General features: G+C 63.4%; 38 protein-coding genes and 2 pseudogenes (2 of these 40 running past the window's edge). 17 read left to right on the top strand and 23 right to left on the bottom strand.

What is annotated here, in order from left to right; genetic code table 11:
* The 3 genes from XpruCFBP8353_RS14175 to XpruCFBP8353_RS14165 form a co-directional block, all read left to right on the top strand.
* A protein-coding gene (locus XpruCFBP8353_RS14175; protein WP_101363798.1) for a CHASE domain-containing hybrid sensor histidine kinase/response regulator crosses the window boundary here: on the top strand, window positions 1-2,851 show its 3' portion. The gene continues 1,244 nt to the left of window position 1, outside the view; 2,851 of the gene's 4,095 nt are visible here — the last part of the coding sequence; its start codon lies off the left edge, out of view; it ends in the stop codon at window positions 2,849-2,851.
* Window positions 2,852-2,885: 34 nt separating this feature from the next.
* Window positions 2,886-3,872, top strand: coding sequence for an HD-GYP domain-containing protein (locus XpruCFBP8353_RS14170; RefSeq protein ID WP_101363797.1), 987 nt, complete (start codon window positions 2,886-2,888; stop codon window positions 3,870-3,872).
* 527 nt (window positions 3,873-4,399) lie between these two features.
* Window positions 4,400-5,827 (top strand): DHA2 family efflux MFS transporter permease subunit, encoded by a 1,428-nt coding sequence (locus XpruCFBP8353_RS14165; RefSeq protein WP_101363796.1) that lies wholly within the window; start codon window positions 4,400-4,402, stop codon window positions 5,825-5,827.
* Window positions 5,828-5,891: 64 nt separating this feature from the next.
* On the opposite strand, the gene XpruCFBP8353_RS14160 is transcribed toward XpruCFBP8353_RS14165, so the two are convergent.
* Window positions 5,892-6,728 (bottom strand): oxidoreductase, encoded by an 837-nt coding sequence (locus XpruCFBP8353_RS14160; protein ID WP_101363795.1) that lies wholly within the window; start codon window positions 6,726-6,728, stop codon window positions 5,892-5,894.
* A 347-nt stretch (window positions 6,729-7,075) separates the two neighbouring features.
* On the bottom strand, window positions 7,076-7,651 hold the full coding sequence (locus tag XpruCFBP8353_RS14155; protein ID WP_101363794.1) for a TetR/AcrR family transcriptional regulator: 576 nt from the start codon (window positions 7,649-7,651) through the stop codon (window positions 7,076-7,078).
* 321 nt (window positions 7,652-7,972) lie between these two features.
* Between XpruCFBP8353_RS14155 and XpruCFBP8353_RS14150 the strand changes: the two genes are divergently transcribed.
* The 3 genes and pseudogenes from XpruCFBP8353_RS14150 (at window position 7,973) to XpruCFBP8353_RS24315 (ending at window position 9,960) form a co-directional block, all read left to right on the top strand.
* Complete coding sequence (locus XpruCFBP8353_RS14150; RefSeq protein ID WP_101363793.1) at window positions 7,973-8,746, top strand: SDR family NAD(P)-dependent oxidoreductase; 774 nt, start codon at window positions 7,973-7,975, stop codon at window positions 8,744-8,746.
* Window positions 8,747-8,930: 184 nt separating this feature from the next.
* A pseudogene (locus XpruCFBP8353_RS24320) lies at window positions 8,931-9,641 on the top strand (NADP-dependent oxidoreductase); the annotation flags it as partial.
* 88 nt (window positions 9,642-9,729) lie between these two features.
* On the top strand, window positions 9,730-9,960 hold the full coding sequence (locus tag XpruCFBP8353_RS24315) for a zinc-binding dehydrogenase (protein ID WP_243391117.1): 231 nt from the start codon (window positions 9,730-9,732) through the stop codon (window positions 9,958-9,960).
* 902 nt (window positions 9,961-10,862) lie between these two features.
* Here XpruCFBP8353_RS24315 and XpruCFBP8353_RS14135 read toward each other — a convergent pair.
* The gene (locus XpruCFBP8353_RS14135; RefSeq protein ID WP_101363791.1) at window positions 10,863-15,872 is read right to left on the bottom strand and encodes an NAD-glutamate dehydrogenase; all 5,010 of its coding nucleotides are present in this window, start codon (window positions 15,870-15,872) and stop codon (window positions 10,863-10,865) included.
* Between the two features lie 277 nt (window positions 15,873-16,149).
* Between XpruCFBP8353_RS14135 and XpruCFBP8353_RS14130 the strand changes: the two genes are divergently transcribed.
* The 3 genes from XpruCFBP8353_RS14130 to XpruCFBP8353_RS14120 are packed head-to-tail and all read left to right on the top strand — an operon-like array spanning window position 16,150 to window position 21,314.
* The gene (locus XpruCFBP8353_RS14130) at window positions 16,150-16,809 is read left to right on the top strand and encodes a TetR/AcrR family transcriptional regulator (protein WP_101363790.1); all 660 of its coding nucleotides are present in this window, start codon (window positions 16,150-16,152) and stop codon (window positions 16,807-16,809) included.
* A gap of 14 nt (window positions 16,810-16,823) precedes the next feature.
* On the top strand, window positions 16,824-18,131 hold the full coding sequence (locus XpruCFBP8353_RS14125; RefSeq protein ID WP_101363789.1) for an efflux RND transporter periplasmic adaptor subunit: 1,308 nt from the start codon (window positions 16,824-16,826) through the stop codon (window positions 18,129-18,131).
* A 12-nt stretch (window positions 18,132-18,143) separates the two neighbouring features.
* Window positions 18,144-21,314: a multidrug efflux RND transporter permease subunit gene (locus tag XpruCFBP8353_RS14120; RefSeq protein WP_101363788.1), complete on the top strand. Its 3,171-nt coding sequence runs from the start codon at window positions 18,144-18,146 to the stop codon at window positions 21,312-21,314.
* A 400-nt stretch (window positions 21,315-21,714) separates the two neighbouring features.
* On the opposite strand, the gene XpruCFBP8353_RS14115 is transcribed toward XpruCFBP8353_RS14120, so the two are convergent.
* The gene (locus XpruCFBP8353_RS14115; protein WP_101363787.1) at window positions 21,715-22,710 is read right to left on the bottom strand and encodes a LacI family DNA-binding transcriptional regulator; all 996 of its coding nucleotides are present in this window, start codon (window positions 22,708-22,710) and stop codon (window positions 21,715-21,717) included.
* Between the two features lie 160 nt (window positions 22,711-22,870).
* Between XpruCFBP8353_RS14115 and ptsP the strand changes: the two genes are divergently transcribed.
* The 4 genes from ptsP to XpruCFBP8353_RS14095 all read left to right on the top strand — a co-directional run bounded on the left by ptsP (window position 22,871) and on the right by XpruCFBP8353_RS14095 (window position 29,696).
* Window positions 22,871-25,387 carry a phosphoenolpyruvate--protein phosphotransferase gene (gene ptsP / locus XpruCFBP8353_RS14110; protein ID WP_101363786.1) on the top strand — a complete coding sequence of 839 codons (2,517 nt, stop codon included), beginning with the start codon at window positions 22,871-22,873 and terminating at the stop codon, window positions 25,385-25,387.
* On the top strand, window positions 25,384-26,340 hold the full coding sequence (gene pfkB / locus XpruCFBP8353_RS14105; RefSeq protein WP_101363785.1) for a 1-phosphofructokinase: 957 nt from the start codon (window positions 25,384-25,386) through the stop codon (window positions 26,338-26,340). Before ptsP ends, pfkB begins: the two co-directional genes overlap by 4 nt.
* A 158-nt stretch (window positions 26,341-26,498) precedes the next feature.
* Window positions 26,499-28,241 carry a PTS fructose transporter subunit IIC gene (locus XpruCFBP8353_RS14100; RefSeq protein WP_101363784.1) on the top strand — a complete coding sequence of 581 codons (1,743 nt, stop codon included), beginning with the start codon at window positions 26,499-26,501 and terminating at the stop codon, window positions 28,239-28,241.
* A 177-nt stretch (window positions 28,242-28,418) separates the two neighbouring features.
* On the top strand, window positions 28,419-29,696 hold the full coding sequence (locus XpruCFBP8353_RS14095) for a carbohydrate porin (RefSeq protein ID WP_031423124.1): 1,278 nt from the start codon (window positions 28,419-28,421) through the stop codon (window positions 29,694-29,696).
* Between the two features lie 238 nt (window positions 29,697-29,934).
* Here XpruCFBP8353_RS14095 and XpruCFBP8353_RS14090 read toward each other — a convergent pair whose 3' ends face one another.
* The gene (locus XpruCFBP8353_RS14090) at window positions 29,935-30,585 is read right to left on the bottom strand and encodes a hypothetical protein (RefSeq protein ID WP_101363783.1); all 651 of its coding nucleotides are present in this window, start codon (window positions 30,583-30,585) and stop codon (window positions 29,935-29,937) included.
* 40 nt (window positions 30,586-30,625) lie between these two features.
* A complete protein-coding gene (locus XpruCFBP8353_RS23255; RefSeq protein WP_157935127.1) occupies window positions 30,626-33,886 on the bottom strand; it encodes a hypothetical protein in 3,261 nt (1,086 codons plus the stop codon).
* A 144-nt stretch (window positions 33,887-34,030) separates the two neighbouring features.
* Here XpruCFBP8353_RS23255 and XpruCFBP8353_RS24310 point away from each other — a divergent pair, with 144 nt between their 5' ends.
* On the top strand, window positions 34,031-34,339 hold the full coding sequence (locus XpruCFBP8353_RS24310) for a hypothetical protein (RefSeq protein ID WP_101363778.1): 309 nt from the start codon (window positions 34,031-34,033) through the stop codon (window positions 34,337-34,339).
* Window positions 34,340-34,671: 332 nt separating this feature from the next.
* Here the strand turns inward: XpruCFBP8353_RS24310 and XpruCFBP8353_RS14055 are convergent, their stop codons facing one another.
* The 12 genes and pseudogenes from XpruCFBP8353_RS14055 to XpruCFBP8353_RS13995 all read right to left on the bottom strand — a co-directional run bounded on the left by XpruCFBP8353_RS14055 (window position 34,672) and on the right by XpruCFBP8353_RS13995 (window position 45,972).
* Window positions 34,672-35,310 carry a DUF1629 domain-containing protein gene (locus XpruCFBP8353_RS14055; RefSeq protein ID WP_101363777.1) on the bottom strand — a complete coding sequence of 213 codons (639 nt, stop codon included), beginning with the start codon at window positions 35,308-35,310 and terminating at the stop codon, window positions 34,672-34,674.
* A 198-nt stretch (window positions 35,311-35,508) separates the two neighbouring features.
* Entirely contained in the window at window positions 35,509-35,634 is a 126-nt protein-coding gene (locus tag XpruCFBP8353_RS24470; protein WP_279327746.1) for a hypothetical protein, read from the bottom strand.
* 33 nt (window positions 35,635-35,667) lie between these two features.
* Window positions 35,668-36,264 carry a DUF1629 domain-containing protein gene (locus tag XpruCFBP8353_RS14050; RefSeq protein WP_243391116.1) on the bottom strand — a complete coding sequence of 199 codons (597 nt, stop codon included), beginning with the start codon at window positions 36,262-36,264 and terminating at the stop codon, window positions 35,668-35,670.
* Window positions 36,265-36,630: 366 nt separating this feature from the next.
* A pseudogene (locus tag XpruCFBP8353_RS14045) lies at window positions 36,631-36,802 on the bottom strand (IS5/IS1182 family transposase); the annotation flags it as partial.
* A 68-nt stretch (window positions 36,803-36,870) separates the two neighbouring features.
* Window positions 36,871-37,500: a DUF4145 domain-containing protein gene (locus XpruCFBP8353_RS14040; protein WP_133125652.1), complete on the bottom strand. Its 630-nt coding sequence runs from the start codon at window positions 37,498-37,500 to the stop codon at window positions 36,871-36,873.
* Window positions 37,501-37,854: 354 nt separating this feature from the next.
* Window positions 37,855-38,688 carry a DUF4238 domain-containing protein gene (locus tag XpruCFBP8353_RS14030; protein WP_008571686.1) on the bottom strand — a complete coding sequence of 278 codons (834 nt, stop codon included), beginning with the start codon at window positions 38,686-38,688 and terminating at the stop codon, window positions 37,855-37,857.
* 684 nt (window positions 38,689-39,372) lie between these two features.
* Complete coding sequence (secF, locus tag XpruCFBP8353_RS14025) at window positions 39,373-40,341, bottom strand: protein translocase subunit SecF (protein WP_010372305.1); 969 nt, start codon at window positions 40,339-40,341, stop codon at window positions 39,373-39,375.
* An 88-nt stretch (window positions 40,342-40,429) separates the two neighbouring features.
* On the bottom strand, window positions 40,430-42,274 hold the full coding sequence (secD, locus tag XpruCFBP8353_RS14020; protein WP_162301052.1) for a protein translocase subunit SecD: 1,845 nt from the start codon (window positions 42,272-42,274) through the stop codon (window positions 40,430-40,432).
* Between the two features lie 186 nt (window positions 42,275-42,460).
* Window positions 42,461-42,814 carry a preprotein translocase subunit YajC gene (yajC, locus tag XpruCFBP8353_RS14015; RefSeq protein WP_101363773.1) on the bottom strand — a complete coding sequence of 118 codons (354 nt, stop codon included), beginning with the start codon at window positions 42,812-42,814 and terminating at the stop codon, window positions 42,461-42,463.
* Window positions 42,815-42,945: 131 nt separating this feature from the next.
* Window positions 42,946-44,091: a tRNA guanosine(34) transglycosylase Tgt gene (gene tgt / locus XpruCFBP8353_RS14010; RefSeq protein WP_101363772.1), complete on the bottom strand. Its 1,146-nt coding sequence runs from the start codon at window positions 44,089-44,091 to the stop codon at window positions 42,946-42,948.
* A gap of 80 nt (window positions 44,092-44,171) precedes the next feature.
* Window positions 44,172-45,242, bottom strand: coding sequence for a tRNA preQ1(34) S-adenosylmethionine ribosyltransferase-isomerase QueA (gene queA, locus XpruCFBP8353_RS14005; RefSeq protein WP_101363771.1), 1,071 nt, complete (start codon window positions 45,240-45,242; stop codon window positions 44,172-44,174).
* Window positions 45,243-45,540: 298 nt separating this feature from the next.
* A complete protein-coding gene (locus XpruCFBP8353_RS13995) occupies window positions 45,541-45,972 on the bottom strand; it encodes an Lrp/AsnC family transcriptional regulator (protein WP_101363770.1) in 432 nt (143 codons plus the stop codon).
* Between the two features lie 122 nt (window positions 45,973-46,094).
* Here XpruCFBP8353_RS13995 and XpruCFBP8353_RS13990 point away from each other — a divergent pair, with 122 nt between their 5' ends.
* Window positions 46,095-47,591, top strand: a complete 1,497-nt coding sequence (locus XpruCFBP8353_RS13990) for an aminotransferase class III-fold pyridoxal phosphate-dependent enzyme (protein WP_101363769.1) — start codon at window positions 46,095-46,097, stop codon at window positions 47,589-47,591.
* Window positions 47,592-47,945: 354 nt separating this feature from the next.
* On the opposite strand, the gene XpruCFBP8353_RS13980 is transcribed toward XpruCFBP8353_RS13990, so the two are convergent.
* The 4 genes from XpruCFBP8353_RS13980 to XpruCFBP8353_RS13965 form a co-directional block, all read right to left on the bottom strand.
* Window positions 47,946-48,653 (bottom strand): glycosyltransferase family 32 protein, encoded by a 708-nt coding sequence (locus XpruCFBP8353_RS13980; RefSeq protein ID WP_101363768.1) that lies wholly within the window; start codon window positions 48,651-48,653, stop codon window positions 47,946-47,948.
* A gap of 385 nt (window positions 48,654-49,038) precedes the next feature.
* The gene (locus XpruCFBP8353_RS13975) at window positions 49,039-50,418 is read right to left on the bottom strand and encodes a purple acid phosphatase family protein (protein WP_101363767.1); all 1,380 of its coding nucleotides are present in this window, start codon (window positions 50,416-50,418) and stop codon (window positions 49,039-49,041) included.
* The gene (locus tag XpruCFBP8353_RS13970; protein WP_101363766.1) at window positions 50,415-51,536 is read right to left on the bottom strand and encodes a phytase; all 1,122 of its coding nucleotides are present in this window, start codon (window positions 51,534-51,536) and stop codon (window positions 50,415-50,417) included. Before XpruCFBP8353_RS13970 ends, XpruCFBP8353_RS13975 begins: the two co-directional genes overlap by 4 nt.
* Entirely contained in the window at window positions 51,533-54,091 is a 2,559-nt protein-coding gene (locus XpruCFBP8353_RS13965; RefSeq protein WP_162301051.1) for a TonB-dependent receptor, read from the bottom strand. The genes XpruCFBP8353_RS13970 and XpruCFBP8353_RS13965 overlap by 4 nt, the downstream gene beginning before the upstream one ends.
* A gap of 151 nt (window positions 54,092-54,242) precedes the next feature.
* Between XpruCFBP8353_RS13965 and upp the strand changes: the two genes are divergently transcribed.
* Window positions 54,243-54,875, top strand: a complete 633-nt coding sequence (gene upp, locus XpruCFBP8353_RS13960) for a uracil phosphoribosyltransferase (RefSeq protein WP_101363765.1) — start codon at window positions 54,243-54,245, stop codon at window positions 54,873-54,875.
* 281 nt (window positions 54,876-55,156) lie between these two features.
* Here the strand turns inward: upp and XpruCFBP8353_RS13950 are convergent, their stop codons facing one another.
* Window positions 55,157-56,902: a glycoside hydrolase family 9 protein gene (locus XpruCFBP8353_RS13950; protein ID WP_101363763.1), complete on the bottom strand. Its 1,746-nt coding sequence runs from the start codon at window positions 56,900-56,902 to the stop codon at window positions 55,157-55,159.
* A gap of 364 nt (window positions 56,903-57,266) precedes the next feature.
* On the opposite strand from XpruCFBP8353_RS13950, the gene XpruCFBP8353_RS13945 reads away from it, so the two are divergent.
* A protein-coding gene (locus tag XpruCFBP8353_RS13945; RefSeq protein WP_101363762.1) for a hypothetical protein crosses the window boundary here: on the top strand, window positions 57,267-57,671 show its 5' portion. It continues 165 nt past the right edge of the window; only the first 405 of its 570 coding nucleotides appear in the window; it begins with the start codon at window positions 57,267-57,269; its stop codon lies beyond the right edge, outside the window.

Raw genomic sequence — 57,671 nt, 5'->3', positions numbered from 1 at the left:
ACTGGCGGGCAACGCATCGGCTGCACAGACCATGCGCCATCGCGACGGACATCAGGTGCATGTGCTGGCCAGCAAAGCGCCCATCATCGAAAGTGAAGGCACACTCAGTGGGCATTCGCATTTTTTCCGCGATATCTCCGACCGCGTGCGCTCGCATCAACGCATCATCGATCTCAACGCTTCGCTCGAACATCAGGTGGCCGAACGCACCAGCGAGCTGGTTAAGTTCTCGGTGCTGCAACGCGCGATCCTGGCGCACGCCGGTTACGCCATCATCGCCACCGACTCCGGCGGCTTCGTCACGCTGTTCAATCCGGCTGCGGAAAAACTGTTGGGTTACAGCGCTGCAGAAGTGATCGGCCGGCGCAAGGCCAGCCAGTTCATCGAGCAGGAAGAACTGCAAGAGCGCGCGCACATGCTCGCCGATCAGACCGGTACGCCGGTGGCGCATACGCTGGAAGCGATCGCCGCACTCACCAGCCTGGGTCGCAGCGATACCAACGAGTGGACCTACGTCAGCCATGACGGGCGTCGCCTGCCGGTGCTGCTGACCTTGAGCACCCTGCGCGATGACCACGATCAGGTGATCGGCTACCTGGGTGTGGCGGTGGATCTCACCGAGCAAAAGCTGCGCGAAAAACAGCTACGTCTGGCGATGGATGCGGCCAAGAGCGCCAACCAGTCCAAGTCCGATTTTCTGGCCAATATGAGCCACGAAATCCGCACGCCCATGAACGCCATCCTGGGCATGCTGTACCTGCTTCAGCGCAGCGAACTGCCCGGCGCCGCGCAGGAAATGGTCACCAAGATCGACCGCTCCGCACGCACGCTGCTGGAAATCATCAACGACATTCTGGACTTCTCCAAGATCGAGGCCGGGCGCATCGATCTGGAACATGCCCCGTTCGATCTGAACCAGCTGTTCGACAACATCGCCGACCTGATGCGCTCCTCGCTCAGCGCCAAGCCGGTGGAAATGATCGTCGAGCCCTTGCCGCGCGACAGTCGTTGGCTGCAGGGCGATGCGCTGCGCATCAATCAGGTGCTGGTCAACCTGGTCGGCAATGCAATCAAGTTCACCGAACAGGGGGAAGTGGTGCTGTCGGTGCGGCGCTTCCCCAGCGGCGACCCCAACAAACTCAAGCTGCTGTTTTCGGTACGCGATACCGGCATCGGCATTTCTAAGGAAAAGCAGAGCCTGATCTTCTCGCCGTTCCTGCAGGCCGACACCTCCACCAGCCGGCGTTACGGCGGCAGCGGCCTGGGCCTGACCATCAGCCGGCGCTTGGTCGAATTGATGGGCGGCGAACTGGAAGTGGAAAGCGTGCCCGGCCGCGGCAGCGAATTCTATTTTGTGGTGACGCTGGAAAAATCCGCGCCACCCCAGGCACAGCGCGAATTGCCGGCCTTGCCGCCGGAAGCGATGCCGCGCGTGCTGATCGCCGACGACCACGATGCAGCGCTCAACAACCTGGTGCGTATTGCCTCCGAACTTGGCTGGCGCGTGGACGCGGTGGCCAGCGGACAGGCCGCGCTACAGGCGATCGAAGAGGCCGTTGAGCCCTACGATATTTTCCTGCTCGACTGGCGCATGCCCGATGTCGACGGGGTGGCCATCGCGCGTGAGATCCGTGCGCGCGCCACGCCTGGCCCGCATCCGGTGATCGTCATGGTGACCGCCTACGAGCGTCGCCTGCTGGAACAACATCCCGAGCAACAGGATCTGGATGCGGTGATGACCAAACCGGTGACCGGCGCGGCCCTGCATCGGTTGGTCGAACAACTGGTCGACGAACGCCCAGGCGCCCGCCCGGCTGCCCCCACATTCGTTGCGCGTCGTCTGGAAGGCGCGCACCTGCTGCTGGTCGACGACAGCGAAATCAATTGCGAAGTGGCGCAGCGCATTCTCGAAGGCGAAGGCGCCATGGTCACCGTCGCCCACGATGGCGAACAGGCCGTCGGCACGCTCAAGCGCGCGCCCAACCTGTTTCACTTGGTGCTGATGGATGTGCAGATGCCGGTGGTGGACGGCTACGAGGCGACCCGCCGGCTGCGCCAGATCCCGGCCCTGGCCAGCCTGCCGGTGATTGCGCTGACCGCCGGCGCATTCCGTCCACAGCAGGAAAAAGCGCTGGAAGCCGGCATGAATGGGTTTATCGCCAAACCGTTCAATGTCGAAGAATTGGTCACTGCCATTCGGCATTTTCTGCAGCCGGGCATGCAGCGAATCCCGTCGCTTCCGCATGAGGCCGAGGTGCACGCCGGCACCGAGTGGGAACATAGCGAGCCGGAACTGCTGGACGCGGCGCGCGCGCGCAGCCTGTGGCGCGAACGCGAGCCGTATGCGCGCTATCTGATCAAGCTGCTGCGCGACAACCCGGACCCGGCGGAAATGGCCGCCGAGCATCTGCGCCGCAACGAATTGCCGGCCATCGGTGCGATGGCGCACAAGTTGCGTGGCGCGGCCGGCTCGCTCGCGCTGCCGGCGCTGGCTGGTGCGGCCGGCGATCTGGAAACGCGCATCGAGGAAGGACACGACATTACCGCCTCGCTGATCGCGTTGAAGGACGTCATGCAGCGCACCGCTGAGGCGATCCGGGCGTTTTTGCAGCATGGCGACACCGAGATTGCTACCGACGACGATGGCGTTGCATTGGATGCAGACAGCGTGCAGATCCTGACATCGGCCTTCGCCAGCGACGATGCCGACCAGATCGACCACGCATTGCTGATCTGCGCGCCACATTTACCGCGCACACTGCAGGAAGCGTTGCACCGCGCCGTCGAAGATTTCGACTTCCGTCGCGCCGAAACCACGTTGCGCGATTGGCAGACGACCCACCTGCACTGATCGCGCTCCCCGAGCCGCTTGGCAAGGATCCAGCATGCCGTCCCGTCCCCTGCTGTGTGTCGACGACGAATCCAGCAATCTGGCCACCCTGCGCCAGTTGCTGCGCGACGACTTCGCACTGGTCTTCGCCAAATCCGGCAGTGAAGCCCTGGATGCGGTGACGCGCCACACGCCCAAGTTGATCCTGCTGGATGTCGAATTGCCGGACATGGACGGCTACGCGGTAGCGCGCGCGCTCAAGCAGCAGCCATCCAGCAACGCCATCCCGATCCTGTTCGTGACCTCGCGCAACAGCGAGCACGACGAACGTCTGGGGCTGGACGCGGGCGCCGCCGATTACGTCAGCAAACCCTACTCGCCTGCGCTGCTCAAGGCACGCATCGCCACCCAGTTGAAGCTGGCCGAAAACGCGCGTCTTGCCCAGCAGTACCGCGATGCGATCCATCTGCTCGGCACCGCCGGCCAGGGCCAGGACTCCGACACCGGCGCGCATATCTGGCGCATGGCGGCGTATGCGCGGATCCTGGCCGAAGCGGTGGGCTGGTCGCCGCGGCAGGCGCAGACTCTGCAGGACGCCGCCCCGTTGCACGACGTCGGCAAGATCGCGGTACCTGGCAGCATCCTGCAAAAGCCCGATTCGCTGGACGAGCACGAACGTTCGGTAGTGCGTCAGCACCCGCAGGTCGGCCACGATCTCTTGCGCAACGGCCGCGGTCCGGTATTCCAGTTGGCAGCAGAAATCGCGCTGCATCATCACGAATGCTGGGACGGCAGCGGCTATCCCAAGGGATTGTCAGGCGATGCCATTCCCGAATCGGCACGCATCGTGACGGTGGCCGACGTGTTCGACGCGCTGTGCGGACGGCGCGCCTATAAGGCGCCATGGACAGTGGAAGACGCCATGCGCAAGCTCGACAGCATGGCAGGCAAACAACTGGAACCGCGCCTGGTGCAGCATTTCCACGCGGCATTGCCGCAGATTCTGCAGATCAAGGACGCCTGGGACAGTCCTGCGCCTTAGCGTGATCTGGGCGGGTCCATGCGCAGATCCAGGTGGTCAATGTGCCGACACAGGCAGGTGAGGAACCAAGCCCACGCGACATGAGGTTGGCTGGCGTCTGCCGTACCCGCCCCCACCGGCGCGCACCGGCTCGCGCTTGCGACGCGGGCGCCCAAAGCCACACGCGCCAGTGGCGCATGAGCATGCCTTTTCGCATCAAGGTGAGAGGGGGCTCAAGCTTGGCGCCCTTCTCCTGCCGGGACATTGTCCTGCCTGGGAAGAAGGTGCCTTGCAGGGGCGAATGAGGGCATGCGGCGCGAATACCTCCCCTTGGCAACTGGCGGTTGCGCATCCTCCCCAGGCCAGCCCTCTCCCGCGCCGCGCGCCGCATCCCCACCAAACGCACGCAGCGTTGCTGCCATTGGCTTGAACGCAAAGCTACACAGGCAGACAATACAAAAATGTTGCGCCGCACAAGACCGTGCGACGCGGGCCGACCCTGTTGCCATCTGCGGCGCAGGGCGTGCGGCCCCGCAACCGAGAGTCCGATGTCCTCCAGCGCGTCCGAGGCCGGCGCTACGCCGCCGCGTTATCCCGATTACCGCATCATCTCGCTGATCCTGGCCTGCGCCATTTTCATGGAGCAGATGGACGCCACCGTGCTCGCCACCGCGCTGCCGACCCTGGCGCGCGACTTCGGCGTGGCCGCGCCGGCCATGAGCATCGCCATGACCGGCTATCTGCTCGCATTGGCAGTGTTGATCCCGGCCAGCGGCGCCATCGCCGACCGCTTCGGCCTGCGCCGCGTGTTCGGCGCCTCCATCTGGGTGTTCGTCGGCGGCTCGATCCTGTGTTCGCTGGCCGACAGCCTGCCCACCATGGTCGCCGCGCGGGTGCTGCAAGGTGCGGGCGGCGCAATGATGGCACCGCTCGGCCGGCTGATCCTGCTGCGTACGGTTGAGCGCCGCCATCTGGTGTCGGCCATGGCCTGGACACTGGTGCCAGCCTTCATCGGCCCGATGCTCGGCCCGCCACTGGGCGGCTTTTTCGTCTCGTATCTGGATTGGCGCTGGATCTTCTACATCAACGTGCCGATCGGCATCGCCGGCTTTCTGCTGGTACGGCGTTTTATTCCGGAGATTCCCACTGAATCGGCGCCGGCGCGGTTTGATCTGCGCGGCTTCGTGCTGTGCGGCACCGCGCTGGGCTGCCTGCTGTTCGGCCTGGAGATGGTCAGCCAGGAAAACGGCCTTGGTGAAGCCAGCTGGCTGCTGGCGATCGGCAGCAGCGCTGCGCTGGGATATCTCTGGCACGCGCGTCACCATCCCGCTCCGCTGCTGGATCTGAGCCTGCTGCGCATCGACTCGTTCCGGTTGTCGGTGATCGGCGGCGCACTGATGCGCATCACCCAGGGCGCGCAGCCGTTTCTGTTGCCGCTGCTGTTTCAGATCAGCTTCGGCATGAGCGCTGCGCATAGCGGCCGGTTGATCCTGGCCACCGCGCTCGGCGCACTGTTGATGCGCACCATCACCCCACAATTGCTGCGTCGTTTCGGGTATCGCAACAGCCTGATCGGCAACGGCGTACTCGCCAGCCTGGGCTACATGGTGTGTGCGTTGTTCCGCCCCGATTGGCCGCCGGCATTGATGTTCGGCCTACTGCTGTGCTGTGGCGGCTTCATGTCGTTTCAATTCGCCGCCTACAACACCATCGCCTACGAAAACGTGCCTGCCGCGCGCATGAGCCGCGCCAGCAGCCTGTACACCACCCTGCAGCAATTGATGCTCTCGGTCGGCGTCTGCGCCGGCGCGATGATCCTCAACCTGGCGATGCTGGCCGGCGGCCACGCAACGCCGCAACAAGACGATTTTTCGCTGGCATTCTGCATCGTCAGCCTGATTTCGCTCAGTGCCACCTGGTGGCATGTGCGTTTCGACAAACATGCCGGGCAGGAAATGAGCGGACATCGAACATGACGCAGACGCGACGGCATCGCTGACTGGGAGATGTCGTGGTGTAAGCCGCTCTAAGGCCCCAGGCTCAGCTGGCGCGGGCCGCCGCCTTTGTATCCAGCTGCAGGTTCTTGCGAATCAGCGCCTGGAATACGCCGGCCGGTACGAACCGCCGCAAGACCTGCAGTTGCCCGGCGATCTTGCCCGCGGTGTAGCGCACCTTCGGGTGTGCAGCGCGCGCGGCCTTCACCACCACGTCCGCGACTACCGCTGGCTCGTCTGCGTTGGCCATGGCCTGCGCGACCACCTTGCCAACTTGCGTGCGCACCTGCGTGTAGGTTTCCAGCGGTGCATCGGGAGCCAGATTGTTCGCTTCGAACAGGGTCTTGGTATACGCAGGTTCGATGACCGTGACCCGGATGCCATAACTGCGCAGCTCGTGGTCCACGGCTTCGGAATAGCCTTCCACCGCGTGCTTGCTGGCCGCATACAGTGCCGCATACGGGGTGGGTACCAGGCCGATGATCGAGCCGATGTTGATGATGCGGCCGCCGCCCTGTTTGCGCATGTGCGGCAGCACCGCGCGGGTCATGCGCACCACGCCCAGGAAGTTGGTGTCGAGAATGGCCTTGGCCTGTTCGATCGAGCTCTCTTCCGCTGCTGCGGGCGAAACGCCGAAGCCGGCGTTATTGACCAGTAAATCGATCCGCCCTTCCAGTTGCAGCAGTTCGTTGACGGCTGCATCCACCGATTGATCGTTGGTCACATCCAGCGCCAGCAGTTTGAATGCACGCGGCGCAGTCTGCGCACCACGCCGGCTGGTGCCGTACACCGTGTAACCGGCGGCGGCCAATGCAACGGCAGTGGCTTCACCAATACCGGACGAGGCGCCGGTCACCAGCGCCACCAGAGGTTTGCGTTTCATACGAGATCCTTGAAGAGTTGGATGAGGAAGCGGCAACGGCTCAACGCGCGAACGGCTGCCAGGGCGAAATGGCGGTGCGGCAACGCATACCGGCAATCGATTGCCGGCTTGCAGGCGGTGTTGCGGTGGTGCTTGTCGACACACCCACACCATGGGCAGGTAAACAACCGATGCGGCGCGGCCCACTGCAGCAGACGGCTGCAGGCACGCGACACAGGACACATCGAATGCCGAGAGGTGTGGGCACCTTACGCAGCGCAGGCATGCGCACGGCATTGCTTCAGGTGTTGCCTTGCCGGGCGCGCGCAGCGATCGATGCATGCATCGTGCTGCGTGCGCCGCTTGTGCTAGTTGGAAGGTTGCAGCGACGCGAGCACTGCATCGCGGCATACCGCAATGATTTCATCGGCCAGCGGCGAATCGTCCGGGCAGGCACGCGACAGCACGATCGCGCCGATGGCGTGCGCCATGATGTCCAGATTCGTCGCCCGTTCGTGGGCGGCCGCCACCGTGCCGGGTGCTGCGCCACTGCGGTCCAGCGCTGTCAGCAGGTTTTCGATGCCGTCCGCGAACGTCTGCCGCACCTCATCCGGCTGACGCGCTGCATCGGCGCCCAGGGCGGCCATCGTGCAACCGGTCGCGGTGCTGTCGCGGTGCCCGCGTGACAGGTAGAAGTTCACGAAATCCGCCTTGTCCACCTGCTCGGTCTGCGCTGCGATGTTGGCCAGGCCGCAGGCAGCCGATTCGGCCATCAGGTCGGCCTTGGACCGGAATTGTTTGTAGAAGCCGCCGTGGGTGAAGCCGGCGGCGGCCATCAGGTCGGCAACGCCGATGCCTTCGTAGCCACGTTCGCGAAACAGCCGCGAGGCCGTCTCCACGACGTGCGCCCGGTTGGCCTGGGCCTGCGCCTTGGTCACTTTCATGGTTGGGACACTCCGTGGGCTGGGTTCGGGATGGCGGAAGCCTACATTGATGTCAATCGTAATCAAAGTGTTGACATCTTAGATTTCGATCGTAATCTTTGTCAACCACGGACTGAAGAGAAACAGCAACAAGCGACTTTTCGGTGTTCGAGCCATACGCCCTGGGCACCTCGCGCTACGCGATCGCATCGTGATGACGCCACCGACCCGCGACCCGCGTGAGACGGCCTGGTGCCCAGCCCGCTGACGATTACCCACCCTGTCCGGCCAAGGCCTTGCTGCCTGGCCCATGTACCAACCACTCTCATCAAGGATCGTTCCATGACCACACCTCCCGCTGTCCTCATTACCGGCGCCTCCACCGGCATCGGCGCCGTCTACGCCGAACGCTTCGCCCAACGCGGCCACAATCTGGTGCTGTTCGCACGCGACAAGGCCCGCCTCGATGCCCTTGCCGCAAGTCTGCACACCACCCATGGCGTCGCCGTCGATGTGTTGCAGGCGGACCTGACCCACGCTGCCGATGTCGGCAAGGTCGAAGCACGTCTGCGCGACGATGCGCAGATCGGCGTGTTGATCAACAACGCCGGCATCGCGCAGTCCGGCGGCATGCTGCAGCAGGATGCCGAGAGCATCGAGCGTCTGATCGCGCTCAACATCACCGCGCTGACCCGGCTTGCTGCCGCTGTCGCGCCGCGCTTTGCCGCTGCCGGCAACGGCGCCATCGTCAATCTTGGTTCGGTCGTCGGGCTGGCTCCCGAATTCGGCATGAGCGTGTACGGCGCCAGCAAGGCCTTCGTGCTGTTCCTGTCGCAAGGCTTGCATGTGGAACTCGGCGCCAAGGGCGTCTACGTGCAGGCAGTGCTGCCGGCCGGCACGCGCACCGAGATCTGGGAGCGCGCCGGTATCGACATCACTATGGACGTTGGCGAACTGGTCGATGCTGCGCTGGTCGGTTTCGACCGCCGCGAATTGGTGACGATTCCGCCGCTGCACGTGGCCGCGCGTTGGGACGCACTGGATGGTGCACGCCAGGGCCTGTTGTCCGACATCCGTCAAGGCAGTGCTGCCGAGCGCTACCACGCCAAGGCCTGAGTCGGTGCAATGCCAACGCGACGCTCCTGTAGCGGCCGTCGCGTTGAGCCTGGGCTGACCTCAAGCGGCACACCCGCTGTTCCGCGCTGCCCGGCCACGCACACGCAGCATCCACTGCACATCGCCTGCATGACCTGCACGCTGGCTTGCACCTCACACACCACAACCACGCATCGGATCGCCCATGAAAGCACTCACCTTCCAGCGCTATGGCAAATCGCCCGGAGTCGGTTTTTCCGAGCTGCCCCGCCCCACCTTGCAACCCAACCAATTGCTGGTCGAAGTGCATGCGGCGGCGGTCAATCCGGTCGACAACATGGTCATGACCGGAACCTTCAAACCGGTGCTCAAATTCGACCTGCCTGCCACGCTGGGCAGCGATCTGGCCGGCATCGTCACCGAGGTCGGCAGCCGCGTCACGCGCTTCAAGAAAGGCGACGCCGTGTTCGCCAGCGTGTTCGATCAGGGCACCGGTTCGATGGCCGAATTCGCGGTGGTACCTGAAAGCGCTGCCGCGCTGAAGCCGGCGAATCTGGACTTCGTCCAGGCCGCGTCCATTCCCATGGTCGGGCTCACCTCCTGGCAGGCCCTGACCGAGCGCGCCGGGCTGCAGCGCGGTCAGAAGGTCTTCATTCCTGCCGGCTCCGGCGGCGTCGGCACCTTTGCCATCCAGCTCGCAAAACAGATTGGCGCACACGTGGGAACCACCACCAGCACCGGCAACGTCCCGCTGGTGCGCAGCCTGGGCGCCGACGACGTGGTCGACTACAAGACGCAGGAATTCGAAAACGTGCTGCGTGGCTACGACGTGGTGCTTGGCACCACCCGGGGCGATGCGCTGGAAAAATCTGTCGGCATCCTCAGCGCTGGCGGCAAGATCGTCTCGATTGTCGGCCCGCTGGATGCGGCATTCGCCCGCGCCCGGCGCTTGAACGGTCTGCTGACATTCGTGTTCGGGCTGATGAGCCGCCGTGTTCGGGCTGATGAGCCGCAAGATCAAGCGCCTGGCCAAGAAGCACGATGTGGCGTATTCGTTCCTGTTCGTCCGCCCGGACGGCGCGCAACTGGCCAAGATAGGCGAACTGCTCGAAGCCGAACGCATCCGCCCGGTCATCGACAGGGTGTTTCCGTTCGAACAGGCAAAGCAGGCCCTGGACTATCTCGCGCAAGGCCGTGCCAAGGGCAAGGTGGTGGTGGCTATCAATAGACAATAAGACGGATACCCGAGACAAAGGCAACAGCAAATCGGAACTGCAACATAAAATTTAAAAAAATAAAAAATAAAAAATGTTTACACCGGTTCAGCCAAAAAATAATCCACCTTTCGGTGGATTATTTTTAACATCACCAGTCAACCGCCGATCTCAAGCTCCACCTACGCCACAACTTCTTGTTCGATTGTACGTGTAGGAGGTAAGCACCCAGCCGCCACCGCTGCCTTGAGGACCCGATTGCCACGTATATGTCCATGTCCTAGCAATACCGCCTCCGCAACTTGACACTCCGAATGTTTGACCATTAGAACCACCTGCCGGAAGTGGTACAGGTGGAGCCTCTTGAAGTGGGCGAATTACGCCGCTATCGGTGCTTGAAAGGCGTACTGTGATGTTTCCGGAAAACGTAACATTCGAATCAAACGACGTCCCTGCCCCCGGTGCTGTTGATAGCCACTGCGCAATCTGCTTTGCTTCATGCGACCCTGCCGCATAAGTTGTTTCGCTGGTTATCGATGTTCTGGCACGATTTTCCTGACCAAAACCTATTAGTGGGAAGGCAATAGAAGTGACGAGTAACAACTTGGCTGCGAATGCGTACATGCGTTGCATAAATTCTCCATGAATTTTTTACCGCAGGCCGAGTATTGCTCGAAAGAGTTAACAGAACATGAATCATTTTTTTTATATTATCTTATAATATGTATTTATACTTTTCAGTGTGTGTGCAGGCGATATGTGACTTGCCCCCCTCTAAGGCGCTTTTCTAATAGTGAATTGGCAACCCTTGAAACACGATAAAAGGGCTGCCCACTGGCAGACTATTCGCTGGAAGCAATTGCAGTGAAACAGAGAAGCGCGATGACGGATTCTCAGCTCCGCCATCGCGCTTCGATCTGCGCTTACAACCCGTGCGCCGCCAACTGACCCAACCGTTGCACCGCCACCGACACGGTCGGGTAATCGAGCGTCTTCTGCTCGGCCACATCGGCCAGCATGGCCAGGGTGAAGCGCAGGCTGGAGTCGTCGCGTGCCAGCCAGGTGGCCACCTTGTCTTCGGCAGTGCTGCCTGACATCGTCAACACCTGGCCGACCAAGGCGCATTGATGCGCGGCCAGCTCGTCGCGCAGCACGCCACGTGCCACCGCATGCCAGCGGCCGTTGACCTCCAGCGCGTCGATCTGCTCGAACAACCACGGCAGCCGCAGCGCTTCGCCCAGGCGGAAATGCACCTTGGACACGTCCACCGGCTTGAGCTTGCGGGTGCGCGCGGTTTCGATGATGTCGAAGGCCGGCTCCAGATAACGCAGCTCGGACAACTGCTGTGCGAGTGCCGGCGTCAGGCCCTTGTCCTGCCATTCCTGCACGCTGGCTTCGTACTGCGGGCGCTGCGCATCCGACAACACGCCCGATGCCACGCGGATGTCGTTGAACGGGCCGTGGTAACGCTCCACCGCTGCGGTGATGCCCGGCATCTGGCCCGGACGCAACAACAACCAACGCACGAACGAGCGTTGCAGGCGCCAGATCACTTCCAGCGCATCGATCTGCACCGACTCGGGCACCTTGCCGTCCAGCGCATCGATCTGCGTCCACAGCGCGCGCGCATCCAGCGTTTCGCGGCTGATGGTGTAGGCCTTGGCCACCTCGCCGATGCTGCGGCCGGTGTCTTCCTGCATGCGCATCAGGAAGGTGGCGCCCATGCGGTTGATGGTGGTGTTGGTGACCGCGGTGGCGATGATCTCGCGCTTGAGGCGATGGCGCTCCATCGCATCGGCGTACTTCTTCTGCAGCGGCTGCGGGAAGTAGCGTTGCAGTTCCTTGGACAGATACGGGTCTTCGGGAATGTCCGATTCCAGCAACTGCTGGAACGCCACCAGCTTGGAGTAAGACAGCAGCACCGACAGCTCCGGCCGGGTCAGCCCCTGCCCACGCGCCTTGCGTGCCGACAGCTCGGCATCGGAGGGCAGGAATTCGATCTGGCGGTCCAGCAGGCCCTGCAGTTCCAGCGTGCGGATGAAGTGCTGCTTGGAACCCAGGCGCTTGACGCTCATGCGCTCCATCAAGCTGATGGCCTGGTTCTGGCGGTAGTTGTCCCACAGCACCAGGTCGGCCACTTCGTCGGTCATCGACGCCAACAGCTTGTTGCGCGCGTCGTAGGTGAGCTTCTTGGCCTGCACCATGTCGTTGAGCAGGATCTTGATGTTCACCTCGTGATCGGAGGTGTCCACGCCGGCCGAGTTGTCGATGAAATCGGTGTTGAGCAACACGCCGGTCTGCGCCGCTTCGATGCGGCCGAGCTGGGTCAGTCCCAGGTTGCCGCCCTCGCCCACCACCTTGCAGCGCAGCTCGCCGCCGTTGACGCGCAGGCCGTTGTTGGCGCGGTCGCCCACATCCGCATGCGACTCGCTGGACGCCTTGACGTAGGTGCCGATGCCGCCATTCCAGAACAGGTCCACCGGCGCCTTGAGGATGGCGTTCATCAGCTCGTTCGGCGAGAGCTGCTTGACGTTGGATTCCAGCCCAAGCGCCTCGCGCACCGGCGCACTGATGTCGATCGACTTGAGCGTGCGCGGATAGATGCCGCCGCCGGCGCTGATCAGCTTGGCGTCGTAATCGGCCCAGCTGGAACGCGGCAGCTTGAACAGGCGCTCGCGCTCGGCGAACGAGGCAGCGGCATCCGGCGACGGGTCAAGGAAGATATGCCGGTGATCGAACGCGGCCAGCAGGCGGATGTGCTTGGAGAGCAGCATGCCGTTGCCGAACACGTCGCCGGACATGTCGCCGATGCCGACCACGCTGAAGTCCTGGCTCTGGCAATCGCGGCCCATGGCGCGGAAGTGACGCTTGACCGACTCCCACGCGCCACGTGCGGTGATGCCCATGCCCTTGTGGTCGTAGCCCACCGAGCCGCCGGAGGCGAACGCATCGCCGAGCCAGAAGCCGTGATCCAGCGCCAGCCCGTTGGCGATGTCGGAGAACGTCGCGGTGCCCTTGTCAGCCGCGACCACCAGATACGGGTCGTCCTGGTCATGACGCACCACCTGTGGCGGCTGCACGATCTTGCCGCCGACGATGTTGTCGGTGATGTCGAGCAGGCCCTGGATGAACAGCTTGTAGCAGGCGATGCCTTCTGCCTGGATCGCATCACGGTCGCCCCCCACCGGCGAGCGCTTGACGTAGAACCCGCCCTTGGCGCCGACCGGCACGATGACGGTGTTTTTGACCATCTGCGCCTTGACCAGGCCCAGCACCTCGGTGCGGAAATCCTCGCGACGGTCCGACCAGCGCAGGCCGCCGCGCGCCACCGCGCCAAAGCGCAGGTGCACGCCTTCCACCCGCGGGCTGTAGACGAAGATCTCGCGGTACGGACGCGGCTTGGGCAGGTCCGGCACGCGCGACGAATCCAGCTTGAAGCTGATGCAGTGTGGGTGCTTGCCGTTCTTGTCGGTCTGGTAGTAGTTGGTACGCAAGGTCGCATCGATCACATCCATGAAGCTGCGCAGGATGCGGTCTTCGTCCAGGCTGGAGACGCGGTCCATCAACTTCAGCAAGGTGGCGCGGGTGGCCTCCTGCTGTGCATCGCGGTCGCCGCCGCGCGCTTCCAGCACGGATTCCAGTGCCTTGAGCGTAGCGTCGTCGCCGCCTGCCAGTGCAGACAGTTCCTCGCGCAGGCGCTCCTGGCCAGCAAAGATCTGTGCCTTGGTTTCGCTGCCGGTGGACGGATCGAAGCGCGCTTCGAACAACTCCACCAGCAAACGCGCCAGCAACGGGTAACGGGTGAACGTGGCTTCGACATAGGCCTGCGAGAACGGCACTGCGGTCTGCAGCAAGTACTTGCAGTAGCCGCGCAGCAGCGCGACCTGGCGCCAATGTAGGCCGGCCGCCAGGATCAGGCGATTGAAGCCGTCGTTTTCGGCATCGCCGTTCCAGATGCGCTCGAAGGCTTCGCCGAAACTGGCATCGGCATGCGCGGCATTGATCTTGCCGGCAGTGGATTCGACCTCGAAATCCTGGATATAGACCGGCGTCTCGCCCACCTGCAGCCGATACGGCCGCTCGGAGATCACGCGCAGGCCCATGTTTTCCATCATCGGCATCGCATCGGACAGCGGAATGTCGTCGAGCTGGCGATACAGCTTCAGGCGCAGGCCTTCGCCCGCATCCAGGCGCACGCCATCGTCGCGACGGATTTCCTGCAGGCTCAGATGCAGATCGTTCGGGCCATCCAGCGATGCCAGGTGTTCGACGTCCGACACTGCCGATTCGATCGACGAATCTTCGATATAGCCGGCCGGCAGCGCGCGACCGAAGTTGGCTGCCATACGCAGCCCATTGGCTTCGCCGTGCCGCGCCACCAGCGCCTCACGCAGCGCATCGCGCCAGTTGCGCAGCAAGTGCGCCAGCCGCGATTCGAGTTCGGTGGTGTCGAATTCCAGTGCCTCACCGCTCTTGGGCCGCACGATCAGATGCAGCTGGGCCAGTGGCGATTCACCCAGCACCACGCTGGAATCGATGTATTCGCCGTGCAGCGCGTCCTTCAACAAGGCTTCGATGCGCAGGCGCACATCGGTGTTGAAACGTTCGCGCGGGATGTAGACCAGCGCCGAGATGAAACGCCCGTACTTGTCGCGACGCAGGAACAGGCGGCTACGCACGCGCTCCTGCAGCCCGAGGATACCCATCGCGGTGCGGTACAGCTCTTCCTCGTTGGACTGGAACAGCTCCTCGCGCGGCAGCGTTTCCAGGATGTGGCGCAAGGCCTTGCCGCTATGGCTGCTCGGGGTCAGCCCCGACTTGCTCATCACGTATTCGTGGCGCTGACGCACCAGCGGAATTTCCCACGGCCGGCGGTTATAGGCACTGGAGGTGAACAGACCCAGGAAGCGCTGCTCGCCGACGATGCGACCCTTGGCATCGAATTCCAGGATGCCGATGTAATCCATGTAACCGACGCGGTGCACGCGCGAACGGGCATTGGTCTTGGTCAGGATCAGGGCGTCCTTGCGCTTGGACGAGGCATTCAGGCCGTGCGCGGCCAGCGTGGTCACCGGACGTGCCGGCGAGGTGTCGCGCCCGCGCAGCAGGCCCAGACCGGTCTCTTCCAGCGGCGCCAGCACGTCCTGGCCGTCCTGCTTCTCGACGCGGTACTCGCGGTAGCCGAAGAAGGTGAAGTGGTCGGCCGCGGCCCAACGCAGGAATTCCTGCGCTTCATGTCGGTTGATGTCGTCGATCGGCAGACGACGCGTCGCCAGATCGTCGGCCAGCATGACCATGCGCTCGCGCATCGCCGACCAGTCCTGCACGATGGCGCGCACCTCGGCCAGTACCTTGCGCACCGCCGCTTCCAGCTTGGGCATTTCTTCCGACGGCTGGCGGTCGATCTCCAGCACCATCAGCGACTCGCTCTTGCCCTCGCCCACTGCGGTGAGCTTGCCGGCCTTGTCACGCGCAATGCGCAGCACCGGGTGGCCCAGCACATGCACGCCGATGCCCAGGTCCGCCAGCGTCATGCTCACCGAATCCACCAGGAACGGCATGTCGTCGTTGACGATTTGCAGCAAGGTATGCGGCGACTCGTAGCCGTGGCTCTTCAAGGTGGGGTTGAACACCCGCACATTGACCGTGCCGGCCTTGCGCGCACGTGCAAATTCCAGCATGTCCGATGCCAGCGCCGCCCATTGCTCCGGCGGATGGTTCGGGAATTCGTCTTCCTCCATGCGCCGGTAGAAGTCGGCGGCGAACGCCTGGACTTCGGCCTGGCGCGCGGCCGGGTAGCGCTTGCGCAACGCGGCAAACACCGGCTCGAGGCTGACCGCCTGCGGTTCGGTGGCAAGCACGGGGACGGCACGTTCGGCGACCGGTTTGACCGACGTCGTGGACGATTTCGAAGCGGCTTTCTTGGCTGTCATGAGTAGAGCTGGAATGCTCGGTGGAAAACTGAATTGTACCGATGCGCGATGACGACGCCTTGCTGCATAGCGCAAAAATGCGGCCCGCCGTGGCCCGTTGCAGCGCGCAAAAGCACTACATGTGTGTAATTTCTATAACCGGACAGTGCCATGCTGAAGTTGGATCGCCACACCCGGCAAAGTCCGGTCGAGTGCTTGGCACATCAGGCGTTGTGCAGACGAAACCGCGCCCGTCAAGCCTGTTTAAAAACTAAACTGGACGGTATAGTCTACCGCCATGACCACTCGTCCCCACCGTGCTGCCCGGCGTTCGGACTGCGACCGCCGCATCCATGCGGCTGTGCATGCGCTGCTGGCCGAGCGCGGCATGCGGCTGAGCATGGACGCGGTGGCCGAGCGGGCCGGCTGCTCCAAGCAGACCCTGTATAGCTATTACGGGTGCAAGGAGAATCTGCTGCGCGATGTGCTTCAAGACCACGTGCATCTGGCGGCCGGTCCGCTGGGCACGGTCTCCGGCGATCTCCACGCCGATCTGCTGGCCTTTGCACTGGCCCATCTTGACCGTTTGAACAACCCCGATGTGCTACAGACCTGCCGTCTGGTCGAAGCCGAGTCGCACCGGTTCCCCGACCAGTCGCAGCAGATCTTCCACGACAGCGTGGTCGGCATGCAGCAGCGTCTGGCGCATCGCTTCGAGCAGGCGATCGACGCGGGCCAACTGCGGCATGACGATCCGCACTTCATGGCCGAATTGTTACTGAGCATGATCGTCGGGCTGGATTTCGACCGCCAACGGTTTCAGGTTCCTCATCGCGCCGGCCTCCCCGCCAGGCAGCAGTGGGCGCAGTTCGCCGTGGACACCTTCTTGCGTGCGTTTGCTCCGGCACATGCCGCGCCAACGCTGGCACCGCCTTCTCTTTTCACTTCAAGACCCTAACGGAGTTCCTCCTGATGATTGCCCCGCTCCGCTCCTTCGGCCTGGCCTGTGCCATTACCGTGGCGCTCGCTGCCTGCAGCAAGCCCGAACAACAGCAGGCACCGCCGCCGCCGGAAGTGTCGGTGCTGGAGATGAAGCCGCAGACGCTGCCACTGGAACGTGATCTGGTCGGCCGCCTGTCAGCGTACCGCTCGGCCGATGTGCGCGCACGCGTGGACGGCGTCGTGCTCAAGCGCCTGTACACCGAAGGCGCCAACGTCAAGGAAGGCCAGCCGCTGTTCCAGATCGACCCGTCCCAGTTGAAGGCCACGTTGCTGCAGGCACAGGGTCAGCTGGCGGCCGCCGAGGCGACCTATACCAATGCCAAGATCGCCGCGACGCGTGCGCGCAGCCTGGCGCCGCAGCAGTACGTCTCGCGCGCCGACATCGACACCGCCGAAGCCAACGAGCGTTCTTCCGGCGCCAGCGTGCAGCAGGCGCGCGGTGCGGTCGAAGCGGCGCGCATCCAGCTCGGCTTCGCCAGCGTCACCTCGCCGATCACCGGCCGCGCCGGTATCCAGCGGGTGACCGAAGGCGCACTGGTCGGTGCGGGTGAAGCCACCCTGCTCACCACCGTGGACCAGATCGACCCGCTGTACGTGAACTTCGCCATGAGCAGCGAGGAACTGGCCGCCCTGCGTCAGGCGCAGAGCAGCGGCAACGTCCAGCTCAGCGGCGACGGCAAGTCCACCATCAACGTGGAACTGGGCGACGGCACGCAGTACCAACACCCCGGCACGCTGGACGTGTCGGCGGTGACGGTGGACCCGAGCACCGGTGCGGTATCGCTGCGCGCAACCCTGCCCAACCCCGAACAATCGCTGCTGCCGGGTGCGTTCGTGACCTTCAAGGCCAGCCTGGGCCAGCGCAACAACGCCTACCTGCTGCCGCAGCAGGCGGTGCAGCGTGATGCCACCGGCGCCTATGCGCTGGTGCTGGGCAAGGACGGCAAGGTGGTGCGCAAGAACCTCACTGTCGACGGCCAGCAGAAGGGCCAGTGGATCATCACCGGCGGCATGACCCCGGGCGACCAAGTCATCGTCGATGGTGTGCAGAAGGCCAAGGAAGGGCAGCCGGCCAAGGGCGTGCCGTGGGATCCGAACAAGCCGGCACAAGGCGGCCAGCCGGGTGCACCGGGCGCGGCTCCCGCCGCCGCCCAGGGTGGCGGCGCGCAGGCCGCACCGGCAGCCGACAAGGCCGATGCAGCGGCACCGGCCGCGCAGGAACAGTCCAAGCCGGACGCTGCGGCGCAGCCGGCCGACTCCCAGTCCAAGCAGCAGTGACGGAACCCGGACATGCCTAAGTTTTTTATCGAACACCCGATCTTTGCGTGGGTGGTGGCGATCTTGATCTCGCTTGCGGGCGTGATCTCGATCCTGAATCTGGGTATCGAGTCGTACCCGACGATCGCCCCACCCCAGGTCACCGTCACCGCCAACTTCCCCGGCGCCAGCGCCGACACCGCCGAGAAGGCGGTGACCCAGGTCATCGAGCAGCAGCTCACCGGTATCGACCACCTGCTGTACTTCAACTCGTCCTCGGCCGCCAACGGCCGCGTGACCATCACGCTGACCTTCGAAACCGGCACCGACGCGGATATCGCGCAGGTGCAGGTGCAGAACAAGGTGTCGTTGGCCACGCCGCGTTTGCCGTCGGAAGTGACCCAGCAGGGCGTGGTGGTGGCCAAGGCCAACGCCGGCTTCCTGATGGTGGCCGCGTTGCGCTCGGACAACCCGTCGATCAACCGCGACGCGCTCAACGACATCGTCGGTTCGCGCGTGCTGGAGCAGATCTCGCGCGTGCCCGGCGTGGGCAGCACCAACCAGTTCGGCGCCGAGTACGCGATGAACATCTGGTTGAACCCGGAGAAGCTGCAGGGCTACAACCTGTCGGCGACCCAGGTGCTGACCGCGGTGCGCAACCAGAACGTGCAGTTCGCGGCCGGTTCGGTGGGCGCCGACCCGACCCCGGAAGGCATCAGCTTCACCGCCACGGTCTCGGCGGAAGGCCGCTTCAGCTCGCCCGAGCAGTTCGAAAACATCATCCTGCGCACCGACAACAACGGCGCCACCGTGCGGTTGAAGGATGTCGCACGGGTCACCGTGGGGCCGAGCAACTACGGCTTCGACACCCAGTACAACGGCAAGCCCACCGGTGCCTTCGGTATCCAGCTGTTGCCGGGCGCCAATGCATTGAACGTGTCCGAGGCGGTCGGCGCCAAGCTCGACGAGCTGCAGCCGACCTTCCCGCAGGGCGTGACCTGGTTTGCGCCGTACGAATCGACCACCTTCGTGCGCATCTCCATCGAGGAAGTGATCCACACCCTGGTGGAAGCCATCGTGCTGGTGTTCCTGGTGATGCTGCTGTTCCTGCAGAACTTCCGCGCCACCGTGATTCCCACGCTGGTGATTCCGGTCGCGCTGCTGGGCACGTTCTTCGGCATGTACATGATCGGCTTCACCATCAACCAGCTGACGCTGTTTGCGATGGTGCTGGCGATCGGCATCGTGGTCGACGACGCGATCGTGGTGATCGAGAACGTCGAACGCATCATGAGTGAAGAGCATCTGGAGCCAAAGGCGGCCACCCAGAAGGCGATGACCCAGATCACCGGCGCGGTGGTGGCCATCACCGTGGTGCTGGCGGCGGTGTTCATCCCCTCCTCGCTGCAACCGGGCGCTTCGGGCGCGATCTACAAGCAGTTCGCATTGACCATCGCCATGTCGATGGGGTTCTCGGCATTCCTGGCGCTGAGCTTCACCCCGGCGCTGTGCGGCGCGTTCCTCAAGTCGACCCACTCGACCAAAAAGAACTGGATCTATCGCACCTTCGACAAGTACTACGACAAGCTGGCGCATCGCTATGTCGGCGTGGTCGGCCACACCCTCAAGCGCTCGCCGCCGTGGATGATCGTGTTCGTGGTGCTGGTGGTGCTGTGCGGCTTCCTGTTCACCCGCATGCCGGGCAGCTTCCTGCCAGAAGAAGACCAGGGCTTTGCGGTGGCCATCGTGCAGCTGCCGCCGGGCGCGACCAAGATCCGCACCAACGAGGCGTTCGCGCAGATGCGTGCGGTGCTGGAGAAGCAGCCGGCCGTGGAAGGCATGTTGCAGATCGCAGGCTTCAGCTTCCTCGGCTCGGGCGAAAACGTCGGTATGGGCTTCATCCGGCTCAAGCCGTGGGAAGAACGCGATGTCACGGCCGAGCAGTTGATCCAGCAGCTCAACGGTGCCTTCTACGGCATCAAGGGCGCGCAGATCTTCGTGGTCAACCTGCCCACCGTGCAGGGCCTGGGCCAGTTCGGCGGCTTCGACATGTGGCTGCAGGACCGTTCCGGTGCCGGCCAGGAAGCGTTGATCCAGGCACGCAACATCGTGCTTGGCAAGGCGGCGGAAAAGCAGGACGCCCTGGTGGGCGTGCGCCCGAACGGTCTGGAAAACTCGCCGCAACTGCAGCTGCACGTGGATCGCGTGCAGGCGCAGTCGATGGGCCTGAATGTCAGCGACATTTACAGCTCGATCCAGCTGATGCTGGCGCCGGTGTACGTCAACGACTACTTCGCCGAGGGGCGCATCAAGCGCGTCAACATGCGCGCTGACGATCAGTTCCGCGCGGGCCCGGAGTCGCTACGCAACTTCTTCACTCCCAGCACCACAGCCACCGGTGCCGACGGCCAGCCGGCAATGATTCCGCTGAGCAACGTGGTCAAGGCCGAGTGGACCTACGCGTCGCCGGCGTTGAACCGCTACAACGGCTATTCCGCCGTGAACATCGTCGGCAACCCGGCCCCGGGCGGCAGTTCCGGCCAGGCGATGAGCGCGATGGAAGATATCGTCAACAACGATCTGCCACCGGGCTTCGGCTTCGACTGGAGCGGCATGTCGTACCAGGAAATCATCGCCGGTAATGCCGCAACGCTATTGCTGGCGTTGTCGGTGGTGGTGGTCTTCCTGTGCCTGGCCGCGCTGTATGAAAGCTGGTCGATTCCGGTGGCGGTGCTGATGGTGGTGCCGATCGGCGTGCTGGGTGCGATCACCTTCTCGATGCTGCGCGGGTTGCCGAACGATCTGTACTTCAAGATCGGCATGATCACGGTGATTGGTCTGGCGGCGAAGAACGCAATCCTGATCGTGGAATTCGCAGTGGAGCAGCGTGCGGCAGGCAAGACACTGCGCGAAGCCACCCTGGAAGCGGCGCATCTGCGTTTCCGCCCGATTCTGATGACCTCGTTCGCGTTCATCCTGGGCGTGTTGCCGCTGGCCATCTCCACCGGTGCCGGCGCCAACTCGCGTCACTCCATCGGTACCGGCGTGATCGGCGGCATGGTGTTCGCCACCGTGCTCGGCGTGATCTTCATCCCGCTGTTCTTCGTGGTGGTGCGCCGCATGCTGGGCGACAAGCTGGACGAGCAGTCCAAGGAATATCTGGCCGTGCAGAACGAAGGTGGACCCCACCGCCCGGATCGCTAAGCCAGGCATTGGCTGCAAACCCAAAGCCCCGGCATTGCCGGGGCTTTTTTATGCACCGCTACGAACCACGCCACGATGCGGCGTCACGCAAGGGCGAGTGGTTACGACTCGAATCTCGAATGGACTGCGGTGAATCGTCCTAAAACGGCTGATCTGCGCCATGGCTGCAGCGCCCTTGCCCGCTCGTCATCGCGGGACACGCTGCAAGTACGTCCATGCACGCTGCTCGGCGGCATGGATACCGCCATCGAGCCGCCACGGATGGATTCACGGCGTGTCCGGCAAGTGGCGAGGACGCCACGCGCTCGACGAAGTAACAGCTGTTGACCTGACGCCTTCGACCGCATCACACGAACGAACACGCGTGACGTGCCACGGAGCCAACGCTCCCCCGGAGCAGTCAGATGCCCGGTATGCGCGCGCCGGTGGACCCACGCACCACGCAGCGCCCGGTCATGACCAAGCGGCGGATCGGCAATTGCGGATTGCTTAGCCGTTCCAGCAGCAGCGACATTGCGGCACGGCCCATGTCTTCGACCGGCTGCTCGACCACGGTGATGCCCGGCTCGACCAGGTCGGTCCAGCGCTCGTTATCGAAGCCCGCCAGGGCCAGGTCCTGCGGCAGGCGCAGGCCGGCGGTGCGCGCGGCTTTCAATGCCCCCATCAGCAGCAGGCTGTTACTGGTGACGATGGCTTCGGGCCGGTTGTCGTTGGCGAGCCATCCACCCAATTCGGCAATCGCCGCCTCGGCAGTGGGCGCCACTTCGTGGTAATCCGGCTCCAGGCCCTGCGCACGCATCGCGGCCAGGTAACCGTCGCGGCGCTCGGCGGCCGTGGTGCTGGTGCTGCCGAACAGTCCACCGATGCGCCGATACCCCTGTGCTTGCAAGTGCGCAACCAGCTCAGCCATGGCCGCGCCGTTGTCGAGCACCACACTGTCATAGCGGCTGCCGGGGCCGGCGCGATCCACCAGCACGGTGGGGTAATCCAGGGCCAGCTCATGCATGCGTCCCACGGTCACGCGGGTCGGCGCAAAGATCAGCCCGGTGATGCGTTCTTCCTGCATCAGCTCCAGGTAGAGCGCCTCACGCTCGGGATCTTCATCGGTATTGCACAGGGTGACGCGCATACCGGCACGGTAAGCGACCTCTTCCACTGCACGAATCAGCGCCGTGAAGTACGGATTGCGGATGTCGGCCACGATCACCCCCAGGATGCCGGACTGCTGGGATCGCAATCGCCGCGCCATCAGGTTGGGCCGATAGCCGGTCTGGCGCACCGCGGCTTCGACCTTGGCACGCACCTCGTCGCTGACCGGGCCGGTGCCTAGCGCACGCGAGACCGTGGATTTGGACACTCCGGCCACGCGGGCCACGTCATTGATGCTGATACTCACTGGGACCGTTCCCGCTCCATCTGCGCACCTTGACCCAGGCGCCGTGTCGACTTTGATGCTAACCCGAAAGCACTACAACGGTTTTGTGCAGTGCACATTGACGTAAACAGTGGGAACGTTCCCACTATACTTCCCAGCCCGACCTCATCCGGAGCCCGCCTTGTCCTCTCCGTCGCTCGCCCCCGTCACCCCCGACCTTGTGCGCCTGCGCGCGTCTGCCCGCGACAAGGACGACGCCATTGCGCAGGCTGCCCAGTTGCTGGTCGCGGCCGGCTGCGTCTCGCCGGGCTACGACGCCAGCATGCGGCGCCGCGAAGGCCTGGCCAATACCTTCCTGGGCCACGGCCTTGCCATTCCGCACGGCGTCGGCGAAGACCGTCACCTGGTGCGCCGCGACGGCATCGCGGTACTGCAGCTACCCGACGGTGTGGAATGGAATCCTGGCCAGATCACCCGGCTGGTGGTGGGCATCGCCGCGCAGTCCGATACCCACATCACCTTGCTGCGCCGGCTGACCCGGTTGATCCAGGACCCGGCGCAGCTGGAAGCGCTGTTCACCACCGACGACCCTGGCGTGATCGTGGCCGCGCTCACAGGCGACCGTGCGCCGGACACCAGCGCCGCGCCAGCCACCGATCTGGCCGAAACGTTCGAGTGGACCATCGCCTACCCCAGCGGCCTGCACGCGCGCCCGGCCACCCGCTGGGCCGAGACCGCACGCGGCTTTTCGGCCCGTGCGCAGGTGCGCGCCGGCGACCAGGCCGCCGATGCGAAGAGTTTGGTCGGTTTGCTACAGCTCGGCCTGCGTGCCGGCGACAGCATCACCGTTTCGGCCGAAGGCAGCGACGCCGCCGCCCTGCTCAAGCGCCTGCGTGCGGTAATGGACAGCCTCACCGCGCAGGAAAAGGCCGATGCCGAGCGTGCCGCGCAACGTCGCGCCGCCCCGGTGGCCGGCTGGACCCCGCCGCAGGCGCAGCCGGCCATCGTCGGCATCGGCGCCAGCCCGGGCGTGGCGATCGGCATCGTGCACCGCCTGCGTGCAGCGCAGACCGAGGTGGCCGATCAACCGGTCGGTCTGGGCGATGGCGGCGCGCAGCTGCACGACGCGCTGACGCGCACCCGCCAGCAGCTGGCGGCGATCCAGGACGACACCCAGCGCCGTCTCGGCGCCTCGGACGCGGCCATCTTCAAGGCCCAGGCCGAGCTGCTCAACGACACCGACCTGATCACCCGCACCTGTCAGCTGATGGTCGAAGGCCATGGTGTGGCGTGGTCGTGGCACCAGGCAGTGGAACAGATCGCCTCCGGTCTGGCTGCGTTGGGCAACCCGGTGTTGGCCGGTCGCGCTGCCGACCTGCGCGATGTCGGCCGCCGCGTGCTGGCCCAGCTCGATCCGGCCGCGGCCGGCGCCGGTCTCACCGACCTGCCCGAGCAGCCGTGCATCCTGCTCGCCAGCGACCTGTCGCCGTCGGACACCGCCAATCTGGACACCGCCCGCGTACTCGGCCTGGCCACCGCGCAGGGTGGGCCGACCTCGCATACCGCCATCCTCTCGCGCACGCTCGGCCTGCCGGCGCTGGTTGCGGCCGGCGGCCAGTTGCTGGAGATCGAAGATGGCGTCACTGCCATCATCGACGGCAGCAGCGGGCGCCTGTACATCAACCCGTCCGAACTGGATCTGGACGCCGCACGCACGCATATCGCCGAGCAGCAGGCCATCCGCGAGCGCGAAGCCGCGCAGCGCGCGTTGCCGGCCGAAACCACCGACGGCCACCACATCGACATCGGCGCCAACGTCAATCTGCCCGACCAGGTCGCGATGGCACTGACCCAGGGTGCAGAAGGCGTCGGCCTGATGCGCACCGAATTCCTGTTCCTGGAAAGCGGCCGCACCCCCAGCGAAGACGAACAACACGCCACCTACCTGGCGATGGCGCAGGCGCTGGATGGCCGCCCGCTGATCGTGCGTGCGCTGGACATCGGCGGCGACAAGCAAGTGGCGCATCTGGAATTGCCGCACGAAGAAAACCCGTTCCTGGGCGTGCGTGGCGCGCGTCTGCTGCTGCGTCGCCCCGACCTGCTGGAGCCGCAACTGCGTGCGCTGTATCGCGCAGCAAAGGACGGTGCGCGGCTGTCGATCATGTTCCCGATGATCACGTCGGTGCCGGAGCTGATCGCGCTGCGCGCCATCTGCGCACGCATCCGCGCCGAGCTCGACGCACCGGAAGTGCCGATCGGCATCATGATCGAAGTGCCGGCCGCCGCCGCGCAGGCCGACGTGCTGGCGCGCCACGCCGACTTCTTCTCGATCGGCACCAACGACCTCACCCAATACGTGCTGGCGATCGACCGCCAGAACCCGGAGCTGGCCGCCGAAGCCGACAGTCTGCATCCGGCGGTGCTGCGCATGATCCGCAGCACGATTGAAGGCGCGCGCAAGCACGACCGCTGGGTCGGCGTGTGCGGCGGTCTGGCCGGCGACGCTTTCGGCGCCAGCCTGCTGGCCGGCCTGGGCGTGCAGGAACTGTCGATGACGCCGAACGACATCCCCGCGGTCAAGGCTCGCCTGCGCGGCGCTGCGCTGAGCCAATTGCAGGAACTGGCCGAACAGGCGCTGGCCTGCGAAACCGCCGAACAGGTGCGCGCATTGGAAGCCAAGCGCGAGGACGCGGCATGAGCCTGCAGGCCATCACCGTCACGCTGAACCCGGCGATCGACCAGACCATCCAGTTGGAACACCTGCAGCCGGGCGCCGTGCATCGCGCCAACAGCATGCGCAACGATGCCGGCGGCAAAGGCATCAATGTGGCCGCCTGCCTGGCCGACTGGGGCAGCCAGGTCGCCGCGCTGGGCGTGCTCGGGGTCGGCAATGCCGGCGTGTTCGAGGCCTTGTTCCGCGAACGCGGCATCACCGATCACTGTCAGCGCGTGGCCGGCGAAACCCGCACCAATCTCAAACTGGTCGACGCACGTAGCAACGACACCACCGATATCAACCTGCCCGGCCTGCGTCTGGGCCAGCCGCATCTGCAAGGCGTGGCCGACCACCTCGCCCCACTGCTGCGCCCCGGCCTGCCGGTGGTGCTGTCCGGCAGCCTGCCGACCGGGCTGCCGGACGACAGTTGGGCGCAGTTGCAAGCCCAGGCCAGTGGCACCGGTGCGCGCGTGCTGCTGGACACCAGCGGCATGCCGTTGGTGACGGCGCTGAATACCGCACGCGAGGCGCTGCCGTACGCGGTCAAACCGAATCGCTACGAGCTCGAAGCCTGGACCGGTCGTCCGTTGAACGACCTCGCCGCCCTCAGCGCCGCTGCGCACGAACTGATCGCGCGCGGCGTCCAATTGGTGGTCATTTCGATGGGCACCGACGGCGCCCTGTTCGTGCAGCGCGACCAGTGCTTGATCGCCCGCCCGCCGCGCCTGGCGCACGGTAGCAGCGTGGGCGCAGGCGATGCGATGGTGGCCGGTTTGGCCGCTGCGCTGCTGGACGATGCAACCACGCTGGAGCAATGCGCACGGCTGGCCACGGCGTTTTCGATGTGCCGGCTGGAAAGCGGCGACGCGCGTCGGATTACGCCCGAAGGCGTGCGCCGCGCCGCAACCGACGTCGCGATCGAAGCGCTGTCATGAGCCGCCATCCGCAGCGACCGATGCCGGCACCCAACGATTCGCGGGGTGTGGCAGTCGCAGGCAGCGGCACAGCTCATTTGCTTCACCGCCACGCATAACGCTTCAAAAAATTCCCCCGTCGGTGATACCGGCGACCGCAACACAGCAGGAGTTTTGCCATGTCCTCTTCCATCGTGGTCATCGCCGCTGGCGAACGCAGTACCGAAGCCGTCTTGGCGGCCGAAGCGCTGCGCCGCGCGGCCACCGCCGCCGGGCGCACCGTGACGATCGAAATCCGCAGCGACCAAGGCGTACTTGGCGCGCTACCGAGCGACCTCGCCAGCGGTGCGGCCCAGGTCCTGGTGGTCGGCGACGCCGATGCCGACATCGCCCGCTTTGGCGACGCGCAGCTCGTGCGCCTGAGCCTGGGTGCGGTGCTGGACGACCCGGCCGCCGCGCTGAGCCAGCTTGCTGCACCCGCTGCCGCAACCGCATCGGCCGGCGCAGGCGGAGAAGGTGCAAGCAGCAAGCGCATCGTCGCCATCACCTCCTGCCCTACCGGCATCGCGCACACCTTCATGGCTGCCGAAGGCCTGCAGCAGGCCGCCAAGAAGCTCGGCTACCAGATGCGGGTGGAAACTCAGGGCTCGGTCGGTGCGCAAGACGCACTCACCGACGATGAAATCCGTAATGCAGACGTCGTCATCATTGCCGCCGACCGCGAAGTGGACCTGGCCCGCTTCGGCGGCAAGCGCGTGTTCAAGAGCGGCACCAAGCCGGCGATCAACGATGGCCCAGCGCTGATCAACAAGGCGCTGGCCGACGCCAGCGTGCAGGGCGGCGCGACGCCGGCCACCGGCACGGCCGCCAGCGCCACCGCGAGCAAGGGCAATAGCCGCACCGGTGCCTACAAGCACCTGATGACCGGCGTCTCCTTCATGCTGCCCTTCGTCACTGCCGGCGGCCTGCTGATTGCGCTGGCATTTGCGCTGGGCGGCATCTACGCCGGCGACGATGCGCATCAAGGCACATTGGCCTGGTCGCTGTTCCAGATCGGCGCGAAGGCCGGCTTCACCCTGATGGTGCCCGCCCTGGCCGGTTACATCGCCTACTCCATCGCCGACCGCCCCGGCATCGCGCCCGGCATGATCGGCGGCCTGGTCGCGGCTAATCTCAATGCTGGTTTCCTCGGCGGGATCATTGCCGGCTTCATCGCCGGCTACGGCGTGGCTGCGCTCAACCGCACCATCAAGCTGCCGCGCAACCTGGAAGGCCTCAAGCCGGTGCTGATCCTGCCGGTGCTGGGCACCCTGCTGGTCGGGCTGGCGATGATGTACGTATTCGGCCAGCCCGTGGCCGACCTGCTGGCCTGGCTCACCGCCTGGCTGCGCGGCATGCAGGGCAGCAGTGCATTGCTGCTGGGCCTGCTGCTCGGCGGCATGATGGCCTTCGACATGGGCGGGCCGGTCAACAAGGCGGCCTATGCATTTTCCACCGGTCTGATCGCCAGCCAGGTCTATACCCCGATGGCCGCCGCCATGGTGGCCGGCATGACCCCGCCGCTCGGCATCGCACTGGCGACCTGGGTGTTCCGCAACCGCTTCACCGCCGAAGAACGCGGTTCGGCCACCGCGGCCGGCGTGCTCGGGCTGGCCTTCGTCACCGAAGGCGCCATCCCGTATGCCGCGCGCGACCCGCTGCGCACCATCCCGGCGCTGGTGATCGGCTCGGCCGTGGCCGGCGCCATCTCGATGACCGCCGGTGCCGAATTGAAGGCGCCGCATGGCGGCATCTTCGTGCTGCTGATCCCCAACGCCGTCACCCACCTGCTCAATTACGTGCTGGCCTTGGTGGTCGGCGTGGTGGTCACGGCGATCGCACTGCGCCTGCTCAAGAAGCCGGTTGCCGACGTCGTCGCCTGATCCAGCAACGGCGGCACGGACCTGCCGCCACACCCGACGCGCCTGCGCTCTACCGCGCGTCCCCCTGACCTGCTTCTACCGCTGCGCTGCGCACCCAGGTGCGCCGCCAGCGGCTTGCCCATCCACTTGCTGTCGCGTTCGCCACCAAGGCCACGCCTTTTTGTCCGGAGTCCTGCCATGACCGCCCTCGCCCCCCGCCGTGCCCGCCCCCGTCTGCTGTGCCTGTCGCTGACCTTGGCACTGACCCCGCTCGCCCACGCGCAAGATGCCGCCGACGCCTTCAAGCTCAAACTGGGCTACACCGGCGAAGCGGCCTCGATGATCGACGGCGGCCGCAAAAGCGGCGACGCCTACGCCGGCCAGTTGATGGTCGGCACCGATGTCGACATGGATCGCCTGTTCGGCTGGAACGGCGCCACGGTGAAGTTGTACGTCAGCAACCGCCACGGCACCAACCTGGCCAACAGCAGCATCGGCAACAGCACCTCGGTGCAGGAAATCTACGGCGGCCAGGGCACGCGCCTGGCCAACTTCACCCTGCTGCAGAAACTCTTCAACGACCGCCTGGAGCTGGAAGCCGGCCGCAGCGTGGCCAACATCCACTTCCTCGGCTCGGACTTGTGCCAGTACTTCCAGGGCAACTCGGCCTGCGGCAACCCCACCTTCGTGTTCCGCACCAGCAACTTCACTTACTGGCCGGTCTCCAGCTGGGCCGCGCATGCCACCGCCTGGGTCACACCGAAGGTCTACCTCCATGTCGGCGCCTACGAGGTCAACCCCATCCAGGCGCAGGACGGCCAGCACGGCCTGAACTGGAGCACCAACGACACCACCGGCGTGGTGGTGCCCTATGCCGTCGGCTACAAGAACAAGGGTGGCGACGGCAGCATGGCCGCCATGTACGAACTGGGCGGCTGGCAGGACAACTCCGACTACACCGACCCGCTGCGCGACCGCAACGGCAACCCGGCCGTGCTCAGCGGCCTGGGCTACGAGAACAAGCAGGGCCGCTCGGGCATGTTCGCCCGCTTCGAACAACAGGTCACCAACCCCGACCCGTCGGGTACGCGCGGCCTCACCGTCTTCGGCGCCATGCTCAAGAGCACCGGCGGCCAAGCCATCGAAGACCATTTCATCCAGCTCGGCCTGGTGCAGAAAGGCACCTTCGCCAGCCGCCCGCAGGACAACATCGCCTTCGTGATCACCCAGCAGAAATACAGCGACGAAGCGATCGAAAACCTGCGCCTGGCCCGCGCCTCTGCGGGCGGCACCGGCACCCCCGCCGACAACCAGATCATGATGGAGCTCAGCTACGGCATCCAGGTCACCAAGCGCCTGCGCATCGCCCCGAACCTGCACTACGTCATCAACCCCGACCAGTTCAACGAACCGACCCGCACCACCGATCTGAAGAACGCATTGATTGCGGGCATGCGGATCGATTGGAATCTGTGACCCGTCAAAAAGCTGCGCGCGTTGCGCGCATGCTTCGGGGCATCAATGCCTGAAGTGAGTGGCGGGTGCGTTGCATTTGACTGCAGTGCAACGCATTGCGTCGACTCGGTTGGCATTGGCATCTGCCGGATGTAGCCGACGAGTTCGAGGAGCCGCGTAGGAGCGCGACCATACTCGATGAGGCTTTGCCGGCCGCTCCTGTCGCGCGCAAGCCAGTGGCTGTAATGACGACTTCACATCATTGCGAATCTGATGTTGCTCGCAGATTGATCGCTCTGTATTGCCGCTGGTTGCCGTAACGCGGCCCATTCTTCTCAAAGGTGGCGCAGAGCCGGTCTTCGCCACATGGAGCTAGGTCGGCACGGGACACGCGATCCAGGTAGTCGATGGACGCTCGAAGCTGTGCGAGTTCGGTTCGCTTTTCGGTGATCATGCCAACCGAGTAGGCCACCGCACCCAGGCCCAACACGCCGGCCACGAGCATCGTGGCGGATGCAATGCCCATGCGTCGAGTGATCTTTGTTTCCAAGGACTGCTGGGCCTGCGCGTAACGTCGAGTGGCTTGCTGCAATGTCTCATCCGCAGTGGCCATCTCTTTGTTGAACCGCTTGGCGGCCGGCTCCAATGTCTGCGTCAACGCTTGATTGGTCAGCTGCGTCAACCGCGGCAACGCATTCTCCAGCACCCGATTGACCTTGGCATCGGCGCTGCTGGCCGCGTGTTGGACTACCTGAAGTTGCTCGGCGACCACCTCGCGCAGCCGTTGTTCGCGCTGCTGCATGGATGCCACCAGCGTCGTCAGCACTTTGACCGTTTCCTGCAGCGAGGCGTTCGACGCGTTCAAAATCGCCATCATTTCCGCCATTGCGGCGGCGTCTTGCCTGTCCATGGGGTCTCCTGAGCTCGGCTGGTCACGGAAGCGATTTTGACTAACCGCCACCCCCTCCACCACCACCGCCTCCTCCCCCGCCGCCACCGCCGTCTCCACCCCCACCGCCGTCCCCTTGGGGACCGCTCTGCATCGGCCCCTTGGCGAACTCCGGCAAGGTCATCACCATCACCGGCCCGCGGCTGGTGTTGATTTCCGCTGAGACATCCATCCCCAGCGCCTGGCGTGTGGTGGCGAGCTCCTGGGCCTCCTGCTGGGCCTGCGCCTCCAGGAACTCGTTGCCTCTTTTGATGAGCGCCTGCGTCGCTGCGCTGTTGGCCACCCGGTTCAGCGCTTGCTCGATCGCCAACTCGTTCTTGCTGTCGAGCGCATAGAGCACTTCGTCCACGTCCGGATCACCCGTGATGGATTTGCGCTCAGCTTTCGACGAGCCATTTGGCGCATCTTCTACCCGCGGCCCGGTGGACCGCTGACCTAGGGGCGAAAAGGCCTCGGCTTGCGCAGCCGCTTCACTGGGCGAGCGGCCACTTGGTTGGTTCGCGCTGAATGCATCAATGCTGCCACCCTCCTGGTCTAGCGCCCTCTTTTGAGCGAACGGATAAGGTTCTCCGCGCTCGCGATACTCCCTCCATTCCTGGTGGAAGCGTTCGTCTTCCCGATCCGCCGCCTCAATCTCCTGTTGCAGTTGACGCAGCGAGCGCATGGTCTCTTCTAGGAAAAGTGCTCCACCCGGGTCTGCGGCACTGCGGTCCTGCGCTGGGGTCGATTGAGTGCGTTGGCTTTCCGCGTCTGCTGCCCCCACGGAGGAACGACTCACCGCACTGGCTTCCAGGGACTGCTCGTGTGCTTGGGCGAGGTGTGCTGCTGGCAGCAAAGCCGCTTCCTGATAGGAATGCGGCGCGTCTGAAGGACGGGGCTGATCTGCCCCCGCATCTCGTTCAGAAGTGGAATACCGCGCGGACTGCGATGCAATCATCGGTTCTTCTGACGCAGGCGTTGTTGCGGATATGACGCGAACCGGCTTCACCTCCCGCTCACGTGCCACGTCTTGCTCACGGACCGACGCTGGCTCCATCTCTGCTTGCTGTGTTTGCACCTGGGGATGCAGTGCTGGCGGCACCGCATCGGCCTCCGCGTTTTGCAAAGGTTGGTTGCCGGATTCCTGGCCCTCGGGTGCAGGAATCGGCAGGCGCGAGGCATCGCGGCTTTCCACTGCCTGCATTTCCAGCGCGCGCCCCGCTTCTCTTGCTTGATGCGGCTGCGCGTCGCCTGGACCAGGCGGCTGCGTCCGTGGGTCGGGCGTAGTGTCAGCCGCGCGTTGGCCTACCGGTTGGTTATTCGTCTCGAACTGCTGGTGGGCGTCTGCCTGCTGCAACTCGGGCTGCGGCGTTTGTTGAACCAGCGCCGCATTCGGAGCGTGCGGCCTAGGATCGGATTGTTGCGAGGCGTGCTGGCTGGGGTCTTGCTGCTGCGCTTGCTGAGCCGGACGTTCCTGGACCTCAACTTGCCTGGCTTCTTGAGCTTGGCGGTCTTGCTGCTGTTCCCGCTGCTGATTGTCCTGGGCTTGGCGCTCCTGCGCCTGACGTTCCTGGACATCCCTTTCCTCACGCTCCTGCAGCTCGCGTTGTTGGCTGGTTTGTGCCTGCCGCTCCTGTAATTGGCGCTCTTCTAGCTCACGCTGCTGCGCAGCTTGGCGTTGACCTTCCAGCACGGCGTGCGCCTGGACTGCTTGTTCGCTCTGCGAATGATCTTCGCGCTCAGGCTGTGCCTGCTGGAGGTGCTCCCGCACCTGCGCGGCGTGTTGCTCTTGCGCAACACGATCCTGCTGTTCGCGTTCTTGTCGCGCCTGCGCCGCGACAGAGGCTTGCATTTGCGCCTGGAGGTCGAGCACTTGCTGCGGACTGGAAGAGTCGGAGGTCGAGCTGTCTGCATCTCCCGTCGCTCCGGGCGCCCGAGCAAAGGTTGCCGAGTCCTGTCGATGGCCCTGCGCCTCACTCAACGCCTGCCGGATGTCGTCACTGCTGGTCACGGCCACCACGCGAGTCACCCCATCGCTACCGCGCTGGAGGTGCGCGATGGGGCTGTCATACCCGTATTGCCCCGACGCATTGCGTTGTAGCTGCTGCATGGTCGGCCCGGTGATGCCGTTGGCCTCCATGGTCCGCTGCGAAGCCAACTCCACGGCCTGCTGAGTGTCTGGATTGACTTTCAAATCGACGCCTGCGGCCCGGTAACGGTGTAGCAGTTCGTTGTGCTCCATCTGCACAGCCGTGGGCGCGGGAAGCGCCTGGATCGCTGCCAAGGCCTCCTGAGAGCGCTCGATTGAGGGCTGCCGCAGTTGGTCGGTCAGTTCCAGCTCTACCGCCAGATTGCCAGTGGCAACGCCGTTCTTGCCGGCCCACTGTCCTGACTCGGTGCGCTGGTAAAGCTGAGCGTCCGAACCGAGCACAGCGCCGGGTTTGGCCTGGGCGATTTGGACGGCCACAGGCACTTCGACACCGTAAGCCTGGGCCCGCTGCGCGGCATGGTTTTCCAGGTAAGCGGCGGCGATGGCTTCGCGCCCCGTGGCGATGTTGCTTTCGATGCGGCCCAGGGCCTCTTGGTTGAGCTGTTGGGCGCGTTCCGGGGAGGCGGTTTGGTGTTCGTAGCTGCCTCGGTCGTTGGCACCGGACACAGCGTTTTTGACTTGGCGTTCCCATGCCTGGCTCTCGGGATTGCGATGCCAGTTCTGGTTGTCTAGTCCAACTTGGTCGCTGGCCCGTGCAGGGAGGTTGAACGGGTCCTGCGGTGCAGGAGCTTTGCCCAGCGCCAACTCCACTGCCTTGGCGTTGGCCAGCGCGCCCAGTTCCTGGGATTTCTCATAGCTGGCGACTACGGGCTGCTCGCCGCTCGTGCGCCGGCCATCCGGAGCGAGCTCGATGGCCGCGTCGCGCTGCCAGTGGCGACCGTTGAACTGCCACTCCACGCCAGCTTTGTCGGTCTGGTGGTAGATGGCGCGGTTGTCCAGCAAATCGGCGCCTTTGTCGAACGCCTTGCTCATCAACAGCGCGTCGCCAACCACCAACGCAGCCGGCACGAAGCCGCTTCCTCCCAAGGCTGCTGCCGTGGACGCACCACCGGCCCAGCCACCGACATTGCGGGCCAGTGCATGGGTAACCTCAGACTGCGCGGCCGTGGCATTGCCTTGTTCCAGCAGCTCGGCCGAACGGCGCGCGGTCAGCACTGCGTCTGCACCTGTCGCCAACAAGCCACCCGAACGCACCAAGGTACTGGCCGACGCATTGCCCAGCAGCACTTCCATGGACGCAGCCCCGCTTTGACCGCGAGGAATTCGCAGAGGTCTTGCGGCCTCTTCGCCCAAGGTGTTCTCAACAACAGCAACACCCCCCGGCGATATGGTCAAGCGTCCGCCGTGGTAAGCGTTTGAAATAGCCTGAGACAGACCATGCCGCTGAAGTTCAACCGCACCACCGCGGGTCAGAGGATTGGTGACGCTCTGAATATGTTGGAGTGTGTCCACCACACGGCCTTCGGTGTGGGTGACCACAGCCCAACCATGATCTCCTGGCACGTAACCCTTCAGGCTCTGAAGTTGCGCAACATGGGCCTGTCCGTAGGCGACTTCGTCGCGAAAGAAATTCTGGACGCCTGGACGGATGTCGTCGGCGCGAAGGCCAAGTGGCGCATTGGTGTGCAAATCGCCATTAATCAGTCCCACACGCACTGTGTCGCGGAGGGTCTCTACGCGACCTGAAATTCTTCCAAGTGCGTCCAAGTCACCTGATAGGGCCTTGATGCCATCAGGGGTTTGCTCAAGGCGCCCCAAGCGATCAATTAGCCCATTCTGGTAATCAGAGATGGGTCCACCGCTATGCGGCGTGGTCCCCAAAGTCTGAGCAAACGCGGGATCTGCAGGCAGAAAAATGCGATTCTCGGGGGCATGAATATCAAAATATCCCGCGTCCGAAAGCCCCTTAAGTAGCTGGCTTCGCTCTAGCGTTTGTTGCTCAATGGCGTGGTGGTCTTGGAAAATAGGTCCGTTGCGTGGCATGGATCAGATCCTTCCTAGAAGCCATTGCTGCGCGGCTAGATGTCCGAAGCATCGATAAACCAAAGCCCATCAGCATCGGTGTCGGTCTCGATACCTGCCGCTGCGGCTGCATCCTTAAAGACTTGATCGCAGAATACCCGGCCGGTGTAAGGCGTCTTGAAGACATGCGCCGGACCCAAACGCACGCGGTCGAACGTTACACTGGCGCCGCCGGTCAGATCGTAAAACTTGCCATTGACGAAGTCTTCGGTTGTGTCAATGAAGAGCTTGGACGCTTCTTCGTCCAGTGCGTCAATCTCTTGGATCACGTCACAGAGAAAGTAGGGTGGCCCTTTCGCACCATCAGCCAACCGATAGTCCACCTCTGCGAAAGCGAACGCAGTGGGATCGACCGAGGTCATGACTTGAAAGAGTCGTTCGGATACAAGCCAGTATCCACTGAAGCCAGGCTCCAAGTCCTTAGGAGGTGGGCCTTTGCTGGGGTGATAGACCAAACGCGGCGTTTCGCGCAACGGAGAGAAACCACCGCCTTCAGGTCTCAGAATCAGGCGCGGGGGTGACAACAAATTCTTGACGTTCTCAAAGACAACGCCGTTCACCGGTCCGTTGATCGTGCCCGCTTCGAGGATAAAGAACTCACCAGCCTTGGGCTGATTGGCTGTCGTCGTTTCCATCGGTTGTATCCGTTATTGATTTATGTCGCCGGGATCATTGCGGCAAAGTTTAGCGCCGCAGTCTCATTTCTGGGCAGATGGTGCAACGGTGGTGTCCTGTCCGCTGCTCTGACGCTCCCAGGTCTGACAATCGGAATTGCGGCACAAGTTTAAGATGCCCATAGCCTGGGCATGCCCTTCGTCATGCGGCATGAAGAATCAATTTTCAGGTGAATCAATGTCGAAGCGATCTGAGTTCGACAGCACCCGCAAGATGCGGCTGTAACGAAGGGTTTGCTGCTCGAACCCATGATGATCCTGAAAAATAGGGCTGCTGCGCGGCATGCTCGCTGCTCCTTACGTCTTGCCCAGGTGCGGCTAGATGTCTGATGCGTCGATAAAAGAGATGCCGCTTTCACCAGCATCATCAGGAATCCCCGCGTCATGGACCGCGTCTTTGAAGGCTCGGTCGCAAATCACGAATGAGCTGAACGGCGTAAGGAATACGTGTGCTTGACCCACGACTTCCGGCCTAAAGGCCAAGCTGGCTCCTCCTCCCACCGAGTAGAACTTGCCATTGACGTAGTCGTCGTCTACTTCAATTTGTAGCTTCGAAGCAACTTCGTCCAAGGCATCAAGCTCGCGAACAACGTCGCACAAAAAGTGGCGCGGACCTCTAGCACCGTCGGCCAAGCGGTAATCTACCTCCGCAAAAGCAAAGGCGTCGGGGTCCACCGACACCATGACATCGTGGAGTCGCTCAGAAACCAGCCAATAACCACTAAATCCCGGCTCTAGATCGCGCGGGACTGGACCTGTCTTTGGGTCGTAGGTCAGCTGAGGTGTGTCGCGGAGCGTCGGAAATCCTCCTTCCTCCGGCCGCAGGATCAACCGCGGAGGGGAAAGCAGGTTGCGAACATTCTCGAACCTCACTCCACAGGGCGGTCTGTTGCTCTCCATGTCTGCTTCGAACATGTAAAAGCTCCCGGCCGTCGGCTGATTTAGTGTCGTTGATGGCATGCGTTTCATCCCTTCCGTGTACTGTGGTCTCAGCTGACAGAAAGAGCTTAACTCGACCGCTTTGCCGACCCAAGCAATGAGGCAACGGAGAGGCCACATTCCACTTGCCCCCCCGGCTCGTAGGCGCCTGCCACCGATTACCAAATGATCCACCACCCAAATATCGAGAGATGCCAGCGCCTGCTCTCGTAGAACCTGGGTAGGAAAAGCCCCCCAACGCTTTGAGCGTTCGCCGAATCTAGAACTACGCGGCCATCGCCAGTTTCATTGCTGGCCTGACGCCGCCGAGCGCCATGCTGGCGCGCTCATGGTTGTACCCATAGCCAGAGTATACGGCTGCCGACCGGGCCGTCCCGACACCGGATAGTGTGGTTCGCTTGGGGAAAGCAGTTGCTTCCACGTAACGATGCGCTCCATCTCTGCAAGGAAGATCTCGCGCCGGGTCTGGTTGCGCATGGCCAGGCCTTCAACGTCATCGAAACGTCAATTGCATGGATGCCTCTTCACTCCGAACCAATAGGGTTGCGCATTTGTGGCACGTTGTTCAGAGGTTCCTTAGACCTACAGCAGCGCATCCAACGCAGCCAAGATTTCCGGCCCGGTGGTAATTGCCCAATCAGCCACCCGAGGATCGACGCTTGCGCCGTGCGCAGCCTGATTTCCGGCTGCGACTAGGTCTTCCAAGCCGCTAGCGACGCCATAAGGAATTATCTCGCGACGTGTTAGCTCGCGAATCAACTTCGATAGCGAGCCCCAATTCATAGGCAGGTCGTGGCGCTTGGATAGTTGCCGAATGCGTTGCTCAATCTCGATGCGTAGGCCGACTAGCGCAAGATTTGGATCCTGATCTGCTACCGAAACGTAGCTTGGCTGGGATTGTGTAACGGGCGGTGGCTGATGGGAAGCCGTGGGAGGGGGCTCTGAGGAAGACGTTACCTTTTCACCAGCCTCTCGAAGGTCTCTAAATTTGACTTCCCAGCCGCCCGGGAATTTTGCACTTTCGATCAGTTCCGACAGCCACGGCAGCACCGCTACGATCATCAGACCGAGCGTAACCAAGTCAATCTTGATCTCAGGAAAAGCGATACGCACTGCGATAGCAGAAACCGCCACAACGGAGAGATCGTGACCTGCTCTTTTGGCGCGAGGGTCGGGATCAAAATCTGAAAAGTCCGGATGGACTGAATTCAAAGTTGTAGTGCATTGGGGGATTGACTTTAACGCTTACGCTGGCCAGAGGTACCCCGTGTGGGACACGTACATTAGCCGCCGACTTTTTGCCAGCGTTCTGAAGCACGACGCTATGCATGTGCGTCTGCGGTGCGTTGTTGCTGGGAAAGGCTGCTACGTTACCAATGTATGTCACTAAGCGCGATTTGCCCTCCAAGTAATGCTTGATGAGCACCGCAACAATGAGCGACAAGAGCGGCGCGGCGATCTTTGCTATTAGGTCAATGTCCATTGAACTCCCCTGTGCCGCCTAATGATTGAATTAAGTCGCGCCATGAAGTGGCGTCTCGTTGAATGAGTGGTTAGGCGGCGACCTCACAACAACCGATGCAGCGGATGTTTCTTTGCTGCAAAGCTGAGTACCCAAGGCGCCTCCTCACGGGTGTAGATAAAGCGCTGCGTGTTGTGCGCGGATCTGCGGTTGAGTTCCAGAACAATGGAGCGGTCAGTCGTAAAGTATTGGGGTCTTTCCGAATTAGCCCTGTTTGCCCAAAAGCAAACCTCCGAACTAAGCGGAAAGCTCAGTTCGGATTCGTGCGCGGCGATGCCCACTGACCTGAAGAAAAAAGTCGGATTGTCACAGGTGATGAAGCTTTCGCCAGGGCTGACTAGGAAGTGCCAATTCATTGATAAGAGCCCTTGCACAGTTCTGGGTGTCGCTCCGCTTTTCAGTGTGTGGTGCCAGAAGTAGTCCGGCGGGTCTTCCTTGTATGCGGAGATGATCCGACCTACTTCTTCCTTGCGCCTAGTTGCGGACTCTGCGAGATCCGGTTCAGACGCGGCTATTGCGTCCAATTGCTGCACGACCTGCATCTTGATCGTCTCAGCTAGGCTCGGTATGTACCCTGCCACTCGCTTGCGCCCAGCAGGCACGCGCTGCCACATGGCGATGATGTAGGCGGCAAGTACCTCACGATCCTCGTCTCTGAGCTTGAGCCGCTTACGCGCTCGGTCGATCACGTCTTGGGCTGGCCCTTCGACAACGTTTGCTAGGTGCTTTTCTAGCTCCTCGGTGTACATGACGGTTTCATTAGCTAGCGACTTGACCTGTGTACGGAAAGATCGGCGCGCCCGAACGTCATGTCCCCACACCCTGACTCCATCAGCGAATCCGAGCAGGTAATGCTGGGGCAAGTAATGGTGTCCCATAGCCACCTAACGCCTGAGTTAAGCAGTGCCGCGAAGCGGCACGGCTTGAATGAATTGTTAGGCCCTTACTCGCGCGGGTACCAACCGTCTTTGTTGCGTTCTGGCAAAGGCACCCCTTTGCTATGCAAGTGCTCGGCAAATCGATCCTCTACGATCGGACCCCATCCGTCATGGTTGCTCTCCCAGCACGTGCGGCATACGGCTAGCTGGTAGCTAGGAATAAACTTGCCAGCATAAATATGCGGCCCGAACTGGAACGAAGAGCCGCACAAATCGCAGTTGTACATGAACTTGGGCTTGGGCATCTGCGGATCTCCTTTGTGCGGCCTAACTACTCTTGGACCGCCGAAATGCGGTGTTGCACTGAGTATCTTCGATCGCTAGCACTCTGTGAATGGGAAAAATCCTGGCCGCGATCACGGGATAGCATGATGGAGAGCAGCCTCGGCCATGCAGATGCTTGGAGTGTTATCCAGCAAGGACGCAGACGTAGGCGGTGCTGGTGTTTCTGTCCCGCGAACTATCGCGTATCGATCGGCATCACTTGTCCGACGAAATCCCTGGCGTTCACAATATTGAGTAGTGGCGTCACAGCGCATAACCATGCAGTCACGACGTCCACCGCCACAAACGAAAAAAAACCGCGCAATGCGCGGTTTTTTCGTCACACCTTTTGCCAACCCATCAGGGACGGCGCGCCAGCGCCTCCACGTCCTTGGCCTTGGGCAGCAGATCCTGCTTGGTCACCGCGAACGGCCCGATGCTCAGCATCGGCACGGCTACGATCACCGAGGAGATCACCACGATCACCGCGCCAATCATGTGCGTCTCGGCCAGGCCTTCCATCGACTCGCCGCCGTAGATGTACAGCGCCAGTGCCGACAGGAAGAACATCACCGCGGTGATCACCGTACGCGAGAGCGTCTGGTTGATCGAACGGTTGAGCACTTCCAGCGGCTCCACGCGCAGTGCGCGGAAGTTTTCGCGCACACGGTCGAACACCACGATGATGTCGTTGATCGCAAAGCCCATCACCGACAGCAGGCCGGCCAGCACGGTCAGGTCGAACTCGCGGCCGGTCAGCGACACAAAGGCCACGGTGACCAGCAAATCGAACAACGCGGTTAGGCTGGCGACCACCGCGAACTTCCACTCGAAGCGGAATGCGATGTAGATCAAAAAGCCCACCAGCATGAATACCGTGGCATACACGCCGTTCAATGCCAGATCCTTGCCGACCTGCGGGCCGACGAATTCGCCTGGCTGCACGGTGGCCGGATTCTCATCGCTGGTCACCGCCTTGCGCACATCTTCGGCAACGGTGCGAGCGGCATCGTCGCGATTGTTGTTCTGGCCATGCGGCTGCAGGCGGATCATGACTTCATTGCCGCCGCGGGCGTTCTGCACCTGGGCGTTTTCGAAGCCGGCCTTGGACAGCTTTTCGCGCACCTGGTCCACGTCCACGGTCTTCTGGAACGAGGTCTGTACCAGCGTACCGCCGGTGAATTCCAGCGCGTAGTTGAAACCCTTGCCGACGATGATGCCGACCGAGGCGACTGCCAGCACCAGCATCAAAATCAGCACCGGCTTGCGCCAGCTCATGAAATCGATCTTGGTGTCGTTCGGAATCAGATGAAGCGGAAAAATTTTCATTGAAAGATCTTCCTAAGCAGTCCGCACATGGATGTGCGGGCTCTCGCGAGGGACTCGCATACAGACGGGCTCTTGCGAGGGACTCGCATTAAATAGCGACAGACTTCAGCTTCTTGCGGCTGCCGTAGATCAACACCGCCAACGCACGCGAGACCGTGATCGCCGTGAACATCGAGGCGAAAATACCGATCATCATGGTCAGCGCGAAGCCCTTCAGCGGGCCGGTACCGAACGCGTACAAGGCCACCGCCACGATCAGGCCGGTGAGGTTGGCGTCGAGGATGGTGCCGCCGGCCTTTTCGTAACCGGCCGCAATCGCCGATTTGGCCGGTACGCCCAGGCGCAACTCTTCGCGGATACGCTCGTTGATCAGCACGTTGGCGTCCACCGACAGACCGACCGATAGCGCCAGGCCAGCAAAGCCCGGCAACGTCATGGTGGCACCGAACAGCGACATCACCGCCACCACGATCAGCAGGTTGAACAGCAGCGCCACTGAGGTGATCGCGCCGAACACGCGGTAATAGATGGTGAAGAACACCAGGGTAAACAGGAACGAGTAGACCACTGCAGTGACGCCGCGCTCCACGTTCTCCGCACCCAGGCTCGGGCCGATCACGTATTCCTCGACGAAGTCCATCGGCGCGGCCAGTGAGCCGGATTTCAACAGCTTGGCCAGGTTTTCGGCTTCGGTCTTTTCCAAACCGGTAGTACGAAAATTCTTGCCAAATACACCCGCGATACGCGTCGAAGGAAGTGCTTCTTCCTTAACTCGCACACTTCGAATTTCCTTGCCGTCAACTACGGTCACAGTGGGGATTCGCTCGATGAAGACCACCGACATCAACTTGCCTACGTTGGCACTGGTGTAGTCGAACATGCGTTGCCCTGCAACGTTATTGAGCGTCACATTCACAGCTGGCATTCCGTTTTCGTCGTTACCTACCGTCGCATCGACCATCTGGTCGCCGGTCACCAACGCGCGCTTGTTCAACAGCACCGGGGCATTGCTGTCGCGCAGGCGATAGACCTTGGCCTCCGGCGGGATATTGCCGCTGCGCACGGCATCTTCGGCGTTACCGTCGACCACGGCGCGGAATTCCAGCGAGGCGGTCGCACCGATCAGGCGTTTGGCCTCGGCGGTGTCCTGCAAACCCGGCAGTTCGACCACGATGCGGTCTTCGCCCTGGCGCTGGATGGTCGGCTCGGACACGCCCAGTGCATTGACGCGGTTACGCAAGGTGGTGAGGTTTTGCTCGATCGCACCGCTGGCGATCTGCTTGAGCTCGGCCTCCGGCACCTTGACGGCGATGTTCTGGCCGCTGACGTCGTAGGTCAGTGTCGGCTGCGCCTTGGCCAGCGCCACGCGCGCGGCATCGGCACTGGCGCCCTCGCCTAGGCTGACCTGGATGGTGTTGTCGGCGCGACGCTCCACCGAGCGATAGGCGATGCGGGCATCGCGCAAGGTGGTGCGGATGTCTTCGGCAAAACCGTCCAGACGCTTTTCCAGCGCGGCTTTCTGGTCGACCTGCATGGCGAAGTGCACACCGCCCACCAGGTCCAGACCCAGCACCATCGGCCGGCCGCCCAGCTTGGCCAGCCAGTCCGGCACCGTGGAGGCCAGGTTCAGCGCCACGGTGTAGTTCTCGCCCAGCTGCTGACGCAACACGTCATTGGCGCGGGTCTGCGCCTGCAGCGAGGGCAACCGCACCATCAGGCTGTCGCCTTCCTTGGTGACTGCCTTGGGCGTGATGCCGGCAGCCTTGAGGTCGGCGTCGATACGACTGCGCAACGCGTCGTCGAGCTGAGCACCGCGGCTGGCGGTGATCTGCACGGACGGGTCCTTCTGATAAAAGTTGGGCAGCGCATACAGCGCACTGACCGCCAGCACCAGCAGGATCAGGAAGTACTTCCAGCGAGGAAATTCGAGCATTGCGACAGTCCTGCACGACACCATCCCGGCGACGCGCCTAGCAGTGAGAACGACGTCAGGCGGCCGATACAGCGTCGCCAGCGGTCTTCAGATGGATACGGGCGGTACAGCAGAACCGGCTGGTGACAGCATCCGGCTCCACGTGCCGACTGCGCCCGCCCGAGCGGCGCAGCCGGCTAAGACGCGTTAGCTGGCCGACTTCAGCGTGCCCTTCGGCAGCACGTGGCCCACGGCGCTCTTCTGCACGCGGATGCGCACGTTGTCGGCCACTTCCACGCTGATGAAGTTATCGCCGATGTCGGTGATCACGCCGGCAACGCCGCCGGAGGTGATGACTTCATCGCCACGCGCCAGCTTGTCCAGCAGCGACTTGTGCTCCTTCTGACGCTTCATCTGCGGGCGGATCATCAGGAAGTACATGACCGCAATCAGGATGATCGGCAGCGCAAAGGTGGACAGACCACCCAGCGGGCCGGGTGCCGGCGCGGCGCCAGCGGCTTGCGCCTGGGCGACGGGGATCAGGAAATCGAGCAAATTCATTCAGTGCATCCTAGTTTGGTGCCAGCGCGCCCATCGGCCCGCTCGCTATTCAGGTACCGCCGGAGCGGAACAGCCGGGAATTATGCCACGCAGGTTTCACGCCGTCCGCGCCAGGGCGCCGACGGCCGGTCTCAGCTTGCTTCCCCGGGCAACGGCGGCGTGGTGGCGCCACGTGCCGCATAGAAGGACCGCCGAAATTGCACAAAGGTTCCCGACGCGATCGCCGCACGCAGGTCGGCCATCAGTTTTTCGTAGTACCAGAGGTTGTGCAGGGTGCCCAGCATCGGCGCCAGCATCTCGTTGCAGCGATCCAGGTGGCGCAGATAGGAACGTGTGTAGCCACTGCTGCAGGCGTGGCAGCCGCAGCCCGGCTCGATGGTGTCCAGGTCGCGCTCGTACTTGGCGTTACGGATACGCACGGTGCCGAAGGAGGTGAAATAGTGGCCGTTACGCGCATTGCGGGTGGGCATGACGCAGTCGAACATGTCCACCCCGCGGGCCACGCCTTCGACCAGATCCTCCGGGCGGCCCACGCCCATCAGGTAGCGCGGGCGCTCGGACGGCAGGCGCGGGTGAAGGTGTTCGAGCATGGCGTTGCGCTCGTGCTCGGGTTCGCCCACCGCCAGCCCGCCGATCGCATACCCATCGAAACCGATGCCCTGCAGGCCGTCCAGCGAGCGGCTGCGCAGGTCCGGATGCACCCCCCCCTGCACGATGCCGAACAGCGCCGCATCGTTGCCCAGCCCATCGTGCGCATCGCGCGAGCGCTGCGCCCAGCGCAGGCTCAGCTCCATCGATCGGCGCGCCACGTCCTCGGTGGCCGGGTACGGCGTGCACTCATCGAAGATCATCACGATGTCCGAATCGAGCACTTTTTGAATTTTCATGCTCTCTTCCGGGCCCAGGAACACACGTGCGCCATCGGTGGGCGAGGAAAACGTCACACCCTGCTCGGTGATCTTGCGGCGATGCGCGAGCGAAAACACCTGAAAACCGCCGGAATCGGTGAGGATCGGCCCGTCCCAGCGCGCAAACCCGTGCAACCCGCCGTGATCGCCGATCACATCCAGACCCGGGCGCAGATACAGATGGAAGGTATTGCCCAGGATGATCTCCGCCCCCAGCGCGCGGATCTGCTCGGGCAGGATGCCCTTGACCGAGCCATAGGTGCCCACCGGCATGAACGCCGGGGTTTCCACCGTGCCGCGCGGAAAGGTCAGGCGCCCACGCCGGGCATGCCCGTCGGTGGCTTGAAGCTGGAACTGGAGTCGGGACATTGAAAGGCCGGGAATGGGGAATCGGGATTTGGGAATCGGAAGAGCGGTGACAGGCGGCTGATCGTTCGGCGGATGCCGACTTACGATTCTCCATTCCCGATTTCCGATTCCCTGCCCCACAGCAACATCGCATCGCCGTACGAAAAGAAGCGATAGCGCTGCGCGATGGCGTGGTGATATGCCTCGAAAATGCGCTCGCGGCCGGCGAAGGCGGAGACCATCATCATCAAGGTGCTTTCGGGCAGATGGAAATTGGTGACCATCGCATCGACGCTGCGGATGCGGTAGCCGGGCAGGATGAAGATCTGGGTTTCGCCGGCGAACGGCAGCAGTTCGCCGTCAGGCGCGGCGTCGGTGGCGCGCCAGGCGCTTTCCAGCGAGCGCACCACCGTGGTGCCCACCGCGATGACGCGGCCGCCGCGGGCACGCGTGCGGCGCACCTGTTCCACCAGCGCCGCACCGACATTGAGCCATTCTTTGTGCATCACGTGTTGGTCGAGCTTGTCCACGCGCACCGGCTGGAACGTCCCGGCACCGACATGCAGCGTGACGTGACCGAACTCGACACCGCGCTCGCGCAGGCGCGCCAGCAGTTCCTCGTCGAAATGCAGGCCGGCGGTGGGCGCGGCGACCGCGCCGACTTCGCGTGCGAACACGGTTTGATAGCGCTCGCGGTCTTCGACGCCCGGCTCACGGCGGATATACGGCGGCAGTGGCAGGCGGCCAGCGGCCAGCAGCCAGTGTTCCAGCGGGGTGGGGATCTCGAAACGTAGCAGATAGAACTCGCCATCGCGGCCCAGCACCTCGGCCTGGCCACCGGCATCGAGCGCGATCAGGCTGCCGGCCTTGGGCGACTTGCTGGCGCCGATCTGCACCCGCGCCTCGCGTTCACCCAACAGGCGCTCGATCAGGATCTCTACCCGCCCACCGCTGGCCTTCTGCCCGAACAAGCGCGCCGGAATGACCCGGGTGTCGTTGAAGATCAGCAGATCGCCGGGCTGCAGCAGCTCGGGCAGATCGCGGACCTGGCGGTCGGCCAGCGCCTGCGGTGACGGCGGCACCACCAGCAGCCGGCTCGCCGCACGCTCGGCCAGCGGCGCCTGGGCGATCAGTTCTTCGGGCAGCTCGTAATGGAAATCGGACTTCTTCAAGGCGTGGCGGTACAGCGGTTTGGGGGCGCTAGTTTAGCGGGACATGCTGGGGACATCCTTCTCCCATCGGGAGAAGGTGGCGCGAAGCGCCGGATGAGGGTACGGGCGAAGCACTATTGGAGTTTGAGCCCACATGGGCTTCGCCCCGTACCCTTACCCCAACCCCCAACCCCCGGCCCGCGCTTGCGGCGCGGGCGCTCCAAGGCACGCGCGCCAGTGGCGCGCAAGCCGTGCCTTCTCGGCCCGGGGGGAGAGGGCTTTGCTAGCTCCCGATTCCCTACTCCCGATTCCCCGTCCCTCACCGCTCAAACTTTGTCGACAAAATGATCGACGTCGTCGTCCGCTCCACACCGTCGATGGCGCCGATCGCGTCGGTGAGCACATCCATCTCATTGACGCCGCCGACCACGCCCAGGGCGATCAGGTCGTAGGCGCCGCTGACCGAATGCAGCAGGCGCACTTCCGGGATATCGCGTAGCGCCTTGACCACGGCAGGCATCTTCTTGGGCAGCACGGTGATCAGGATGTGCGCGCGGATGCGGCCCTGCTCGTAGTCGTCATGCGTGCGCACGGTGTAGCCACTGATCACGCCGTCGCTTTCGAGCTTTTCGATGCGGCTTTGCACCGTGGTGCGCGAGAGCCCGAGCCGGCGGGCGATCTGGGCAGTGGAGGCCCGCGCGTCCTCGCGCAACAGCGATAACAGGCGTTCGTCGGAGGGTGTGATCTTCACTATTGCGCATTCTTTTCGGCGAATCGCCGAAAATACCGCACTTCCTGCCCAAATTCACGCTGCCAAACGCCGATCTTCTGCCGATAATAGAAAGCGAATGCCACTATTGAAGGAGATGCGCCATGTCCGTCCTTGCCCCGCTCGCCCCGCTGCGTGCCCATGCCGGCCGCCGCCTGACCGAAGGCCTGGACGACGCGGCCATCGCGCGCCTGGCCGCAAATCACCCCGATCTGCAACATGCCATCGCAGCGGCGGCAGCTGAATACGCGCTGGTGCGTGATGACGTCGCCGACCTGCTGGATCTGGATGAAGACGCCCAGATCAGCGCAGTGCAGGAAGGTTTCATCAACTTCTACGCCGACGATGCAGTGACGCCCTACGTGGCGCTGGCCGCACGCGGGCCGTGGGTGATCACGCTCAAGGGTGCCGTGCTGTACGACGCCGGCGGCTACGGCATGCTCGGCTTCGGCCACACGCCGGCGGCGGTGCTCGATGCCATGGCGCGCCCGCAGGTGATGGCCAACGTGATGACGCCCAGCCTGGCGCAGCGCCGGCTTGATCGCGCCCTGCGCGCCGAGATCGGTCACAGCCGCGGCGGTTGCCCATTCGTCCGCTTCATGTGTCTCAACTCCGGCTCCGAAGCGGTGGGCCTGGCCGCGCGTATCGTCGATACGAATGCCAAGCTGCACACCGACCCGGGCGCGCGGCATGCCGGCGCCACCATCAAGCGACTGGTCGTCAAAGGCAGCTTCCATGGCCGTACCGATCGTCCGGGGCTGTATTCGGATTCCAGCCGCAAGACCTACACCAAGTACCTGGCCAGCTATCGCGACGAGGACTCCGTCATCGCGATTGCGCCGTATGACGTGGCCGCGTTGCAACGCGCCTTCGATGAAGCCGCGCGCAATCACTGGTTTATCGAAGCGGTGTTCCTGGAGCCGGTGATGGGCGAAGGCGACCCGGGGCGGGCGTTGCCGGCCGAGTTCTATGCCGCTGCACGCGCGCTCACCCGTGCCCACGGCAGCCTGCTGCTGGTCGATTCCATCCAGGCCGGGCTGCGCGCGCATGGTGTGCTGTCGGTGGTGGATTACCCGGGCTTCGAGCAGCTCGACCCGCCGGATCTGGAAACCTATTCCAAAGCGCTCAACGCCGCGCAGTACCCGCTGTCGGTGTTGGCAGTGAACGAACACGCCGCGCAGGTGTATCGCAAAGGCACCTACGGCAACACCATGACCACCAACCCGCGCGCGCTCGATGTCGCCTGCGCCACGCTGGCATTGTTCACGCCGCAAGTGCGCGACAACATTCGTCTCCGCGGTGCGCAGGCGATTGCCAAACTGCAAGCGCTACAGGCCGACCTCGGCGGCTTGATCACCAAGGTGCAAGGCACCGGCCTGTTGTTCTCCTGCGAACTGGCACCGCAATTCAAATGCTACGGTGCCGGTTCGACCGAAGAATGGTTGCGCCATCGCGGCGTCAACGTGATCCACGGCGGCGAAAATTCGCTGCGCTTCACCCCGCACTTTGCGATGGACGAAGACGAGCTCGATCTGCTGGTCGGCTTGATCGCCCGTGCGCTCAAGGAAGGCCCACGCCAGCTGCAGGCCGAGGCGGCCTGACCTGGTCCAGATGGCACACCGGCGCGCATACGCCGTCGGTGTCCCGCCCGGGCAGAGGGTGAATCTGCCACACAGCCACATGCCGTGTAGCTTGGCATTTTGACCGGCGCCAGCGACGGCGTCGCAAGGGGGCGGTTGCGTTCAACTGAGATACGCAGCGTCATCCACCAATGCGCCACCGGCATTGCCGTCCTCACTTCGCGCACTAACTGCAATACGCAATGCGAAGCCAGTTGAACATGCAAGCTTTCGCTTGCATAAATTGCCTGCAGCATGCAGGCGCATGACCTCACCCAGATTCGACCTGGGCGACCTGCCAAAGGTCGATTGCCATATGACCGCGCACGCTGCCACTCAAATCGGCACAGCATTCAACTTGCGGCGCAGGTAATTGGTCAGCGCACGCCGCGGCGACTTGCCGCGCCACGATGCCCAGCACAGGTGCGAGCCCACTGCGATCTTGCCGCCACGGTGGCCAAGCCCGAACCACGTGCGATCCGGATGGAAGGCGTCGCGTGGCGGGAACAGGATGTCGGAGAACTGGCCACCGTAGGCGTTGTAAAAACGCGTCAGGCCACGCGGGCCGGAAATCATCGGAATCTCGCGGTGGTCTTGCAGCGTTTCCGGCGCATGCGCTGTAAAGATGTGCTCGATGAACGCGCGCCAGAACGGATGGCCTGGTTCGGAGCCAAACACGGCATTGCCGATCTTGAAGTCTTCATGGCCCGGCGCGCCTTCCTCGACAGGCAGCACGCAATGCTGCGACAGCACCTGCCCATCCAGTGGCCGCAGCAGTTTGTAGTCGGTGTCGAAGTAGAAGCCGCCATGTGCATGCATGTACGCGCAGCGGGCGATGTCGGCTTTCATGACGCCGAAGCGGATCTGCTCGTAGCGCTCGGCAAACTCGGGGAACGCACGCCGCATCAGTTCTGAGTTATCGGCATCGTCCCAGACGTAACAGGTCCATCCTGGCAATAAACGCTGCAAGCGATCGCAAATCCTGCGCTCTTCCCAGAGCAAGTGCTTGGTGGGAGCGGTCAGGTGCATAAGGTGGGGGATCATGGCGGGCGACTCGGGGGGACTGGGGGAACCAGAGCCGCCACCGCAGCGCCGCATCGATTCGGCTCCCCGGTTGGTGGCTTGGCTGCACCAAACGTAGTCGCACTCCCGACGTGACATAAATCGCACTACATGATCAGCAAACGCACGCTGATAGAAGAAATCTATGTGGATGCGAAGTTTTAAAACAACGTGTAAATGCAGCCGAAATCCCGACTAAATTCCTTGCCGTATTGTCATATTCAACGCGTCTGTCGCGCGCGTTGAGGATTAATGCCAGCACAGGACACAGAACTGCGCGCCTGCAGATCGTTGATGCCTCGCGCGCACTGCTGGCGCATCCGCCAGCAGCACGGCATTGCCAGGCAGGCGGTTGCCTGTGCCTGGCTCATTCCCAACAGCGATCCGCACGTCCCTTGAGCGTGGCACTGCGCGGACAATCGCGCGGCGCGATACGTCCCGCTTCGCGTTCGATCACGCGTTTGCTGCCGTCGCTATCGCGCTGCAATTCGAACGCGTCATACAGCCGCCCGGTGGCAGTGCGCGATTCGTAAACCAGATGCTGATGGTCCAGACGTAACACTTGGTAAAGCTGGGTGTCTTCGCCCACCGGACGCATGGTTTTGCGCGTCATGTCCGAAAGCCGGTACTGCTTGGGCCCTGCCACCGAGACCACGAAGACCGGCGTCGCCTGCCCGGCCTCGTCGCCACGCCGGCCATAGGTGTGGTCGTGGCCCTGCAACACCAGATCCACCTTGTGGCGGCGAATCACCGGAAGCACCTGTTCAACCAATTTTTCGTTTTCGCGATCGGCACGCGGCGAGAAGAATGGCTGATGGATCAGCACAATCGACCAGGGATGCGGGTTGTCAGTGAGTATCTTATCCAGCCACCGCGCCTGCGCCGGGCCGGTGCCCAGATCCAGCGCCGAGGTGCCGTCGAGCACGGCAATGCGCACGCCTTGATAGTCGAACCAGTAGCTGGTGCGCACGGTGGCCGACGGCCCATTGCGCGGCAACGCAAACGTCACCGGCCAATGACTGCCGAGCACACGGGTTGCTTGCGGCGTGTTTTCGCCTTCTTCGTGATACTCGTGATTGCCCGGTGCCGGCGCCACCGCGGTACCTTCCAGCAGCCAGCGCCCGGACTCGAACCACTCGGCCCATTCGTTGTCGTCCTGGCCGTCCTTGCCGCTCACCAGGTCACCGGCAAACAGCGCCAACCGCGCATCCGGTGCCGAGCGCCAGGCTTGTCGAATCACTCGCGAGACCAGACTGAGATTCTTGTTCTGGGTATCGCCGAAATACAACAGGGTAAGTGGCGTGGTGGCCGTGGCAGCCGTGCGGAAATGATTCCACGCGCCCCAGGTGCCCTGCCCTTGCACGCGGTACGCGTACAAGGTGTCCGGCTGCAGCCCACCGACATCGGCGCGGTGGTGATGCGAGTTGCCGTTTTCGCTAACGAGCGGTGCGGTGCTGGCACGAAAGCGCCGCGGCGTGCCTACGTCCGGGGAATCGCCGGCAACCACCAGTTCCAGCCAGGGCCGATTGACGCTGGCATCGGTACGCCACGCCACCGCAAAGCCGGTGGCGGCGTCCTGCGCCGGCGTGGCGACGATGCGGTCCGGGAAGCCGTCGGCAAGGTAATGCGTAGAACCCACCGGCACCTGCGTGTTGGGTTCGGCAGCACGTTCGGCCGCCGACGCGGCAACACCTACTGTTGCGATCAACCCCAGCAATGCGTAGACCGACGCACGCCTGGCCTTCATGGCGTGCACTCCTTCAAGCGCAACGTGCGCGCAATATCGCGCCAATCGAACGCGGCCACCGCCTGGTCGTCATGCAGCGCATAGAACACGCCACCCGGGAAGCGCGCATCGCTGCGTTGATCCAGCCACACGCCATCGGTATTGGCCGTGACACGGCCAGCGAAGGCGCCGAGATGCGCCAGCGTCTTGCGATCGAACACCTGGAATACGCTGCGGTCCTTGAACTGATCGGTGGCAATCCAGTAGCCGCTGCCATCGTTGCACGCAAACAAGGTGATGCCTTCGGCCTGCGCCTTGAACACCCCGGTGCCGACATCGCGGCCGCGATAGCGCCCGTCCATGCCGTAGTCGCGCAACTGCGTGCCCACGGCCACGTCTTCTTCGGCGATCATCAGCCGCGCATTGGCTTCATCGCCGAATACCGATTCGGCAATCCGCACTGCGCCCGCCTCTGTCGTATCGCCAAAACTTTGGCTCAGGCGCGCCTGCCAGCCCTGCCCTGCCGCATTGACTTGATAGCGTCGGAAGCGCTGGCCAAGTTCGGCCAATGGCGGCGGCAGATCCTTATTGGTGGGCGACATGTAGTTGTCGCTGACCACCACCTCATAGCCGCCATCATGCTTGCGCACCCACACACCGTAAGGTTCGCGCAACTCATCCTGGCCGAAGGCCGTCAATGGCTTGAGATCCGGCAACGAAAACACCTGCACGCGGCGGTTATCACGCTCCACCACGAACACCAGGTCGTCGACCACCGAGATGCCGTTCGGGCGGTCGAGTTTGCCCAGGGCCTTGCCCTTGCCGCCGACCACACGCAGCCGCTTGCCGCTGTCGCCATCGAAGACCACCAGCGCATGCGTGCCCTTGGCGGTGGCGATCACCCAACGGCGACCATCCGGTGCCATCCAACTGGCCGGCGAATCCAGATTGTCCAATGGCGTCAGCGCGGTAATGAAGGCTTCCGGCACCACTTCGTGCGCCACCTTGGCCTCCTTCAGCAACGGATCTTTCAGTAGCGCTTCGTCGGCTTCGCGGCCGGCCGGGGCGCTGGCGCAACCGACCAATACCGTGGCGGCGGACAACAGCGTGATCTGCGCCAGGGTGCGCGGTACGATCACAGCGCCACCTTCAGGCCGAGCGCATACGTGCGGCCGTACTCTTCGTTTTGCAGGGTACGCGAGGGGATGCCCTGATACAGCTCCAACGGTTCGTCCAGCAGGTTCTGCGCTTCCAGATACAGGCTCACGTGACTGTTGAACTGATAACTCATGCTGAGGTCCATCTGGGTATGCGGGGCGACGTAGATATCGTAGGCGCGGCTCTGACCGATGGTATCCAGGTATTGGCTGCGATACACCGCCGCCACGCGCGCACTGAACCCGTATTTTTCGTAACCCAGGTGGCCGCTGTAGATGCGCTTGGACGAACGCGGCAGCATGAAGTCGTCGCCGGCGCGGTTGGCCAGGCCCGGGGCGAAGTCGCTGTCCAGGGCAGTGGCGCTGGCGCCGACCAGAAAGCCATTCCAGCCTTCGGGCAGAAAGTCCAGGGTCTGCTGCCAGTTGAATTCGGCACCACGCACCTTGGCGGTGTCGCCATTGATCGAGCGCGTGACCTGAAACCCCGGAAATTCCGCGTCGTTGGTGCTCAGGGTCTGCACGATGTAGTCGTCGATCGACTTGTGGAACACACCCAGCGAGATCAGGCCGCTGCTGCCGATGTATTTTTCGAACGACAGGTCCAGATTCTGCGAGCGATACGGATTGAGATCGGGGTTGCCGATGCTCACCTCGTTATCGCCACGGTTGATGCTCACGCGCGGCGACACATCGCCGAACGACGGGCGCGACAAGGTCTTGTTGGCCGCAAAGCGCAGCACCCAGTCGTTGCCACTGTCGTAGCGCAGATGCAGGCCGGGCAGCACATTGGTGTAACTGCTGGAGGCCTCGCGCGGGGTCACCGTGGCGGTACGGCCGTTCGGCGCCACATCCACCTGGTTGCCGGTGGCATTGAACTGGGTATTTTCCACACGCACGCCGGCAATCATGCGCAGCGCGCCGATGTCCCAGGTACCCATCGCATAGGTCGCGAAGACATCTTCGCTGGCGTTGTAATCGTCCTGCAGCGAGGTCTGCAGATTGCCGCCGACATCCTGCGGACGTGCGCTGTACAGAGTGCCGGAGGTGTTCCAGTAACGGCGCATGCCGTCCGAGCCGATGCTCTCGCCCAAGGTGCCGCCACGGTGTTCGGGCGCGGCGGTGGTCCAATCGCTCAGGTCGATGGCCGGGCCACGACGCAGTTCGCTTTCGTCCACGTTGACATCGCGCTCGCGCCAGCGGCCGAGCACGCCCATCTTCAGGCTGGAATGTTCGCCATCGAAGCGCACGTTGATCTGCGCGCTACGCTCGCTGTCGTCCACCTGCTTGGGCGCAATCACGAAACGATCGAACACGAAATCGTCGTTGCTCTGCCAGCCGTTATCGGAGAACCCCAATCGCGGAATGCCGCTGCGCTGATCCACCGTCGCCGACAGATCGTCGCCGTCGTAGTTGAAACGCGCTTCCTTTTCATCGTTCACGCGCTCGGTGGTCTTGGTATAGCCCACCTTGTAATCGATGGTGGCGCTGCTCAGGCGGTTCTCACCGCCAAAGCTCACCGCCATGTTGTCTTCCTTTTTGGTGCGGTAGCGCACGCGCTTGGAAATGCTGTCGGCCGGCAGGTCGGCGACGTTATAAGTGCCGTCGCCATTGGCGCTGACCTCACCGTCGCTCAAGCCGAAGATGGTGCGCTGGCGCGTTTCGGCATCGTCGAAACGGCTGTACAGCGAGCGCAGGTAATAGCGGTTGTCCGCATCCGGGCGCCAGTCCAGATTGAGATTCGCGCCCATGCGGGTGCGTTCGATGAAATATTTACGACGTTGTACTTCACCGGCGAACAGATCGTCATCCGCGCCGCCGTCAAAGATGTCGTAAGCCACTTCGGTGTTGTCGGATTCGAACTCGCGGTCCTGGTAGTTCACGCCCACCGCCACACCGAAGGTGCCGCCGAAGATATCGCTGTAGTTGAACGCACCCTTCGGGCTGGTCTTGCCAGACAGCGACTGGTGGCTACCTTCGATGGAGCCGCGCAACGTGCGTCCATCGCGGTCGAAGGCGGAGGTGGATTCCACCTGGATCGCGCCGCCAATGGAATCGCCCGGCATGTCCGGGGTCGGCGACTTCACTACCTTCAAGCGCTCGGTGGAATCGGAAGGAATCACGTCCAGCGGCGTGGAACGCGTGCCGTCTTCGGGCGTCCCCATGTTCATGCCGTCGATGGTGACGCTGTTGAGCGACGAATCGAGCCCGCGGATGACAACAAAGCGACCTTCGCCCTGGTCGCGGGTGACGCTGACGCCCGGCAGGCGCTGTAAGGATTCTGCAACATTCTTATCCGGGTAACGTCCCATCGCATCGGAGGCGACTGCATCCTGGATGGCATCGGAGGCGCGTTTGAGATCGACCGCGCGCTCCTGCGCCTCCAGCTGCGGGCGCACTTCGAGCCGCTCCAGGTCGATCGCCGCAGCGCTGGCAGCCACGCCCGCCGCCGCACCCTCAGCCGCGTGCGCCAGCGGGCTCCACGTGGCCGTCGCCAACGTCAGCGTGATCGCCAGGCAGAGCGGAGTCTTGTTCAACACGGTCGCTTCCCCAATCGGTTAAGAATGGGTGCGCACACTATGTCTACGACGTTTCACTGACATGACATGTGTATGCGCCGTCACATTCAATCTGTGGCGACGCACCGCGCGGCTGCGGCACACTGTGCCCCTCTCCCGCCTGCCGCTGCCCATGAAAATCGTCGAAGTCCGCCACCCCCTCGTCCAGCACAAGATCGGCCTGCTGCGCGATGCCGCCTTGAGCACCAAGGGCTTCCGCGAGCTGGTCACCGAACTGGGCACGCTGTTGGCCTACGAGGCCACCGCCAATCTGGACACCGAATCGCACACCCAGCCGGGCTGGGCCGGCCCGGTGACGGTGCAGCGCATTGCCGGTGCCAAGATCACGCTGGTGCCGATCCTGCGCGCCGGCCTGGGCATGCTGCCTGGTGTGCTGGCATTGATTCCCACCGCACGGGTGAGCGTGGTCGGCCTGCAGCGCGATGAGGAGACCTTGCAACCGGTGCCCTACTTCGAGCGCCTCACCGGCCGCCTGGAAGAACGCGACGCACTCATCCTGGACCCGATGCTGGCCACGGGCGGCACCCTGATTGCCACCATCGACATGCTCAAGCGCGCCGGCGCGCGGCGCATCAAGGGTATCTTTCTGGTCGCTGCACCGGAAGGCCTGAAGGCATTGGAAGCGGCACATCCGGACGTGGAGGTCTACACCGCCGCCATCGACGACCATCTCAACGACAAGGGCTATATCCTGCCCGGCCTGGGCGATGCAGGCGATCGGATTTTTGGCACGCGGGTGGAGTGAGCTGTCCAGCCGCGAAGACGCGCTGGACAAGGACGATGCGGTGATCGGCAGCCAAGCCTCTTTCCCGCCGGGGCGAAACGGCACAGCGTGCGCGCCACCGGCGCGCGTGCCTTGGAGCGACCGCGCCGCGAGCGCCGGCCGGGGCGCGGAGCGGGACTTGAGCCGAGGGTGGTCCGGCGCGCCACTGCTCTTGCCGACGCTGCGCCCCAATCCGGCGCTATGCATCGCCTTCTCCCCATGGGAGAAGGAACCCCGCCGTCTCCGATATGCCTTCGCTCAGCTCAGTGCGTCGACGCCTCGATCGCCGCGCTCACATACACCAGCGGTGCATTCCAATTGATCGCCACTTCGTTGGTGGAGTAGCTGCAGAAGTTGTCCAGGTACGAGAGCGCCGGCAGTTTCGAGGGGTACGGCACCTTGCACTCCTTGGCATCCTGATGCCCCGGTTGCGGACCACCCACCAGCCAACCCGGCACCGGTGCTGCGATGCCGTCGGCTTCGGAGGGGCGGTGGTGGATATGTATCGGCGTACGCGTCCCTATCCCGGTAACGAAGGACAGCCCCAGCGGATTGCGGCCCAGGATGTAGTCCAGCTGCGATTGCGCGGCATCCAGGAACTGGCGTTTTTGCGTCAGGCGGTAGCCCTCTATCAGCATCATCGCGCGGTTGAGCACCCCGCCATTGCTGCCCCACACGAAATTGCTGTCGGCCATGGCCACACGCCACGACGACGATTGCCAAGTGTCTGCCAACTGCTGCGCCAGGTCGGTGATCTCCCTTTCGATCTTCGCGCGATCGGCATGCGGCGTGAGCCGGTCGCGGTGCTCGGCCAACGACATCCAGGCCAGGCCACCGACATTGCCCCACGACGGCACCGTGGCCGGCACGTTGCGCGCAATCATCGCGTCGTAAAGCCCGTCCTCGTGAGTGGCGATATACAACTCGGCCGCCGCCCAAGCGAATTCGTCATCCAGATGTGCATCGTCGTACCCCCCGGTGAGCATGTCGCTGGGCTGGTGATAAATCACATCCGGATGCTGTTGCGCCCACGCCCAGGCAGCGCGCGAGGCTTTCAACATGCGCGCCGACATCCCTGGATACTGCTTGTCGAACGGTGCATACACGCGACTGGCCACGGCCATCACCGCTGCGAAGTCCAAGGTCGCGGCGGTCGTCTTCATCACCACATAGCGTTGCTGCTTGGCCTGATCCGGCATCACCAACCCATCGAACCGCGTGTTGGTGAGCTTGTGATACACGCCGCCATCGGCGGGATCCTGCATGGCGAGCATCCAATCCAGATTCCACCAGGCCTCCTGCAGGATGCCGGGCACGCCGGGCGCATCGTCGGGGATGGTCAGCGGCTTGGACTTGAAAAAGGCCGAATACTGCTCGTAAGCCGCCAGCAAGGTGTAGGTGCTGATGCCGGAATTGACGATGTACTTGTTGTAGTCGCCCGCGTCGTACCAGCCTTTGGGCGCGCTGATCACGCTATCGGTCGGACGCGTCGCCGACGCTGCAGACGGATGGATGCGCACCTGCGTATCCGGGTGTCCGGCTGCACGCGCATAGCGCCCGGCGTACCGCGCTGGCAGCGCGGTGCTGGCACGGTTGAAATAGAACGCTTTCAACGCTGCATCGACCAACGGCTGATACGCATGCGCGTTGATTGCGAACGCATCCGATGCCGGCAATCCGTCGACCTTCACCCGATAGGTGCCGGCCAGACGCAGGCTGGAAAAATCCGCCACCTGTGCCTGCTGATCGGCCGGCGACCACACCGCGGCCGGCTGCAAGGTTCCCTGCAACACGTTGCGGCCCTGCGCATCTTCGACCGTGAAGCGATTCGAGCGGATTGCTGCGCCTTGTGGCAGCCCGACCACGACAAGTTTTTCCGAGCCCGGTAGATAGCCGAGTTGGTTGACGTGGATGGCTCCCCCGGAGCCAGCGATTGCAGGCTCAGCAGTACAAACAGCCGATGCGACGACTAGCGCAGCGGCAATCAATAACGCGGTCAATTTTTTCATATCTCATGGTGTCCGCACCGCACCGCTACTACAAGGCCGATCAGCGAAGGCGATTGCAGCTGAACGACGCTACCAATCGCTTGGTCAGCACTTGGGCTTGCTGACCGGTTCGAATTCACTAAGTGCACAAGCGAGTTCCAGAATTCAACAACGGCTCGCCAAACGGTGATATCGATACTTTCGCTTCAATGTACTGCCGGCTGTTTCGCAGTCCTTCGGTAGTTGCACCGAAGGGATTGGCCGACACCGCCTAAACGCCGCCCAAGCATGGCAACGCGCAGCTACATCGCATCGAAACGGCCGCAATTGCCGTGATTTACGCCAATTCTTCGCGCCGACACCAACTTACTTTGGCACTGCGGTGATGCTGCGCACCACCGCAGTGCAAGCCCAACTGGAAGCTCACCACATCCAACGGGCTCTACAGCAAACCATTCTCTATGCAAAGGATGACCACATGACGATCCCGTTGACCGCTCCCTGTTTTTTCTCCTACCGCAGCGCATGCCAGCCGCGCCCTTCGCAACGGCGTCTACGCGGAGGAAGAAGTCTCGCCATCGTGCTGTCGATCGGGCTGCTCAGCCTGGGCCAGACCGCGCTCGCCACGAAGGTATGGAATGCCAACCCCAACCAGGTTCAGAACAACTGGATTTCCGGGATGTACGCCAACATCAGCGGTCCGTTGAAGGCGACGTTGCAACAGTGCGAGGCGGCTGCGCAGCCGGCATGCGAGGTAACGATTGAGGCCAATGGCGGTGTCCATATAAGC

Source organism: Xanthomonas prunicola, from assembly GCF_002846205.1.
GTDB classification, from domain to species: Bacteria; Pseudomonadota; Gammaproteobacteria; order Xanthomonadales; family Xanthomonadaceae; genus Xanthomonas; species Xanthomonas prunicola.
This window is presented reverse-complemented; position numbering and strand designations above follow the sequence as displayed.

Bases quoted from the DNA above. Each gene is read 5' to 3' on its own strand.
- XpruCFBP8353_RS14170 (WP_101363797.1), top strand. From the start codon at position 2,886: ATGCCGTCCCGTCCCCTGCTGTGTGTCGACGACGAATCCAGCAATCTG.
- XpruCFBP8353_RS14165 (WP_101363796.1), top strand. From the start codon at position 4,400: ATGTCCTCCAGCGCGTCCGAGGCCGGCGCTACGCCGCCGCGTTATCCC.
- XpruCFBP8353_RS14160 (WP_101363795.1), bottom strand. From the start codon at position 6,728: ATGAAACGCAAACCTCTGGTGGCGCTGGTGACCGGCGCCTCGTCCGGT.
- XpruCFBP8353_RS14155 (WP_101363794.1), bottom strand. From the start codon at position 7,651: ATGAAAGTGACCAAGGCGCAGGCCCAGGCCAACCGGGCGCACGTCGTG.
- XpruCFBP8353_RS14150 (WP_101363793.1), top strand. From the start codon at position 7,973: ATGACCACACCTCCCGCTGTCCTCATTACCGGCGCCTCCACCGGCATC.
- XpruCFBP8353_RS24315 (WP_243391117.1), top strand. From the start codon at position 9,730: ATGAGCCGCAAGATCAAGCGCCTGGCCAAGAAGCACGATGTGGCGTAT.
- XpruCFBP8353_RS14135 (WP_101363791.1), bottom strand. From the start codon at position 15,872: ATGACAGCCAAGAAAGCCGCTTCGAAATCGTCCACGACGTCGGTCAAA.
- XpruCFBP8353_RS14130 (WP_101363790.1), top strand. From the start codon at position 16,150: ATGACCACTCGTCCCCACCGTGCTGCCCGGCGTTCGGACTGCGACCGC.
- XpruCFBP8353_RS14125 (WP_101363789.1), top strand. From the start codon at position 16,824: ATGATTGCCCCGCTCCGCTCCTTCGGCCTGGCCTGTGCCATTACCGTG.
- XpruCFBP8353_RS14120 (WP_101363788.1), top strand. From the start codon at position 18,144: ATGCCTAAGTTTTTTATCGAACACCCGATCTTTGCGTGGGTGGTGGCG.
- pfkB (WP_101363785.1), top strand. From the start codon at position 25,384: ATGAGCCTGCAGGCCATCACCGTCACGCTGAACCCGGCGATCGACCAG.
- XpruCFBP8353_RS14100 (WP_101363784.1), top strand. From the start codon at position 26,499: ATGTCCTCTTCCATCGTGGTCATCGCCGCTGGCGAACGCAGTACCGAA.
- XpruCFBP8353_RS14095 (WP_031423124.1), top strand. From the start codon at position 28,419: ATGACCGCCCTCGCCCCCCGCCGTGCCCGCCCCCGTCTGCTGTGCCTG.
- XpruCFBP8353_RS14090 (WP_101363783.1), bottom strand. From the start codon at position 30,585: ATGGACAGGCAAGACGCCGCCGCAATGGCGGAAATGATGGCGATTTTG.
- XpruCFBP8353_RS23255 (WP_157935127.1), bottom strand. From the start codon at position 33,886: ATGGAAGTGCTGCTGGGCAATGCGTCGGCCAGTACCTTGGTGCGTTCG.
- XpruCFBP8353_RS24310 (WP_101363778.1), top strand. From the start codon at position 34,031: ATGCCGCTGAAGTTCAACCGCACCACCGCGGGTCAGAGGATTGGTGAC.
- XpruCFBP8353_RS14055 (WP_101363777.1), bottom strand. From the start codon at position 35,310: ATGGAAACGACGACAGCCAATCAGCCCAAGGCTGGTGAGTTCTTTATC.
- XpruCFBP8353_RS24470 (WP_279327746.1), bottom strand. From the start codon at position 35,634: ATGCCGCGCAGCAGCCCTATTTTTCAGGATCATCATGGGTTCGAGCAG.
- XpruCFBP8353_RS14050 (WP_243391116.1), bottom strand. From the start codon at position 36,264: ATGTTCGAAGCAGACATGGAGAGCAACAGACCGCCCTGTGGAGTGAGG.
- XpruCFBP8353_RS14030 (WP_008571686.1), bottom strand. From the start codon at position 38,688: ATGGGACACCATTACTTGCCCCAGCATTACCTGCTCGGATTCGCTGAT.
- secF (WP_010372305.1), bottom strand. From the start codon at position 40,341: ATGAAAATTTTTCCGCTTCATCTGATTCCGAACGACACCAAGATCGAT.
- secD (WP_162301052.1), bottom strand. From the start codon at position 42,274: ATGCTCGAATTTCCTCGCTGGAAGTACTTCCTGATCCTGCTGGTGCTG.
- yajC (WP_101363773.1), bottom strand. From the start codon at position 42,814: ATGAATTTGCTCGATTTCCTGATCCCCGTCGCCCAGGCGCAAGCCGCT.
- tgt (WP_101363772.1), bottom strand. From the start codon at position 44,091: ATGTCCCGACTCCAGTTCCAGCTTCAAGCCACCGACGGGCATGCCCGG.
- XpruCFBP8353_RS13990 (WP_101363769.1), top strand. From the start codon at position 46,095: ATGTCCGTCCTTGCCCCGCTCGCCCCGCTGCGTGCCCATGCCGGCCGC.
- XpruCFBP8353_RS13980 (WP_101363768.1), bottom strand. From the start codon at position 48,653: ATGATCCCCCACCTTATGCACCTGACCGCTCCCACCAAGCACTTGCTC.
- XpruCFBP8353_RS13975 (WP_101363767.1), bottom strand. From the start codon at position 50,418: ATGAAGGCCAGGCGTGCGTCGGTCTACGCATTGCTGGGGTTGATCGCA.
- upp (WP_101363765.1), top strand. From the start codon at position 54,243: ATGAAAATCGTCGAAGTCCGCCACCCCCTCGTCCAGCACAAGATCGGC.
- XpruCFBP8353_RS13950 (WP_101363763.1), bottom strand. From the start codon at position 56,902: ATGAAAAAATTGACCGCGTTATTGATTGCCGCTGCGCTAGTCGTCGCA.